This window comes from Clostridium tyrobutyricum, from assembly GCF_019144085.1.
GTDB lineage: Bacteria > Bacillota > Clostridia > Clostridiales > Clostridiaceae > Clostridium_B > Clostridium_B tyrobutyricum_A.
In genome coordinates this window covers 115,343-173,013 of sequence record NZ_JAHHUY010000001.1, presented here as the reverse complement: position 1 = coordinate 173,013, position 57,671 = coordinate 115,343, and the positions used below count along the sequence as shown (strand labels likewise).

Here is a 57,671-nt window from a genome sequence, read left to right as displayed (position 1 = left end):
CGCACCACGTTTTTCCGGAGGGTTTATTATAAGGGCCGTATTCATCAAAATTGGTATCAACATGCTTGTACCAAGTGCTTGTATAATTCTAGATATGAGCAGTAGGGGGAATGACGCAGAGAAAAATGCACATACAGTTCCAATCAGGAACAATGTGATGGCTGCCATAAATAATTTTTTGGTTGTATAAGTATTCATGAGGAATGCTGTAACAGGCATTAAAATTGCAATTACAAGTACATAGCCGGTAGTAAGCCATTGTACTGTTGTAGCACCTACATTCATTTCCATCATCAATTTTGGAAACGCTATGTTTAATATGGTTTCATTAAAAAGTGCTATAAAACTTCCAAGAAGAAGTGTAAACATTATAATTTTTGTATTGTATTTTTTGGTTTGTATATAATTTCCTTGCTGCATGATATATATTGTACTCCTTTCAATATTTAGACCAGTCTGTATATAAGAATTAAAAATCAATAGCAGGGATATTAATTTAGGACAACAAAATATCCATACTATTGCTGATTGTGGAAAGTGGGGCAGTATCGTTTCTTGTAACACAAATGGTGATAGCTCCTTCAATCATTATTTCGATAGTCATACCTAATTCTTCAGCTCTTTGTTCTGGAAAACCACTTTCAATTAATTTGTCAGTGTATACATTGCTTAAAGCTGTAAATGCGTCTTTACAAGCTTTCCTTAAACGTTCATTTGAGGAATAGGTTTCTAAAGCTATCAGGCTTATAGAAATATCCTGAAGCTTATTTTCTTGTTTCAAGTCGTTTATTATATTGTTTATCAAATATTTTATGGCTTTAACGGGATCAGTATGTTTACTTAGAGTATTTTTTACCTTTTTTACTATGGACGTGCTAGCCAGCTGAATTGCCTCTAAAGCCAATTGTTCTTTCCCTTCGGGAAAGTAATAATAGAGTGAACCTTTGGGTGATTTGCTTTCTTTTAAGATTTCATTTAACCCGGTGCCATTGAAGCCGTTGGCTTGAAAAAATTTAGTGGCAGCATTAAGTATTTTTTCCCTTGAGTTATTTTTGGAATTCATAGTTTGTATCCTTTCAATAAAATAATATTATAATAACTGGTCTATATAATAGAATATTATAAATTAGATTTTATGTCAATACAAATATGGTATGATGAATTTTAAAGCACCATATGTTTTTGAAATCCTTTGGTTTGTTTATATTATTGACTGAAGTCCATCCTCCACTTATGAAGCATATCCAGTGCTTTTTCATTTTCGCCGAATTGCAGATAAACCTGTGCAAAATTTATATATTCTATGTGAAGTCCCAATACGTTGCCGCATTCGGGAGAGAACAGTTTTTTGTTGCTTATACAGAGATTTAAGTATCTTTCTATTATATTAATATCTTTTTCACAGTGCAAATAGGAATTTGCCAGTACCATACAAATATTACTGTTTTCAAAAATGTTTTTCCATAGTTCTCCTTGTAGGATTTTTCTAGCCTTTTTTATATTATTTTTCTTTATATATACAATTGAAAGCATGAGATTTATATTTAATTTATTATTGTGAATTTTGTTTAAAGCGTCTATAGCTTTATCATATTGGCCAATTGAAGAATACAGGCTGCTCAGTTGATACAGTGATTTTTCAACCAAGTTAATCTTACTGCAGTTGTTTACTGTATCTTCAAATAATTTTATAGAATAGTCTATCATTTCCCTGACTCTACCATTATCATCTATTTTCCAACAATATAGATAGAACAACCTTCCTATTTCAGACTTCAAATAATAACTTGATCTGTATTGCTCTATATATTCCCTGCTTTTTTCTATTGCGCTTGAAATGTCTTTACCTGTAAATAGTGATTCACATTCTTTGGATATTTCTATAACTTTATCATCTGACAGCTCAGTATTATAGGATAAAAGTTCATCTATTGAAATATTAAAAAATGATGCAAGTACAGGAAGAAGGGTTATATCCGGATATGAACTTCCACTTTCCCATTTTGATACAGCTGCAGTGGATACTCCGATAAAATTGCCTAACTCATCCTGGGTAAGGCCTTTTTTCTTTCTTAGTTTAAATATTACTTCACCTATTTTTAATTTATCCATTTGCTATACACCACTTTATACAAAATTTATAGAAATCTATAGATTTTATTATATAGTATTATTAGCAATGTACCAATGGAGCTGAAGTTAATTATTATACATAAAAATTAACCGATAGTTAATTTCTATATAAATAAATATTGACAAACAGTATAAAATACTATATTATATTGTCATATAAAACATGTGATATATTAAAAGGGAGTAATTACAAATATAATGTCAACATTACGATTAGTTTTCTAATCTGGCATTGTATACCAATTGATTGGTTATAAGACTTTTAATATAATTTCAGATTCTGTCTGGAATTATATTGAAGGTCTTTATTTATTTTTATAAGGTGGTGGTTGTATTGAAAAAGTTTTATGGAAAATCCATTCCGGAAGTACTGGATATTTTAAAAGTTTCTTCAAAGGGCTTAAATGATTCTGAAGTGGAAAAGAGGCAGCAGCAATATGGATACAACGAATTATGTGAAGGACATAAAAAGAGTATATTCCAAATTTTCATGGAGCAGTTCAAGGATCTACTCATAGTTATACTGATAGTAGCTGCTACAGTGTCCATATTTACAGGTAATTTTGAAAGTGCCATGGTTATATTTGCAGTTATAATCCTCAATTCAATTTTAGGTACGGTTCAGCAGGTGAAAGCTGAAAAATCCTTGAAGAGTTTAAAGGCACTTTCTACACCTACTGCAAAAGTACTGCGAAATGGAATTCAGGTGGAAATATCATCAAGGGAAGTTGTTGTAGGTGATATTCTATATCTTGAAGCTGGTGACTATATAAGCGCCGATGGCAGAATTATAGAAAATTACAGCATTCAGGTAAATGAAAGTTCTCTTACAGGTGAGTCGGAAAATGTATCAAAAACCCAGGACATAATAGAAGGTGACAATGCAGCTATAGGGGACAGAAAGAACATGCTCTTCTCAGGAAGTCTTGTAACATACGGCAGGGCAGTTATAGTTGTAACCGGTACAGGCATGAAAACAGAACTTGGAAAGGTAGCTTCACTTTTAAAAAATACTGAAGAGAAGAAAACACCTCTTCAAGTGAATCTGGATAACTTCAGCAAAAAACTCTCAATTTTAATATTGATAATATGTGTTCTGATTTTCATTCTGGATGTATTTAGAGGATATCCGGTTATGGATTCCATAATGTTCTCAATAGCACTTGCGGTAGCGGCTATTCCAGAGGCCCTAAGTTCCATTGTTACAATAGTACTGGCACTTGGTACTCAAAAGATGGCCAGGGAAAATGCAATTGTGAAAAAGCTTAAAGCCGTTGAGGGACTTGGAAGTGTATCTGTAATATGTTCAGATAAAACCGGGACTCTTACGCAGAACAAGATGACTGTAAAAAAACTCTATACAGACAATAAAGTATTGAATTCCACAGAGTTGAATCTAGAAAATGAAGTAGAAAAACAAGCTGTGCTTATGGGAATATTGTGTAATGATGCATCTACTACGTATGGAGAAAAGATAGGGGATCCAACTGAGATTGCCCTGGTGGATCTTGGCGAAATTTACAATATGGATGAACTGTCACTTAGAAAAGAATATTCTAGAATAGGTGAAATTCCTTTTGATTCAGAAAGAAAAATCATGAGTACTGTCCACAGAGTAAAGGACAGGACGTTGATGGTAACAAAAGGGGCACCTGATGTACTCATAGACAGAATTTCAAAGATACAGACTTCCAGTGGAATCATGGATATAACAGAAGAGGGCAAGAGTAGAATAGAAAGGGCAAATGAAGATTTTTCAAAAACTGGATTGAGGGTACTGGCTGTAACATATAAGGAAATAGATATTGACAAAACCGAGTTGGATTTAAATCAGGAAAATGATCTGGTATTTGTGGCACTGACAGCTATGATGGACCCTCCGAGAGAAGAATCTGCCAGGGCTATTTCAAGCTGTATAAAAGCGGGAATAAGGACAGTGATGATAACTGGTGACCATAAAATTACAGCTTCTGCAATTGCAAGGGAAATAGGAATTTTAAAAGACAAAGATGAAGCTGTTGAAGGATATGAACTTGATAATTTAAGCGATGAGGAGCTTAAGGAAAAAGTGGACAAAGTATCTGTCTACGCAAGAGTATCTCCGGAACACAAGATAAGAATAGTAAAAGCATGGCAGGAAAAGGACAATATAGTTGCCATGACCGGAGACGGTGTAAATGATGCTCCTGCCCTAAAACAGGCAGATATAGGAATAGCAATGGGAATAACGGGTACGGAAGTTTCCAAGGATGCAGCTTCAATGGTGCTTATGGATGATAATTTTGCAACTATAGTAAAATCTATTTGCAGCGGAAGAAATATATACAACAACATAAAGAACTCCATTAAATTTCTACTATCTGGGAATACGGCAGGAATAATGGCGGTACTTTATACTTCACTGGCTGCATTGCCTATACCATTTACTCCAGCTCATCTCTTGTTTATAAACCTTGTTACAGATAGTCTTCCAGCAATTGCACTTGGATTGGAATCTTACAAGGACAATGTAATGAAGGAAAAGCCTAGAAATATAAATACACCTATTTTGACAAAGGCTTTTGGAAAGGGAATACTGATTGAAGGTCTTATAATCGCTGCATTTACCATACTCGCTTTTTACACTGGATTGAAAACGGGAGATCACATGCTGGCAAGTACCATGGCATTTTCAACACTGTGCCTGTCCAGATTGTTTCATGGATTTAACTGCAGATCCAGAGAGTCCATATTTAAAATTGGATTGTTCTCAAATAAATATGTATGGTTTGCTTTTGGATTGGGAGTCGCACTTTTAAGTATGGTATTGTTCCTACCTCCACTGAAGGCTGTATTTGAAATCAGTAATCTGAATTTGAAGCAGGTTGGAACTATAGTGTTGTTCTCTTTTATGACATTTGTATTGATACAGATTTCAAAACTTATGGGTGGGGTCAGACCCCATGGCAAAAACTTATAGGGGGTCAGGCCCCGTGGTAAAAAAGTAAATTAAAAAAGCAGAGTGAAGAAATTTCATCTGCTTTTTCAATACAAAAAATCAGATATTTTTGGGATAATGAACAGTAATAAATTTTACCACTTTATTAGTTCTATTGTCCCAGTTGTGTTTTTGGGTGGATAGATAATGGGCGGAATCACCGGGATACATCTTTAATATTTTATCATCAATTATCAATGTTAGTATTCCCTCTAAAACATAGACGAACTCCTCTCCATTATGGGCATAGACCTCTGGATATTGATGGTCTTCTTTTGGTAAAAGTTCAACTAGTTCAGGGGAAATCATTTTATCCTCAGGATAACGACTTAGACTTTTATATATGGTTTTATTTAATTGGTGGATGGAGGACTGTTCATAACTTCTTATGACCAGTTCTTTTTCTTCATCGTCAAAAAAATAATTGATCTTCACATTAAGTACACGGGAAATATTGTACAGATGTTCTACTGCAATTGTTGTTATACCGCGTTCAAATTGCGAAAGAAATCCAGTAGACAATCCGGTTTTCTCAGACATGTCTTTCAGTGTTAAACCTCTTTTATTGCGCAATTCTTTAACTTTTTCTCCTATATTCATGGAATATAACCATTCCTTTCACAATTTCAAGTAAGAAATAACTAATTTACATAATCTTTTAAATACAAAAAGTATAGTGGATTCTCAAAAACTTTTCAAGTAATAAAGCCTTTTTCTATTAATACATAAATTCATTAATATGAAAAATAATATTGAAATTTTCATTATTATGAATTATAATCAAAAGTAAAAATAAGAGGGGGCGGTTTCAATCAACATGCCTTATATATTCAACATTCAAAAATTTTCTGTTCATGACGGGCCGGGTGTACGCACTACAATTTTTTTTAAGGGCTGCCCGTTAAAGTGCATGTGGTGTCATAATCCAGAAAGCCAAAGGTATCAGCCTGAATTGATGAAAAACAAGGATGGAAAAGAAGAAGTGATAGGCAGGCAATATACTGTAAAGGAGCTTGTAAAGATAGTTCAGGCAGATCAGATATTTTATGATCAATCCGGCGGCGGCGTAACTTTATCCGGAGGAGAAGTTATGACCCAGGATATGGATTATATTGAAGAGTTGGTAAAAGAACTTAATAGATTAGGGGTATCCGTAGTCATTGATACCTGTGGTGTAGTTCCATCTCATAATTATGAACGAATATTACCTTATACTGATCTTTTTCTATATGACTTAAAGTTAATCAATTCTGAAATGCATGAAAAATATACGGGAACATCCAATAATCTTGTGTTGGAAAATCTTAAGTTGATAAGCAGTCATGGAGGAAAAATCAATTTGCGTCTTATTCTAATTAATGATGTCAATGTTGATGATGAAGCAATTTGTGGAATTGCATCCTGGCTCAGAGAACAGAATATTTCCATTGAAAGTATTAATCTTCTGCCATACCACGATTTTGGCAGGGACAAGTATAGTAGCTTGAACAGGGAATGTACTCAAAACTTTGAAAAACCAGATGATGAACGTATAGAGGAAATCAAGGGATACTTCGAAAAAGTCGGGTATACTGTAAAAATTGGCGGTTAGTGTTTGCTCATTGTAATTATTTTTAAGGGGGTAATAAAATGGCAGAATCAGTATTAAAAGAAGTAAAAAGAGGTTCAACAGAACGTATAAGGAGATTAAGAGAAATTAGTACTAAAAAAAGTAAGCCCAGTATTTCCATGGAGAGGGCAGTTTTATTAACAGAAGCTTACAAAAAGTATGAAGGAAAATTTTCAACTCCAGTTCTTCGTGGATTAGCTTTTAAGTACATTATGGAAAATCGTACACTTTACATTGAAAAAGGCGCTATCATATTAGGAGAAAAAGGACACAAGCCGTGGGCTGCACCAACTTTCCCGGAATTATGCTGTCATACTATGGAAGATTTTAATAATATGAACAACAGGGAAAAGGTCTTTTTTAAAGTTTCTGAAGAGGACATGAGAATTCAGAAAGAAGTAATTATTCCTTACTGGAAGGATCGTGCGCTGATGACACGGATGAACAGATTATTGCCGGATGAATGGCACAAGCTGTTTGATGCAGGGCTGTATACTGAATTTTTGATGCAGCGTGGTCCAGGGCATACTGTAGCTGACGGCAAGATATACCGTAAAGGGTATGCTGATTTTATTGATGATATTCAATATGAAATTGACCATTTGGATTACAACAATGATGTACTTGCACTTAATAAAAAGGAAGAATTGGAAGGTATGAAGCTGGTTTGCGAAGGCATGATTATCTTTGGACAGCGTTATGCAGCCAAGGCACGTGCACTGGCATCCATTGAAGAGAATTCACAATGGAAACAGGAATTATTGGATCTGGCTGAAGTCTGCGATGCAGTACCAGAACATGCACCAGAAACCTTCCGTCAGGCAGTACAGATGTACTGGTTTACCCATATAGGAGTTACTAGTGAAATGAATAACTGGGATGCTTATTCTCCAGGTAAATTTGATCAGCATCTTGAACCTTTCTATGAGAAAGATATCGAAGAAGGCCGTCTGACTCGTGAAGGAGTTCGTGAAATTTTAGAAAATCTATGGATACAGTTTAACAATCAACCTGCACCCCCAAAGGTTGGGATAACTTTAAAGGAAAGTGCAACATATACCGATTTCTGCAACATCAATACAGGGGCACTGCGTGCTGATGGAACAACAGGTGTAAATGAAGTCAGCTACTTGATTCTGGAAGTAATGGATGATATGAAATTGCTGCAGCCTAGTTCAAATGTGCAGATATCCCGCAAAACTCCAGAAAAATTTCTACGTGAGGCAGTGAAAATCTCACGGAAAGGGTGGGGACAGCCAGCTTTCTACAATTCCGAAGCTATTATTCAGGAATTGTTGTTTCTTGGTAAATCCATTGATGATGCCAGAGAAAGCGGAATTGCCAGCGGATGTGTAGAAACCGGCACAGCTGGGAAGGAGGCTTATGTGCTGACTGGATATTTGAATATACCGAAAATATTTGAATTGGTGTTGAATCGTGGATTCGACAGCTATACAAAAAAACAGGTTGGATTGGATCTTGGAGATCCACGTGAATTCAAGTCCTATGATGAAGTTTATGAAGCGTTTTACAGGCAGCTGGAATATATAGTAAACGTAAAAATCGCAGGAAACAATTTGATTGAACGCATGTATATGGAGTATATGCCAGTTCCATTGTTATCCGTCATAACCGATGATTGCATTAAATCCGGTATTGACTATAATGCTGGTGGAGCTCGCTATAATACAAGCTATGTTCAATGTGTAGGCATAGCAACTATTACTGACTCACTTGTCTCCATAAAGAAAAATGTATTTGAAGATAGGAAATTTTCTATGGATGAGTTATTAAAAGCTTGTAAATCTGACTTTGAAGGTTATGATGAAATATTTGAAACAGTCTATAACAATACTACAAAGTATGGAAACGACGATGATTATGCAGATGATATATTAAGAGATGTTTCCAATTCTCTGCAGGATGCTATTGCAGGAAGAACCACACCAAAGGGATCCAGGACTGTAGTTGAATTCCTTCCAACAACTTGTCATGTATATTTTGGTCAGGTAATGGAAGCTAGTCCCAATGGCCGCCATGCCGGTATTCCACTTCCAGATGGTATTTCTCCTGAAAAAGGTGCAGACAGAAATGGCCCTACAGCCGTAATTAAGTCTGCTTCCAAAATTGATCAGCTGAAGACTGGAGGAGCATTGTTGAATCAAAAGTTTACACCGGCAGTTGTTCAGGGCGAAGACGGAGTATCCAACCTGGCTGTTTTGATCCGTTCATATTTTGCTATGGATGGTCATCATATACAATTTAATGTTGTCGACCGAAAAACCTTGCTTGATGCTCAAAAGCATCCCGAGGAATATGATAATTTGATAGTAAGGGTTGCTGGATACAGTGATTACTTCAACAATCTGGATAGAGCCCTGCAGGATGAAATCATCAACCGTACGGAACAGGGTTTTGCTTAAAGGGTCAGACCCCATGGAAAATTTATACATGGGGTCTGACCCCATATTACCTTAAACCAATGATTTTTTTGCTGCATAGTTATGATGAAGCAGCTTATGGGCAAGACCTTGACCTGGGTTTCCAAAGTAACTGCCATACATGTTTAATATTGCAGGGTTTTCATGGGACTTTCTTCTTGGAAGGTTTTTATCCTGATTATACAGAACAGAAGCCCTCAGGACTTTGTAGTCTACAAGCTCCCTGTCCATAGCATTTATATGTGGCTGGCCTCCTCCATTTATACATCCCCCGGGACATGCCATGACTTCTATAAAGTGGTACTGTTTCTCTTTCATTTTATCAGATTTCATGAATTTGAATAAATTTGCAGCACCATTTATTACCGCAACATTATATGATTTTCCTGAAAGTTCAACTGTGGCTTCTTTTATTCCATTGAATCCTCTTACTTCAGTATAGTCTATATTTTTAAGTTCCTTATTTTCTGAAAAATCCTTTGCAGTTCTCAAAGCAGCTTCCATAACACCGCCGGTTGTACCGAATATTGCTCCCGCACCACTGTATTCACCCATGGCAGGATCAGCTTTTCCATCTTCCAGAGAGGTGAATTTGATTTTTGCATCCTTTATCATTTTAGCAAGTTCCCGGGTAGTTATTACGGCATCTATGCAGCGCATTCCGTTGACTTCCATTTCGGGAAGATCGGCCTCATATTTTTTATCATTGCAGGGCATTACGGTAACAGTGTATACGTCTTTCGCTTCTATCCCCGATATAGCAGGATAATAGGTTTTAGTGGCAGTACCGAATATCTGCTGTGGTGATTTTGCAGATGAAAGATTTTTAAGTAATTCAGGATAATAATTTTGAGCTTGTCTTACCCAGGCTGGACAGCAGGATGTAAACATTGGAAAAGGACCGCCATTTTTTATTCTCTCCAAAAGTTCAGTAGCTTCTTCCATTATAGTCATGTCTGCTCCGAAGTTTATATCAAATATTTTATCGAAATTCAGCATTCTTAAGGCAGTATAGAGTTTACCTGTTACATCTTTTCCAAATCCCATTTTGAATAGCTCACCAATGGCAGTTCTAATGGAAGGTGCCATAGCTACAATTACGTGTTTTTTAGGGTCTGCAAGTGCTTTTTTTACTCTGTCTATATGAGGTTTTTCAGTTAAAGCTGCAACGGGACAAGCAATTACGCATTGACCGCACAGCAGACAATTTGACTTGTCAAAACACAGGTCGTTTTCAATTCCAACTGCTCTTTTGCCATCTTTTTTTATAAACTTCATTACAGAGGTACCGGAATGAGTTTTGCATGCTGCAACACATCTGCCGCATAATACGCATTTGGTTCTGTCAAGCATTATTGCAGTGCTTCTTGTGTCTATATATTCAGATTTGTCTTTTGGTAAAAATGGTTTTGAAGCTCTTGCTTTGGTTTGGATAACAAGCTTCAAAAATTCACAATTTTCTCTTCTTGGGCATGGCCCACATTTGAATTCATGAGAATCAAGAAGTTTTGACATTCTCTTTTTAATTCTTTCTTTTACAGTATCTGATTTGGTGTTAATTATCATGCCTTCTTTGACTTTGGCAGTACATGCCGTTATTGTTCTGCCATTTGCCTCTACAAGACATATACCGCACTTGCCAAAATTATAACAATCTTTCAGATAACAAAGTGTAGGTATATATACATCGTTATCCCTTGCTACCTGAAGTATAGTGGCGTTTTCTTCAGCTTCTATTTGCTTACCATCTAAAACAACTGTAATCATTTAAATACTCCTTTTAAATAATCAAATTAAGTTCAAATTTTAATATAAATATAAAATAATGATTGCTGTAAAGTATATATATATAATAGTACAAAATAGCAATATTATCAATAGTACAATATTATAATATGAATTATATAACCATTTGTGTTATATAACACAAATTAATTATAGATATAACAGACTAATTTTCATCTATAATTCAATATGGATAATGACTTTTTTCTAATAAAAACTTCTTGAAATATAATTTTTAGATAAGAGATGTTATATATATAACAAAGAATTACCCATTTGTTTAAATATTAAACAAGCTACGTTATAATATAAATTCATATATTGAATTGTTTGATATGAATAAATAATTCAATATTACTGTTTAAATATGATTATTTTAAAGAGGAGATTATATTTTATGATATTACTTTCGAGAGAAATTTACCGGTGATATAGGACAGGTGATTTTAGGAAATTTCAAGGCTTTAGTTTCCTTTCAGGAACGTTTTATTTAACACTCCTTGGTGAATCTAGGTTAGTATATTTCTATCCAATTTTTGATTTCATTAAATCTATTATAAACCTGAGCATATTGAACATAAAGGAATTTGATGTATTTTGTAGAATATATTATAAATAAAGTATGAATTTTATATAAATATTTTAAGAATATTACAATGATTGGAGTGATAATATGAATTACTGCACAAAATGTGGCAGCAAATTGGAAGAAGGTGAAACCACATGCCATAATTGTGGATATAATTTTGCCTCAAAACAATATGAAAATTTGAAGGATGAAGAGGTAGAGGATGAAGAACTGGATGAGGAACCTGGTTTACCTAAGTTGTCAAAGAGAAAAAAGATTGGCATATTGTCGGCTGTAATAGCAATAATTGTAGTTGTGTGTTTTATTTTCATGGGCAGATCGCTTGCAGGCCCGTCTAAAATAGCAGACCGGTTTCAAGCTGATATTGCCTCCGGGAACAAATCCGATCTGAGCAAGATACTTTACTCTAATGACAATAGATTGAAAATAGACGAAAGTGGAAGTTCAACTTTGATATCATATTTTAAAGACAACCCATCCTATTTGAACAAAGTAGTAGACAATATGAACACTCAGATTTCCAATACCAATTTGATAAAAAAGGCAAGTGCTGCTTCAAAAAATAATTTCAGTCTGGTAATTGCCGGAAGGACAATGCTCTTTTTCCCAAAATACAAGGTAAATGTTAGACCTACTTTTATACAGATAAATACAGGTATAAAAAATGTTGAACTGTCCCTTGATGGAAACAAAATTGGAAAAAGTGATACAGATAATTTCACAAAGGAATTTGGACCTTTCATGCCTGGGAAATATAAATTATATGCAAATTATAAAGGCAATTATACATCATTGAATAAAGCTTATGATATAGATCTTGTAGATTCGGAAAATGACAGGGTAAACGTAGATGTATTTAAAGACCTGAAATATATTCAGATAAATGGGCAATATCCAAATGCTGAAATTTTTGTGAACAACAAGAATTCAAAAGTGAGAATAAGCGATGCAGGAAATTTTGGCCCTGTAAATCCAGGTACGAAAATATATGCAATAGCTGATGAGGGTGGCAAGAAATTAAAAAGTGATGAGTATATGGTGACCTCGGGAGATAGTGATGTAGAGCTTAATTTTAGTGACGCGGAGGAAAATTTAAGTAATGTACAATCACAGATAGGTAACCTCATGAGCATGTATACCACTTCTTTTTGCCAGGCTATAAATTCAGGAGATTTTTCAAATACAGCACCGTATCTTTATCCTGGAAGTAATTTGTATAATGCACAGGTAAAATATGTTTCAGATACTTACAATAAGGGAGTAAATGAAGAGATAGTGTCGTGCAGCGTAATTTCCTATAATTTATCAGACGACAATAAATCAGGAACTGTAACTACAGCGGAAGTTTATAGGATAATCTCAAAAGACGGGGATAGTTCCATAAAGAGTTTCAAATATACTTATGGTTTCAAATACAACGATGATATGGGAATGTATCAACTTACAAGTATATCATAAGAAATTTTATTCTGGAGGTAATAAATATGGCTTACTGTTCTAAATGTGGACAAAAACTTGAAGAAGGGGATGCTTATTGCCCAAACTGTGGAACAAGGATGGAGAATATTGACACAAATGCTGAGCATAAAAACAGACCAAATATAAATATGGATTTGCAAGTTCTAGCAAAAATTTTTATAAATATGTTTGTAAAGCCAGTTACAACTGCAAAGAATTTTATAAATAGTGGTAGAAAAAATACGACCATTATTTTGACGGTGTTTACTGTAGTGGTAAATGGGCTGCTTGGAATGTGGAAAGTAAATCAGATTGTATCAAATATAAATGATGTAGCAATAAAATTTATAAATAAAATAGTTGCCATGTCAAAAATTATTGACCCTGGTTTAGGTGATTCATTAAGTAATAGTGACATGAATGAGATAACTGCAGGACTGGGACAGATAAAAGCAATTATAAAAATACCTTATGGACAAGTGTTTGTTCAAAATTGTGTACTTATTTTAATTTCAATAGTAGTTATTTTTATAATACTTTGTGTGTCAAATGCAATATTATCCAAAAATAAACCTGAAGTTTTTAAATTTTATAAAACAGCACTTATAGTTGCAATGCCTGTTGTCTACTTTAAATTTTTATCAATTATTTTTTCATATGCATCAGTTTATTTGGGAATTATACTTGCATTGCTTGGACTTATAATCTCACTCGTATGCTTTACTATGAGTGTAAATGAATCATTGAAAATTTCTCAAAACCATGTTGTATTTGTAGTTTCATTTACAGTTTTAATTGTAATTATTGTACAGATAGCATGTCTTCAAAAATTCATACCATCTTTTATAGCAAGTATAGTAGAATCCATTATGTATAACATAAAAGCTTTGAATTTATAAATTTAATTAAGAGATAAGTGGAGAAATAGAAAATAGCTATTTCTCCCTTTGGTATTTTATAAGGTTAGATATATCTTCTTCAAGTTTTTGTACATTATTGATCAATGAATCAAGTTTTGTACCTACACTTATAAGAAGATATACGCTAACTGCTATAGGGAACCCCAAGGCACTGATTAAATTAACCAGTTGGTCATACATTCATATCACCTTCCCTTTGGCATTATACTTAGTATATATGCAATTATAAAAAAATAAGCAGCCAACCAGCTGCTATAAAATTAAAAATAATTGATCAATATTTTTTGGTATATTTTTAAACTCAGGAAACTTTTTCTTTTAATACAGCAGCATTATTATGCTTAATCACATTATATGAATATATTACTAGCAATAAAACTATAAATATAGCAGAAAATCTGTACATAAATCCATAGCTTTGTTTTTCAGCAATGAAACTTAAAAATATGGAACCTAGTGTATAGGCCAGATCCATGGATGAAAGGAAGGTTCCATTGGCAGCACCTTTTCTGTTGGAAGGAGAACGATTTACCGCCCAAGCTTGCAATGAAGGTTGTACAGCACCATATCCAAGACCATAGAACAAAGAAGATACCAATATTACACCAATAGAGTGTCCATATGATAATATGACAAGACCTATGATTAGAGAAACAGCTCCTGGCATAATCAATACAACATGTCCTTTTTTATCAAATATTTTTCCTATAACAGGTCTGGTTACAAGAACCATTGCTACAAATCCCATAAAATATATCCAGATGTTAGTTAGCTTTAGTTCTTTTCCATAGAGCATTATGTAACTCATGATTCCACATAAAGTAACCGTAAGAAGAAAACACAGTAGGGAAGGAAGAGCTGCTTTCTTTTCAAAGGCATCTTTTAAATTGATTTTTTTAATTGAGTTGGATGTAGTTTGCAGCCTCTCTACTTTTACCATTCTTAAAGATAAAATTCCCAAAGCAACTAAAAATATTGAAATAAAAACGATATTTTTAAAACCATATGCATTCATAATAATAATTGAAATTACAGGAGACAATGCCATGGAAATTATCATCGAAAGAGAGTAGTATCCCATACCTTCGCCTCTTTTATTTTCTGGTATGATATTGGAAAATAGAGCAGCTGCTCCAATAGAGGCAAGCCCCCAACCTATTCCCTGAAGTATACGCATAAATATAATTGCATCTATAGAAAGCCAGTTATAAGATAATGTAGTTAATGCCAATATTACTGCACCAATTGCAAGCAGGGGTTTGATACTGAACTTGTCCATAATACTTCCTGCAAAAAGCCTGACCAATAGAGAGGTTATTGAAAAAGTACTTACTACAAGACTACTTTCCAAATTACTTCCACCAGACAATTTTGCATAGGCCGGAAGTGTGGGAGTAAGCATATAAAAGGCTAGATATATAAATAAATTTGATAATAACATAAATATGTAATCTTTTGTCCATAAATTTTTTGAAGTTTCCACCATATTTCCTCCTTTATTTATTTTTACTATATGCATTATCAATGTTTTCATTTAGCTGCAATAGAACTTTTGTATACATGTTTAAATTTTCAGAAGGTATTCCTTGAAGAATAACTTCAAAAACATTTTCTAAAAATGGCTCTATTTTTTCTTTAAGGGCTGTACCTTTTTCTGTTATATGTAAAACAAAACACCGTCTGTCCTTTTCATTGGGATGCCTTTCTATCAAAGACTTTTTTTCTAAAATATCCAATATTCTGGTTAAAGTGGGTTGATCTTTATTGACGATTTCAGCCAATGATTTTTGACTTATTTTATTTTTCCCGGATAATTTGAGAAGCACTATCCACTGTTCAGTTGTAATATTAAACCTTTCAAGATTTGTATTTAAATATCGTACTAGTTTTTTATTGGTAACATTAGTTAAAATTCCAACGGACTGATCATAAGATTCATACATGAAAACACCTCCAATACTTGTCATAATAATAATTAGTATAACAAGTATTTATTATAGCTAAAAGTGATAGAAATATCAATAGGAATATGTTATATTTGGTGTTAATATAAAATTTTATGATATACATATCTTACAGATTTAACAATATGTAAGATAATTTACACATGTAAAGTAAAATTTAGGGAAGAATTTCAATTATACAATATGAAATGATATTTTTGGCTGGAAGTTATCTTGAAAAGATAATTGATAGAAATAATATTACAGTTGAAAATTTAAGAAGTACAGCTCATGAAATACCCTATGACAACACTTATAAGGAAAATATGATAAATATGAGTGAAGATATGAAAAGTACCGGAGAATAAAAAAGGGCTGTAGATGAGATAGAAAATTATATAAAGGCAAAATCATATACAACATTATAATAAAAAACGAGCATGGATTTATGTGAAAATCAAATCTATGCTCATTTGGAGTTTTCATGCTTTCAACATATTGATTATTCAATCTCAGCTATTACTCTACAAGGTAATCCCGTCATATCTGAAAAATTAATTGGGTATGTATTTGCTGTAAATTTCAGTATATCCTTCCCATTTAAAAGTCTGCCTAGATTAAAGAGATTTTCCACAATAAATACGCCTCTGTCAGCACAATATTGATCCTTAGGTGTATGCTCCAAACCACGTCTTACCCCTGCACAATCAATGCCAATAATTGAAACTTTCCTATCAGGTAACTGGTCGATTAACTTATTTGACAATTGTGGATGCAATGTAAAATAGGCCTTTGTGCCATAGTTTTCCTTTTCTATAAAACCTGTATAAAAAGCAACAAACATATTGGGTTCAACTAGACTAATATCGATATCAGATACATCAATATCTCTGTCAGAGGGTATATCGTGTACGTCAAATACTATTCCTTTTCTTTTTGTAAACTCCAATGGAAACTCTTTGTTCATAACATCGAAATGAGTACCCAGATGACCAAAAGAAGCCATTTTTTCATTATTTAAAGCACCTTTATTATATGCTTCAGTAACTTTTAAGCTTAAATCTATTAACATATTATATTACACCCCTGTTTCAGATTGATTATAATTACAAAAAGTATAGCATCATAAGAAATATTTTGCAAAAGTTTAATATTGAATTCTAGTTATCTTATGAATAATTACAGCAAATTAAAAGGATAATAAATAATATAGTAGTAATACTTATGAACACGTCTGATTCTTATAGATAAGGAGATTAAAATTTGGTTGATAATACAAAGAAAAATAAGGTAAGGATATTTACGGATATACAAAAAAATATAGATTACATAAAAAAATGTTTTTCTAACTGCTGTGATTTAATTATAAGAGAAATTTCATTATTTAATTATAGAGATAAAATGGCCATTGTAGTCTATATAGATGATTTGGTGGAAAAAAAACTTATAGAAGACAACCTTATATCCAAGTTGACTGATAATATTAATTCGGAAAAAGCAAATAAAAATTATGCTGATTTGCTCAAATATAATCTGGGAATAAGCGACTTGAAAGTTCATGAAAATTTTGAGGATTCAATAGAGGCTGTCTTATCAGGAAATCCAATTATCTTTTTACCTGATCTGGCCAATTCATTTGAAGTAGATTTAAACAATCCGCCTAACAGAAGTATAAGTGAACCTCCTACGGAAGTGTCAATCAGAGGCCCTAGAGAGGGGTTTACCGAATCAATTATGACCAATATAGCACTTATAAGAAAAAAGATAAAGAATTGTAATTTGAAGGTTGAAAAATTTAAAATAGGAGAAAAAACGAGTACAGATGTTTCGATGTTGTATCTTTCAGGCGATGCAAATGAAACTATAGTAAATACATTGAGAAAAAAATTAAGAGGACTAAAAATAGACTCATTGTTGGAATCCAACTACATAGCAGAGTATATATATGACCAACCCAAAACTATATATCCTGTAATATTCAAGACAGAAAAGCCGGATGTAGCATGTGCAAAAATATTGGAAGGAAGAATTGTAATTATTGTAGATGGATCTCCAGTTGTTCTCTCCATCCCAGGGTTATTCGTGGAATTTTTACAGTCAAGTGAGGACTATTATATAAAGTATTCTTCAGCTACATTAAACAGATTTATAAGATATTTAGCTCTAATGATAACTGTTGAACTTCCTGCATTATATGTTGCTTTGACAACATTTCATCAAGAGCTTATACCCAGCAGGCTCTTATTGAGTATAATTGAAGCCAGGGCAAATGTCCCGTTCCCTGAATTTTGGGAGGTATTTTTCATGTTGATTGCTTTTGAGCTTATGAGGGAGGCTGGAATTAGAGTATCTAAAACTCTAGGCCCTACTATAAGTGTGGTTGGTGCATTGGTACTTGGGGATTCAGCTGTAAGGGCAGGAATAGTAGGAACTCCTACGGTGGTAATAGTATCCTTGACTGCTATTACAAAATTTGTAGTTCCGGCATTTGAATTAGAGCATCCTATTATATATATGAGATTCTTTCTTTTGGCATTAGGTGGATGTTTGGGGTTGTTTGGGTTTATTTGTGGGATTTTAATAGTTACCATGCGCCTTGTTTCCATTAAATCTTTTGGAGTTCCATATATGTTCCCAATTTGTCCTTTTAATATAAATTCCATGGAAGATGTTGCTATCAGGGCTCCTATGAAAAAGTTAAAAAATACTCGGAGGATACTCGATCTTAAACGCAATTTAAATAGGAAAAATCATTAAATATGATTTTAGGAGGTTCTATGAATAAATTTAAAAGATTGAATTTATTTATTTTGATAATAATATTTAGTTTTTGTCCATTTATAATTACTGGATGCCAGGATAAAAATGAAATTGACTCTCTCGGTTTTGTATCAGCATTAGGTGTTGATTTAGATGACAACAATAATTTCATGGTAAGTTTGCAAGTTATTAGAAGAGGTATATCATTGGAACAAAATCAAAATACACGTGCTTTGGTTTATGTTTCCAGTGGTAAAACCATCAATGAAGCAATAAGTAATATTTCAAGACAGTTAAGTAAGAAAATCAAATTTTCAAATGAAAAGTGTATAGTTATAGGAGAAAAACTTGCAGAACATGGTATACAGTCCGTCATAGATTTTTCTTTAAGGGTAAATGATGTAAGGCCTGTAGTTCCAATACTTATAACTAAAGGTACAGCCGTTGATATAATAAAGACACGTACCAAAGAAAATTCAATCTCTGGATATGATATCGGAGATATGGTTAGGGTACAAAGAGACCTTGGAGTAATAGGGAAATGTACAAATCTTGATTTTGAAAAAAATAAAAATGAAGGTGTAAATGTGTGCGGTGTAATAAGCAAACAAGATTTAAGGGATAATAAATCTGAATACGACTTTACTGTATCTGGAAGTGCAGTTTTAAATAAATATAAGCTTGTGGGATATATGAATGAAGAGGAAACAAGAGGAATGAACTGGATAAATGGAAAAATAAAACGTGGAAGCGTATTGATTAAAGATGATAGTGAAGGAAAAATAAACTTAAATATTTTAAGCTCAAAAAGTAGATTGACAGCATCAATTGAACCTAAGGGAATACATATCAATGTGAATATAAAAGAAAAATCAAATATTAACGAGATAAATCAAGATATACTACATGATTTGGATTTTAATGCTAACCCTAATATAATGTATTTTTTGGCTAAAAAGCAGGATGAAGCTATATATAATGAGGCAATGTCAGCTATAAATGCATCTAAAAATAGACTTTCAGCAGATATTTTTGGATTTGGAGATTTACTGTACAAAAAACATCCTAAGGAATGGAAGCAAATAAAAGAAAATTGGAATGAAAATTTTAGGAATTTACAAATTAATGTAGATGTATCATCCAGTATAAAACATACAGGCATATTATCAAAATCTATAAGTTATTAAGGAGAAGGTATTTTATGAAAAAAAGAATGTCCATATATCAATTTTTTATAATTATAATTCTTTTTCAATATGGAAGTGCCTTATTATACTTTTTATCTCCATATGCAAAACAGGATATATGGATAAGTTATTTACTTTATTCATTAATAGGAGTACTTCTTCAAATTATGTATATAACCTTATACGAAAAATATCCTAATGATACACTTGTCACTTATTTGCCTAAGATATACGGAAAATATATAGGAAATATTTTAGCAATAATTTATATAGCATATTTTGTTTATATAGCTAGTGTTATATTTAAAGCATTTATGGATTTGACATCTGTGACAGCGCTTAGATATACACCAAAAATAATTTATGCCTCTCTGGCTGCAGTTATGATAATTTATGCTACTCGCTGTGGTATAGAAACTATAGTTAGCATGTCTCAAATGTATATAATAATCGTAATATCAATAAAAGTAGTTAGTTTTTTATTGATATTATTAACTCCTAATGCTTTTGATTTGTCAAATCTTGAACCTGTATTAAGCAATGGAATAATAAAAACTTTAAAAAGTTCATGGAATATTATTACGGTTCCATATGGAGAAACTATAGTCTTTACTATGTTGTATCCTTTGGTTGCCGAGAGTAAAAAGATAAAGAAATTTGCTATAATAGCTGTAATTTTGGAAGGAATAATTTTAGCTTTTAATAATATTTTATTTATATGTACTCTTGGAGTTGATTTTGCAATTAACTGCAATTTCCCTCTTCTTGAAACATATAGAATCATCAATTTAGGTGATTTTCTAACCAGATTGGATATAATATTTGTGATTTCATTTTTAGTTGATGGATTTTTTAAAATATCTATTTTTATGTATGCTGCAGTTTTTGGGACATTTCAATTATTTAAATTAAAAAGTACAAATACTGTATCTATATTTTTAGGTGTCATAATGCTTGCAGTATCATTTTTAGTATCACGTAATATTCCCCAACAATTAAGTATAGTTTATAATTTTATAATGAAATACATACATTTTCCCATTCAAATAATAATTCCTGTTATTACCTTAATATTTTGCTATACAAGGAAAACTTATATTAAAGAAAGAATCAAAAAATAAAATGCCGGCAAAGTAAAATGCCGGTAAAGTAAAATGCCGGCATAAAATAATCTACATTATTCAACTGTAACTGATTTTGCAAGGTTTCTAGGTTTGTCTACATCGCAGCCCTTGTCAACTGCTATATAGTATGCAAGCAACTGTAAATAGATTACTACAAGCACTGGTGAAAGTACATCACTTATTTCTGGTATATAAACAGTGGAATCTACAACTTTTTCAAGACCTGTTTTACCTTTGGCTGTAAATCCAAGTACTTTGGCGCCTCTCGTAGTTACCTCTTTTATATTGCTTACCATTTTATCATACAATTTATTTTGAGCTGCAAGTGCGATTACTACAGTACCTTCTTCTATAAGTGCCATTGTACCGTGTTTCAATTCTCCACCTGCATAAGCTTCAGAGTGAATATAGGATATTTCCTTTACCTTTAATGCACCTTCCATGGCAACTGCATAATCAAGTCCTCTTCCAAGGAAGAACATGTCCTTGTGCATATAGGTGTTTGAAGCAAATTTTTGGATTGTATCCTTGTTTTTCAATACTTCCTGTGCTTTTTCAGGAATAGTAAGCATATCTTCCTTTATCTTGTCTATTTCTTCATTGCTTAAAGTCTTTTTATTTTCTGCAAAGAAAAGTGCTAGCATATACATTGTAATCAGCTGAGTTGTATAGGCCTTTGTGGAAGCTACTGCAATTTCAGGGCCTGCCCATGTGTAGAGTACATCATCAGCTTCTCTTGATACTGAACTTCCAACTACATTTGTAATTGCTATAACTCTTGCACCCATGGATTTTGCTTCTCTTAAAGCTGCAAGGGTATCAGCAGTTTCACCTGACTGGCTTAATACAATCATCAATGTGTTTTTGTCTATCATAGGATCCCTGTATCTGAATTCAGATGCAATATCAACTTCTACAGGTATTCTTGAAAGTTTTTCTATTACATATTTACCTACAACGCCGGCATGATAGGCAGTTCCGCAAGCTATAATATATATTCTGTCTATATTCTTTATTTGTTCTGGTGTAATTGTAATATTGTCAAGATTTATAGGCTTTCCAGGTACTACTCTTGAGCTTAATGTATCTTTTATTGCTTTAGGCTGTTCATTTATTTCCTTTATCATAAAGTGTGCATATCCACCTTTTTCAGCAGCATCTGCATTCCATGTTACATGAACTAGTTCTTTGTTTACCCGTTGTTTTTCCTGGTTGAATATTTTAACACCATCTTCAGTAATTACTACGAATTCCTTGTCATTTAAATAGTATATGTCTCTTGTATGGCTTAGCATTGCAGGAACATCTGATGCTACAAAATATTCTCCTTTTCCAACTCCAACTACAAGGGGACTGTCTTTTCTAACTGCAATAAGTTTGTCTGGTTCCTTGGATGAAACTACACCAAGAGCATAACTTCCTTCAAGCTTTGTAGTAGCTTTCATAACGGCATCAAGAAGGTTTCCATTGTAGAAATGATCTATGATCTGTGGAATAACTTCCGTATCTGTGTCGGATAAGAATTTATATCCTAAAGACATGAGCCATTCCCTTAATTCTATATAATTTTCTATTATTCCATTGTGAACTACACTTATTGTTCCATCTGCATTGCAATGAGGATGTGCATTTACATCAGAAGGTTCTCCGTGAGTTGCCCATCTTGTATGGCCTATACCTATATATCCTTTTACAGGATTTACAGCTAACTTGTCCTTTAAGTTTACAAGTCTTCCTTTGGCTTTTACAACATTTATATTATTATCTTTATCTAATACAGCAACACCTGCTGAATCATATCCTCTGTATTCCAGCTTGCTTAATCCATCTATCAATATTGGTGTTGCGTCCTTTTTTCCAACAAATCCTACTATTCCACACATAATTAATTCTTCCTCTCTGATAATAAAATTTCCATGACTTAAAAAATAATATAAGAAATAAACCCTATAGTATTTATTTTTTAACAGGATAAAAAATTGATAATTAAGAATACAAGGTATTGTATTCTTACTCAATGAATATTGAGGTTTTGACACCAAACTGATATTGTTACAAAAATCACTTTTTGCATTTATCAGTTGTTAACGGTAGTGTGGTACCGTGGGGCATCCGCCGAAGATTCGATACTCCCCATCCTCGTCAACTCAAGTGAGACTCCAAATTAAAGATTAATCTTTTAAAAGGAAACTCAGACCTGTGTCTGAGTAAGTTGCACTAATCAAATCAAAGATTTGGAGTGTCACTTAAGTCCTGGCGCTTTTTGTTGCTAATTGATTACTCATCACCTTTCTTTATAATTAATGATTTTAAATATTCTATCAATACATTATATAGTTTAAGTTTTATTTTTGTCAATATCATTATATTATTATTATTTCAATATTTACATTTTATATTTTAAAAGAATTTGAAAGCGTTTATGAAATGGTTTAAAGCTTTTTTCTTGAAAGATTTTGAAAGATTTTCTGAAGGATTTTGAATATTTACAGAAATTTGTGCAATATCTATAGTCTGACTTAAATTTTCATGCTTATATTCCTGATATCAAATTTATACATAATATTGCATGTAATTTTAAAAATGTCATTGAAAACGTATCACAAAATTGAACTTGTTGAAATTGAAAATTGGCTGAGCATACTATATTATAATAAGTGTCAGGAATAATTCATCAGAAATAAATGATTTTAAAATATTTAAGTATTAGGAGGTATTATATGGAAACGTTTAGCAATACTAATAATAGTAATAATAAATCTTCCATTAAGAAAAAAGTGCAAAGTTTTGGTGCTTTTTTAAGTGGTATGGTAATGCCGAATATTGCAGCATTTATTGCATGGGGTTTGATAACAGCATTGTTTATAAAAACAGGTTGGATACCTAATGAAAAAATGGCAAAAATGGTAGATCCAATGGTCAAGTACATGCTTCCATTATTAATAGGATATCAGGGAGGTAAATTGGTATACGATACCAGAGGTGGTGTAGTAGGAGCCATAGCTACAATGGGTGTGGTAATTGGAGCTCCAATTCCAATGTTTATAGGTGCCATGATAATGGGTCCCCTTGGAGGATACCTTATAAAGAAAATTGATAAACTTATACAGGATAAGATTCCTACTGGTTTTGAAATGCTGATAAATAATTTTTCAGCAGGTATTTTAGCAGCAATTCTTGCAGGACTGGCATTTACATTCATTGGACCGGTAGTTGCAACAATATCTACAGGAATTGGTGATGTAGCACTTCATATTACCAATAAGGGACTTCTTCCATTAATTGCAGTAATATTGGAACCTGCAAAAGTATTGTTTTTGAATAATGCTATAAACCAGGGAATATTTTCTCCTCTTGGAATTGAACAGGTTCAAAAACTTGGTAAATCAATATTTTTCTTGCTTGAACCGAACCCAGGTCCAGGATTTGGAATACTTCTTGCATATTGGCTTTATGGGAAGGGAACTTCGAAGGAATCAGCACCTGGAGCTATTATAATCCAGTTCTTTGGTGGAATACATGAAATATATTTTCCGTACATTCTTATGAAACCGATTTTGATAATTGCAGCTATATGTGGTGGGCTCTGTGGAGACCTGGTTTTCGTACTTTTCCATGCTGGATTGGTAGCAGTTCCTTCACCAGGAAGTATATTTTCACTTATGGCAATGTCACCAAAAGGTGGACAACCTGCAGTTTTGCTTGGCGTTGCAGCAGCAGCAGCAGCTTCATTTTTAGTAGCATCTATCATCTTAAAGAGCAGCTCCAAAGAAACCGTTTCAGATGATTTTGATAAAGCCCAATCAAAAGTAAATGATATAAAACAGGAAAGTAAATGCAGTTTAAAAAGTAATTCAAATAGTACAGTAAAAGCAAAATCAGATATAAATTCTATAGTATTTGCATGTGACGCAGGAATGGGATCTTCGGCAATGGGAGAATCTCTTCTCAAGAAACAGCTAAAGGATGCTGGAATTGAAGGGATAAAAGTTGAACACTATTCAGTTGATAGTATTCCGAAGGAAACAGATATAGTATTTGTTCAGGAAAACTTGAGTGAAAGAGCTAGAAATTCAGCACCTGATGCAGAAATAATAACAGTAAAGAACTTCCTTGATCGTGCCAGATACCAGGAATTTATACAGAGATTGAAGAATGATTCTGATGATAATTCAAATAATATAGTTAATGAAGAATCAGACATTAATTTTGTAGTATTTGCATGTGATGCAGGAATGGGATCTTCGGCAATGGGAGAATCTCTTCTAAAAAAACAACTCAAGGATGTTGGAATTGAAGGTATAAAAGTTGAACACTATTCAGTTGACAGTATTCCAAAGGATACAGATGTAGTATTTGTTCAGGAAAACTTGAGTGAAAGAGCTAGGAATTCAGCACCTGATGCAGAAATAATAACAGTGAAGAACTTTCTGGACCGTGCCAGATACCAGGAATTTATAAACAGATTAAAAAAATAAGTAATAATCTGGAGGAGGAAATATGGATAATTTGACTCCAAGGCAGCAATTTATATTGGATGGATTGTTAAATGGTAATTCTTTTAATGTTGATATTCTCCATGAACAACTGGGGGTAAGTACAAGAACAATTATGAGGGAGATTTCTTTCCTTAATGAAATTTTAAAGAAGAAGAGTCTTACTATATTTGTAAATGAAAATATGGATATATATATTTCAGGCAAAAAAGACAGTATTCAAGATGTGAAATCTTCCTTGAACTCAATTCCTGTTCAATGGATATTTAATAAAGAGCAGAGGCGAATTGCTATAGCATGTGAACTTTTGGTTTCAAAAGAATCATTGAAGATATCCTATTTCAGCTATAAATTCAATGTAGTTATGGGGAGTATAAGTCTTGATCTTGATACTATTGAAAAATTGGTAATTAGAAAAAACTTGTGCTTGATCAGAAAAAGAAATCATGGAGTAAGTATTGAAGGATCAGAATGGGATAAGAGAAATGCACTTGTAGAGTTACTGTTCAATTTTAAACCTTTTGAGTATCTATTGGGATTTTTCTATGATAAAGGTACAGATGAAACAGTTAAGTCACTTTTTAACATGATTTTTGAAAGTGGCACTATTGAACTTGTAAAGAGTGTATTGAAAAATTTGAATTTAAAACATCTTAAATTAAATGATGTAAAGTATTTCAACCTGTTCATACTAATACTTGTATCAATCAAGAAAACTAAAAACAATGACAATATACATCTGCCAGAGAATGTCAAGGAGAAATTAAGGTCAATGAAGGCATATGAAGAATTAAAGTCCCTTATTGAACCTTTAGGTGAAAATAATATAAATCTTCCAGAAGATGAAATAGCTTATTTATGTATTTATATTAATGATTATAAATACTATTATGATGATTCAAGTGAATCTGATATCAATTTCCAGGACATATCTTCTGAAATAATGGCCGATGTGTCCCAGAGAATAGATGTGGATATTACGGATGATGTACAATTGCTGCAGGATTTAACCAATCATTTGAGGCAGACATTTCACCTGTTGAATATAGGCCTTAATGTATTGAATCCAATGGCATCCGAAATAGAAAAGCATTATCCGAAACTGTTCAAGATACTGTTTGATGAATGCAGATTAATATTTTCAAGATACAATATCAAAATATCTTCCAATGAAGTTGGATATATAACAATGCACATAGGTGGTGCACTTCAGAGAAAAGAGGAAATTTCAAGTAAGTTAAAGATACTGATTGTATGTCCTGGGGGAATAAGCAGTGCAAGAATACTGGAGAGCAAAGTGAAATCTCTTTTTCCGGACATAGGCACCATTTATATAAGTGCATTGCATGATATAAATATAGAAAAAGACAGCAGGGAATATGACTTGATTTTGTCCACTGTATCTATTGGAACGGGAAGTGAAGAAATCCACAATATAATTGAGGTTTCACCTTTTATGATGAAGAAGGATGTTGAAAAAGTTAATGGCTATATTTCCAAAATCAAGTATATGGATGAGACAGAAAAGAAGAGCATGAGTGCCCTTGACTCCGATGAAGCAGCAAATAGAAAATGTGAACTTGCAAATACAATCTTAAAGAATTTTCATATTAGGGAAGTAAATATTGAGAATTTTGAAGAGTTAATAGACTTTGTAGTGGAGGATGTGTCAGAGGCCGATATTGCAGCAGGTAAAGAGGTTATAAAAGATCTTATTCTAAAAAGAGAAGCCAAGGGAAATTTAGTTGTCCCCAATACCGGTATAGCACTGCTTCACACTAGAAGTGACAAGATGAAACTACCTTTTGTGGGGGTTTATAGAACAAATAAAGTTTTTAAAATGTCAACTAGAGGATTTTCAATGGAAGATGTAGATACATTTTTAGTCCTGCTTGCCAGGGATAAAGAGAACAGCTATATATTACGTCTTTTAGGAAAGATCAGTGTGTCTTTAATAGAGGAAAAGGAATTTGTTGAAATATTAAAATCAGGAAGTTTAAGCGATATAAGAAATCATTTGATAAACATTGTAAATAAAGAAGAGGAATGAAAGGGGAAAATAAAATTATGAACAAGGAAATATTGTCAGAAAAAAATATTGTATTAAATGTACCTTCAGAATCAAAAGATGAGGCAATAGAAAGAGTAGGAAAGCTTTTGGTGAAAAATGGTTATGTAAAGGAGAACTATATAGAGGGCATGAAGGCAAGGGAAGAAGAAGTTACCACCTATATGGGAAACGGTGTTGCCATTCCCCATGGCATGAATGAATATAAAAAACAGATACTCAAAACTGGAATAGTTATAGCACAGTATCCTGGTGGAGTTGATTTTGGAGAAGAAAATACAGCATATATAGTAATAGGAATAGCAGGTAAGGGAGACGATCATATGGAAATACTGTCCAGTATAGCCCTGACTGTACAATATGAAGAAAATGTTGAAAAGCTTAGAAATGCAAAGACAGAACAGGAAATTATAGAAATCATAGAAAAGGGGGACAATTAATTATGAAAGCAGTTCATTTTGGTGCAGGAAATATAGGAAGAGGATTTATAGGGTATCTGCTCCGTAAATCCGGATACGAAGTTACATTTGTAGATATAGCAGATTCATTGGTTGACAATATAAACAAATATGGTGAATATACGGTTATAACTTTGAGTACAACACAGAATAAAGAAAAAATTGAGGATGTAAAGGCAGTTAGCCTGAAGGATATACCTTCACTTGAAAAAGTTGTGCTGGATGCGGATCTCATAACTACATCTCTTGGGGCAAACAACCTGAAGAGTACGGGAAATACGCTGAAGGGCATTTTGAAGAAAAGGGCCAAAACCAATCCAAAGCCACTTGATATAATAGCTTGTGAGAATGCCCTCATGGCTACGGATATGCTTAAGGATGCGATATTTGAAGGAGAAAATTCAGAATTTAGGGAATATTTAGAGAAAAGTGTAGGATTTCCTAATAGTGCAGTGGATAGAATTGTCCCAAATGTGGATATGAAAAAGGAGCTTCCAATAGATGTAGCAGTGGAGGATTTTTATGAATGGGATATTGAAAAAAACAAGGTCAAGGTAAATGACGGAATAAAAGGTGCAGAGTATGTTGAAAAGTTGTCACCTTTTCTTGAAAGGAAATTATTTTTGTTAAATGGTGCCCATGCAACTATTGCTTATCTTGGATATCTTAAAAAATATGAATTTATACATGAAGCTATAAAAGATGATTTTATACAAAAAGTTGCCATTGGATTCCATTCAGAGGCCGTAAAGGCACTTAGCATAAAGCATAAAATGGATATTGATTCTCTAACAAGGTATTCTAAAAAAATAATAAACAGATTTAAAAATGCCTATTTGAAGGATCAGGTATTCCGTGTAGGAAGGGATCCTGTAAGGAAATTATCAGGACATGACAGATTGATAACTCCATTGAATCTATGCTATGAACTCAAATTGGAATATGGAAACATCATTTGTGGTATAGCAGCAGGATTCCTGTTTGACTATGATGGAGATGAAAAGGCAAAACAGATACAGCAGGGTATAAAGGCAAATGGTATTAAAAAGACAATTTGTGATATAACAGGACTTGCAGTAGAAAATCCTTTAAATGCAAAGATAGCAGAGAAATATGAAGAACTAAAGAATAATCTATAATGCTTGTAAAAAGCAGCCCTATAAGCTGCTTTTTTCTTTGGCTTTAATTATAAGCCTGTGTGTTGCAATTCTTATAGGAGTACAGGTAACAAGTGTGATAGTGGAATCCTTTGTAGGATTAAGTACTTCTATTTGATTTGGCAAAACAACTTTGATGCTGTATATAGTGTATTTATAATTTTTATTGATAGTTTCTACATATATTTCATCACCATTTTTTAATTCACCTAATCTATTGAAATACTGTCCATATGTATAGCTTCTATGACCGGCAAGTGCAAAATTCCCCTTTTGTCCAGGCATGGCAGTATTTTTAAAGTGTCCTACTGCATATTTCAAGGTCCTCATATCCGTACCTTCTCCTATTGTAACTTTTAAATCTATTTTTGGAATTACAAGAATCCCTATTGTGCCATCTGTACTAGGTGTATTTGTAATTTTTGCATGATAATTTGCTGGAGAAGGCTTCCTATACTTTTTAATTTCCTGTTCATAGTTCTTTACCATGTTGTTCTGTCTGAGGACTGTCAGGTATTTAGCTCCAAATGTATATAAAAGCAGTGCAATACCAGAAACTATGAGGACTGTGCTTATAATCTTAATGTTTTTCATTTGAATTCCCCTTTGGAGTTTATTTATACTTATTTTATTAATTAACATAAAATTAGTCAATTTCTATTAGATATATGCTGATTTTCTGATTTTTGCATACATTTGTTGTAATTGAAATATAGAACAAATTATCCAAGGGTGCATATATCAGCAATAGTAAAGAAAAAATAGAATTTAAAGCTGCCTTGAAAAATGTTTATTGTGAAATATTTGTGATAGTCTTGTGATTAAATTGTGAGAAAATAATTAAAGTATAGAATTAAGTTATATAATTAGTTGTGATACTAATATGTTTAAGGAGTAATAAATTCAATGAAAAATATACTTAGATCTATTATAGTTTCGGGTATGATATTAATTTCACTTTTCATATCATATTCGTATGTCTTTTCATACAAGAAAACTCCTGCTGCTGAAGCAGGAATTATAGATTTATCAAGATGGAATTTTTCAAAAGAAGGAATGGTCAACCTTAATGGACAGTGGCAATTATATGATCATCAATTGCTTACCCATGAGGATTTCACAGGAAAAAGCAAAGTCAAACCTAAATTGACGGGATATAGATATCTTACGGCTACAAGGCAGAATCACAACAACAAATCTATTGAAGCCAAGGGAGTCAGAACCTATAGATTAGTTGTAAAAATGAAACCTTCAGATAAGGTATTTGGACTCAAGTTGGGTAATATCATGGCCAGCAACAGAGTATATGTAAATGGAGCCGAGGTTGGTTCAAGCGGAAATCCTGCTGAAAGGAATGAAGGCTATAGCCCTAGAATTACTCCATATAGTACATATTTTAATATCAACGGCAGTAAGGCTGAAATTATTTTGCAGGTGGCAAATTTTGAATACCCTTTCAAGAGAACCATGTATCAGATATGTTTGGGGCTTCAAAAGAATATTAATTTTATGGTTGTTGCAAATTCATCCATTGAACTTTCCGGGATTATAATTATGTTTTTGCTCGCAGTTTATTCATTGAATATATATGCTTTGCAGAGAAAAAGTAGAATCTATTTGTATCTGGGAGTAAATTTTCTGGCATCTGTTTTCCTGATAATTTCTAATGGTGAGAGATTGATTACACAGATTTTTCCAAATATGAGCTTCGAATTGGTATGTAAAATGGAGGGCATAGCAGTTGTACTATTTGTATTATCCTTACTTAGAATAGTAGATGAAGTCAATGAGAAGATTATTACAAATTCCATAATGTTTTCAGTTGATGCTGTAAGTACTGTTTATATAGTCATAGTTTTAACTACCAGATATAGTGTATATGCACACTTGCTTTTGGCAAGAGACATATTTATTACAGCTGTTCTGATAGTGACTATTATAAAACTGAGTTTGCTGTTGTCAGACAATAGCCGTAAATCCTTTGAAAGAAAAGAAACAACAATTTTTTTGGAAGCTGTTATATGTAGTGTCATCTGTCTGGGAAACAATTTTTTGTATTCATTCGATATTATAGATACAAAACTAATAGGATCTTCTGCCGGCTGTGGTTTTGTAATACTGCTTTCAAGTATTATGTCCAACAGATTTTTAATGGCATATAGAAATATGGAAAGGATGTCAAAAAAACTTATAAAAATGGATAAGGTAAAAGATGAATTTATTGCAAGGACATCTTATGAATTAAAGGCTCCACTGTATGGAATGGTTGATATGACTGATATAATAATCAAAAATAATATGAATTGTTTGAAAGATGAAAATATAAAAAGAGTAATAACATTAAAGAATATGGCCTTGAAATTGTCGGGAATTATAAATGATATATTGGATGTAGCACTGCTGAAAAATGGACAGCTGAAAGTGAATATAGGTATGATAGATATCAAAGTATTTGCTGACATAGTGGTGGAGAGCTATAAACATATAATACAGGGCAGAAACATAGATATAGTAAATAACATAAAAGAATCTACCTTTGTAAAAGCTGATGAAAGCAGAATAAATCAGATTTTTTTCAGTCTTATAATCAATTCAGTCAGGAATATGAACAAGGGAATTATAAGCATAGACAGCAGAAAAGATGAACATATGATTTTTATATCAATAGAAGATACGGGACTGGGAATACCTGAAGACAAAAGGGAAAATATTTTTGAACCATATAAGACTTCGAATTCTGAAAGAATTGGACTGGGACTTTATATAACCCGCCAGCTGGTTGAATTGATGCATGGCGAGATACATCTGGAGTGGTCGGAGATCGGAAAGGGGAGCTGTTTTGTATTTTCACTGCCGCTTTGTGAAGAAAATGATATGAAGTACAACAAAATAAAAGTAAAAGATGCAGGTTATATCAATAAATTTTCTCCTATAGATTACGCTGAAACAGTACAGAATGAAAAACATTACGGTACGATTTTAATAGTAGATGATGAAATATTAAATATTAAAATAGCTCTAAATATATTTTCCAGCGAAGGATACAATGCACTGACAGCCATGTCAGCAGAGGAAGCACTCAAAAAAATAGAGGAAAATAAAATAGACCTTGTACTTCTGGATGCAATAATGCCGGGAATTTCAGGTATAGATCTGTGTAGAAAAATAAGGCAGAAACATTCCCTTATTGAGCTTCCGATACTAATGTCAACAATAAAGGATATAAATTATGAACTTTTCCTGGGGTTTGAGGCAGGAGCAAATGATTTTATAACAAAGCCATTTGAGGCAAAAGAGATGATTGCAAGAGTTAGAAGTTTGATCTTGCTCAAGAGATATATGGAAGATGCACTAAAAAATGAAATGGCATTTCTACAGGCACAGATAAAGCCTCACTTTTTATATAATACCATAAGTACCATAATTTCATTTTGTTATACAGATGGTGAGAAAGCAGCCAAGCTTCTTACCAACTTCAGTAAATATTTGAGGCTTACTTTTGATATAGATAACAGATTGATGGTTGTATCACTCAGACGTGAACTGGAAATGGTGGATGCCTATGTGGAAATAGTAAAGGCACGATTTGGAAATAAAATCCATGTTGAATATGATATAAAGCAAACACTTATGGATGCAAGAATTCCATCATTGTGTATTCAGCCACTGGTGGAAAATGCAATAAAGCATGGGTTGTGTAAGAAAAATGATGGAGGTACCGTATATGTAATTATAAAAAAGATAAATAATATTATGTATATTCTAGTGAAGGATACAGGTGCTGGTATGACAAGTGAGCAAGTTGAACACTTGAAAAATATTGAAAATGAAAACAGTATAGGTATAGGATATAAAAATGTTGTAAGAAGAATTAAAGCACTAAAAAATGCAAGTATAGATATAAACAGTATTGAGGGAAAGGGCACAACTGTTAAAATATCCATTAAATGTATATAAAATATGTTGGGGGGAATTATTTAATGAGGGCTGTGATTGTAGAAGATGAAAAACCAATCCTGGAATTGATGAAAATAGTTATTGGCGGAAACAGGTATGTGGATATAATAGGATCGTTTACCAGCCCTAAAGAAGCCATGGATAAAATACCTGAACTTTCACCTGATGTCATTTTTATGGATATAGAAATGCCGTGCGTAAATGGAATGGAACTTGCAAAGCAGGTAAAGACTTTTAATGACAATATACAGATAGTTTTTGTAACTGCCTATGAAAAGTATGCTCTAGAAGCCTTTCAGGTAGATGCGGTAAATTATATTTTAAAGCCTATTACAGAAGAAGATCTAAATGTTACGGTAAACAGGTTGTTGAAAAATATAAATATTGAGAAAGAAATTTCGGAGCAGGATAGAAGAAATGAAATATTTTCATTTGGCTGTTTCAAGGTCTATGGAAATTCAGGAAGTGAAATTATAAAGTGGTCTACTTCTAAAGTTCAGGAACTGTTTGCATATTTTGTGTGTAAAAGAGGTGAGGAAACGGATAAATGGACACTATGTGATATACTGTGGCCTAATGCATTGCCAAAGAGAGCGGAACATAATTTACACAGTACAATATACAGAATGAAAAATGTTTTTAAAAATGCAGGAATAGATAATGTAGTATACTATCAAAATGGAAAATATAGAATGGATTTAAGTCAGTTCAAATGTGATCAGTGGGAATTTGAATCATTTATTGAAAATAATCCTTTGGTAAACGATGAGAATATAACTTACTATGAAAAAATTGCCGGACTCTACAAAGGAACACTATTTGAAAATCAGGATTACATATGGGATGTTGAATTAAATCAAAAATTTAGTAGATATTATCTGTATATTATGAAAAATATAGCTAAATATTTTATAGATAAGAAGAACTATAACAGGGCAGAAGAGTATTTGAAGAAAACTATTGATAAAAATCCCTTTGATGAAGAGGCAAATGAATTGCTGATGAAAGTGTATTCATACATGGGAGACAAGGTTGAACTGGTGAAATGTTATAAGGAGCTGGCCAGATTGTTTAAAAAAGAACTCCATATATCACTTAAAAATTCTACAAAACGACTGTATAAAAACTTACTGGCTGGATTATAGCAGAGAATTTAATTTCTCTGCTTTTTGTTTGAAAAAACTTGTGAGAAATTTGCGAGGAAAAGGTTTTAATATTATATTGATAAAGTTAAATTATTATTAATAACTTTTAGTTATTAATAATAATTTAAGTAAGTATATTTATAAAAGGAGGGATAAAATGAAAAAGAAGAAGAAAAAGCTTTCATCTATTGTGGTTACGGTTATATTTTTACTTCAGATTTTCTCAAGCTTTACGCCTTTAAGTAGTGTAAAGGCTGATGGTACTGATATTACAAATACGTTTCCATTCATAACTGGAGTAAGCCTTACAGATGGAAAAGGCAATCCTCTGGGCGATGATGTACCTAAGGATTCGGATGTGCGTATTCAGTATGATTTTTCTATACCAAATACTGAAAAGGTAACTTCAGGTGATACTTATACAATGCAGATTCCAAGTCAAATAGCTATTGTACAGCCATTGACCATCCCCATTAAGGATGATTCAGGTAATAATACTATAGCAAATGTTGCTATAGACAAAAGTGGGAAAGTTGTTATAACATTTACTGATTATGCCAGTACACACTCCAATGTAAAGGGATATTTTTATGTCAGTGCAAATTTTGACAAGAGTAATATAGGTAATACAAATCCGGTTCCTATAGTCTTCCAGCTTGGAGGCAACTCGGATCCAGTAACTATTAATGTCAATTTCGACCAGCCTGCACCACTGCCAACATCAGTTGTAAAAAGTGGTTCGTATGATGCTTCCACTAATACAATTACATGGAGCTTAAAAGTCAACAAGGAAAATGTTGCAGTAAATAATGGACAACTTGTAGATGATATTCCAATAGGACAGCAGTATGTAGATAGATCTGCAGCCATAGACAATGGTGCAGATGCAAGCCAATTCAGCTATGCTGAAGCAGATCCCGGGGATACTGCAAAAACAGGGACACTGACCTATAAATTCCCGGATACCATCAACAAAACTTATAATGTGACGTTCAAGACCAAAGTTACTGACCCCAATGCTTTTTCAGCACAAGGTAAGAGTACGGAGGAGTACAATACTGCTGTATTGAAACATGATGATACTGAAACTATTTCCAACAAGGCATCTGTTACAGTAAAGTCAGATTATATTAACAAAAATGGAAAGTATATAGACATCAGCAGTGGCAGCGGACCTGCAGCAGGGCAAATTAACTGGACCATAAAAGTCAACAACAATGCACTATCACTTTCCAATGCTGAAATTACCGATCCGATTCCACAGGGGCTGACACTTACACCTGGAAGTTTCAAAGTGGATGGAAAAGCTGATAATTCATTTGCTTATGATGGAAGTACCAATATACTTAAGTACACTTTCAATGGAACTATAAATGAACCACACATCATTACTTTTTCTACAGATGTAACAGATTCAAATGCTTATAATTCCAATACCGGAAAAACATATACAAATACAGTCAGCATGACCGGAGAAGGTGTACCTGGTACTGTTTCAGACAGCAGCAATGGTGTGGGAGTACCTACCAGTGTAATACTGAAACAGGGTTCAGGATATAATGAAAGTACTGGAGAAATTACATGGAAAGTTACTGTAAACAGCAACAGAATAAATATAGATAATGCTGTAATTACAGATGATATTCCAACAGGTCAGAAGTATGTAGACGGATCCTGGTCCATAACACCTACAGATGGTCATGCATCTTCCAGTGGATTCAGCTATACAGCAGCGGCTTCAGATGATAAGTCCAAAACCGGAACACTTAAATATCAATTTACAGGTACCATAAACAGTACCTATACTATAACTTTCAAGACAAAGGTAACGGATAATACCGTGTTTGCTGCAAATGTCAGCAAAAATTATTACAATACTGTTACTATCAGTGGCAGTAATTTACCAAAACCTTCTTCTTCTACAGGTAAACAAGCTGTAACTAGTGAAGTAATCAATAAAAGCAGTACAGATTATGACTACGTAACCAGAGAAATAACATGGACGGTTGTAGTCAATAAGAATGCAATGCCTATAAAAGATGCTGTAGTTACAGATGTAATCGATGATGGACAGGACTTTGTACCGGGCTCGGTTACTATCAATGAAAGTCCGGCAGATAGCGGAAATTACACTTATGATTCATCAAGTAAGACATTTAAGTATACTCTAGGTGATATTTCAAGTCAGCAGACAATTACTTTTAAGACAAAGATCACAGACTTGAGTATTTTTCAGACCAACGGTGACAAAACAGTAAGTAATACTTCATCATTGTCAGGAGACATCATACCACCTGGTATAAGCAGTACAGGAACCAGGAAAATTACCAACAAGGTAATTGACAAAAGCGGAGCTTATACCGCAGGTCAGGACTATATAGACTGGACTGTAAATGTAAACTCCAATGCCATTCCCCTTGACAGTGGCTCAATAAAAGATACACTCCAGGATGGACTTCAGTTGGATACAAGTTCTGTAGCTTTGAAAAAAATGACTTTGAATACGAATGGAAGTCTTACACCGGGAGATTCAGTAGCACTTACTGGATCAAATATAAAGTACGATACAGACAGAAATTTCACATTTACATTCCCAGGCAGCATAGATGGAGCTTATCAGCTTACTTTCAGAACATATATAACAGATCCTTCAAAAAGTCCATTTACAAATACGGCAGCTTTTAGTGGTTCCAAGGCTGACAATCAAGGATCCACTTCAACTCAGATAGATGTATACAATGGTTCTGGTGGTGGTGGAAGTGGTGAAACTGGAAGTATTAAAGTTGTAAAAGTTGATAGCAGCAGTTCACAGCCATTGAAGGGAGCAGTATTCCAGCTTATTGACCAGTATGGAAATCCAATAAGCAAATCTTCACCTACAGGCAGTGACGGTTCAACTGTATTTTCAAAGCTCAGATATGATATTGATTATTCTATAAAGGAAATAACAGCACCAACTGGTTATGATTTAAGCAGTGAAGTATACAAGTTTAAAATTTCTGGCAGCAGCGATGATAAAAATATAGCTTATAATTTTAAAGATACTAAAATTGTTGGAAATATACAGTTCAATAAAACAGGACAGGATGGAAAGGGACTTCAGGGAGCTGTATTTACACTGTATAATCAAGACGGCAAGAACCCAGTTAAAGATTCAGATGGCAAGGATATAACTGCTGAGAGCAACAGTGGCGGACTTGTGGAATTTAAAAATATACCTTATGGAAAATATGTCATCAAAGAAACTCAGGCACCTTCGGGTTACAATATTTCTACTCAAACTATAGATGCAGATTTAACAGCTATAAAAGATAATGGACAGACTATACATGCTCTTCCTTATATTGTGTCCAATACCAGGATAATGGCAAATATAGAATTTAACAAGACGGATGAAAATAGCATGGGGCTTCAAGGAGCAAAGTTCTCACTTTATGAAAGCACAGATAGTGATTTTTCAAATCCAATAGCAACTACATCAAGTGATTCCAATGGACTTGTACAGTTTAAAGATGTACTTGTAGGAACTTACAAGATAAAAGAAACTCAGGCACCTGTAGGATATAACGTTAATTCACAGGTACTGACTGCTACTATATCACAGGGAGACAATGAAAACACAATTACTCCAACAGTTGATAATTCTCCTGTAAATACTATTATAGACAGCAAAATAAAAGCTACAATAAGATTTACCAAGACAGGTGAAGGCGGAGATGCAAATGCCCTCGAGGGAGCAGAATTCTCACTTTACAGTTCGATAGATCCTACAAAAGCTATAGCAAGTGCAACAAGTGATGACAATGGAATTGTACAGTTCGACAATGTAGACTATGGATCCTACTATATAAAGGAAACCAAAGCACCTGAAGGATATATGCCTCTACTGATGCCACTTACTGTAAATGTAGGTAAGGATGACAATGGTAATACCATAGATCTTGGCTCAGTTTCTGATGTAAAGATAAAAGGCAACATTCAATTCTATAAGGTTGGAGAAGATGGCGGCACACTTGCAGGAGCACAATTTGCACTATATTCAGGTACGGATACTACTGCAGCTCCAGTAGCTACTGCAACAAGTGACAGCAGGGGACTTGTGGAATTCACCAATGTACCATATGGAACTTACAGTATAAAGGAAATAGCTTCTCCTTCAGCTGAATATAATATAAATTCACGGATTTTTACAGCAACTGTAAATGAAAATGGAAGTACTGTAAAATTAGCTGATATCAATGATACCAAAGTAAGAGGTGGAATCGAAATTACAAAGATAGATTCTTCAACATCAGCACCGGTACCTGGAGCAACCATCACAGTGTACAACAAGGATGGAAGCAAAGTAGGCAGTGGAGTAGAGGGAAAGACAGGAAAGGATGGAAAAGTTCAATTTAACAATCTGACTTATGGAGACTACTACTTTGTAGAAACTAATGCACCGGAAGGATATCTGTTAAATACAGACAAACATCCATTCAGTATCAAGGACAACGGAGTAATCCTGAAAGACACTCTTCCAGATATCAGAATTACAGGCGGAATAGAGATAACAAAGACAGATGCTTCGACATCAGCACCAGTGCCTGGAGCAACCATCACAGTGTACAACAAGGATGGAAGCAAAGTAGGCAGTGGAGTAGAGGGAAAGACAGGAAAGGATGGAAAAGTTCAATTTAACAATCTGACTTATGGAGACTACTACTTTGTAGAAACAAGTGCCCCAGCAGGATATCTGTTGAATAGTGACAAACACCAATTTAGCATCAAGGACAATGGAGTAGTTGTGAAGGACAGCTTCACAGATATAAGGATTACAGCAGATATAGAAATTACAAAGATAGATACGAATGGTAAAGTACTACCAGGAGCAGAATTTACACTTTATAAAGATGGAAAGGCTGTAGATATAACTGTAAGTGACAGTAATGGAAGGGCAAAGTTCCAAAATGTAGATTATGGAACTTATACAATCAAAGAGACAAAGGCTCCAAAAGGATATAAGTTAAATGACAGTATATTGAATGTTGATATAAACTCTGCAACAATACGGAAATTTACAGTTAAGGATGAAATTTCACCAGGTAATGGCGGCAATAGTCCTGGAGGAGATTCTAATAATCCAGGTGGTGGCTCTGATGTAACTCCTGATACCGGAAAAAACAATCCAGTTGAAGGTAATCCAAGTTCAGGTCCAAAAGATTCCTATAAAAGTACAGGTACTGGAAGCATACTTCCTAAAACCGGTACAATGATTGATACTACAGTTTTGACCATTATAGGCTTACTGGCAATTTTGATGGGAATTGTACTTGCAATAAGAAATAGAAAATTGAATAAATAAATTTGTAAACCTCATACTCACATAGGATATATCCTGTGAGGGTATGAGGCTTATTTATTAAGTCATACAAGTTATAATTTCCTGATTGCTCTAGACAACCTTTTAATACCTTCTTCAATGGATTTTTCGTCGGAATTTGTATAGTTGAGCCTCAATGTGTTGCTGCCTTTTACATTGACATAAAATGGATCTCCTGGAACAAAGGCAACATTTTCTTTGGCTGCAAGATCAAACAGTTCCAAAGATGAAATACCTTCAGGAAGGGTTACCCACAGAAACATTCCACCTTCAGGTTTTGTGCTCTTTATGCCTTCAGGAAAGTATCTTTCAATCATTGACACCATACAGTCTCTCTGCCCCTTGTACAATTTTCTGATCTTTTTTATATGGTCTTCAATGTCATTGTCCATTAAGAATTGATGGACTACTCTCTGTGAATAATAATTTGTGTGGAGATCAGCTGCCTGTTTCGCAGTTATTAGTTTTTCCATGATTTCACCTTTGGCACATATCCAGCCAAGCCTCATTGCAGGAGCTACTATCTTAGAAAATGAACCAAGCATAACGGATTTATCTCCCAGATAAGTTTTTATAGGCTGTAGGTCCTCTCCTATAAATCTCAGTTCACCATAGGGATCATCTTCAATGAGAATTGTATCATATTTTTTCAAAATGTCTGCAGCAGCTTTCCTGTTCTTTTCTGAATATGTAGTTCCAGAAGGATTTTGAAAGTTGGGAACTGTGTAGAATAATTTTGGACTATTCATAGCAAGGGATTTTTCCAGTAAATCAATATCAACCCCATCATTATTTACGGGAACTGAATTAAAAACCGGCTCGAAAATTGAGAATGCCTGTATTGCACCTAAATATCCGGGACGTTCAATAAGAACATTGTCATCCTTGTTCAAAAATATTTTTCCAAGCAAGTCCAATCCCTGCTGTGAGCCATTTGTTATTAATATTTCATCGGCATCAACCTTTAAACCGAATCTTTTAAGATATCTTTGTGCAATGTATTCCCTTAGAGGGCGGTAACCTTCAGTTGTACTGTATTGGAGTACATCACTGCCATTTTCATTTAAAACTTTTATAGACGCTTCTTCAACTTCCTTGATTGGAAAGGATAGAGGATTTGGAAGACCGCCTGCAAAGGATATTATATTTGGATTTTCTGTAACTTTTAAAATTTCTCTTATAAAGGATTTTTGGACTTTATTCATTCTTTCAGCAAATTTTATACTCATTTATATTTCACCACTTTCTAAAAATTTTTGGTGATATTTCCAATGCGCATTTGGAAATATCAAAAACCCTTCATCCTATATATAATAGGACGAAGGGTAAATTTCCGTGGTACCACCTAATTTTGTACAAATGTACACTCTCAACATAGTACGGGCAACATATGCCGATACTAGTTCCCTCTTAACGGTGGGATTCCGTTAAAGCCTACTTGCCTGAAGCTTTCAGTTTAAAGCTCTGTGACTACCTTCATTACATCAATCATGAGAAATTTCCACCTGCATTCTCTCTCTTTGTTTCATGTATGTAATTACTCTTTCACATCAATGCCTTTAATATAATACATATATATTATCAGAATAATGACAGATTGTCCATAATTTATTTTGCAGCTTATTATAACGAATTTAACCTATTAATAAATAAAATATAATGATATAATCTCTATGTATTAAAGGATTACAAAATACAGTGCAGGTATCGATTTCCTTGAAATTAATATCTGTATTTTTATTCATGATAATGAGGAAGTGATTAAAAGTGGGTTCAAGAAAGAAAAACATACTAATGGCATTGACTGTTGCAATGTTCCTGGCAGCCGTTGAGGGTACAGTGGTTACTACGGCCATTCCAACCATATCAAGGGATTTGCAGGGATTTCAAATCATCAGCCTGGTATTTTCAGTATATTTATTGGCCTCTGCAATTTCTACACCTATATATGGCAAATTGTCGGATTTATATGGAAGAAAAAATATGCTTTCCATAGGAATAATAATGTTTTTAATTGGAAGTTGTCTGTGCGGACTATCACAGAACATGTACATGCTTATAGGGTTTCGTGTAATTCAGGGATTGGGTGCAGGTTCGATATTTACACTTACATATACAATAATAGGTGATGTATTTACTATTGAAGAGAGACCGAAAGTTCAGGGCATTATAGGCACTGTATGGGGAGTAGCAAGTCTTACAGGTCCATTTTTAGGAGGAATTTTAATAGATACTCTGTCCTGGCACTGGATCTTTTTTATAAATATGCCTTTTGGAATACTGTCAGTCATACTTATACAAAAAAATATAAAAGAAAATTTTGAAAAGAAAAGATGCAAAATTGATTTTGCAGGAATTGTTACTTTATCATTGGCCATGATTATATTTTTAAATATTTTTGTGTCAGGCCAAAATAAAAATTCCACTTATATATTCAATATAATATCAGTTTTAGCTGCTGTTGTATTGTTAATTGCATTCTATAAAATAGAAGAAAAAGCGGAAGAACCAATTATCCCATTCAGTATATTTACAAGATCAATTACAATAACAAATTTAGTAAGTTTTCTAGCATCAACTGTATTGATAGGTGCAGATGTATATTTCCCCATATATATACAAAATGTACTTGGATTCAGTGCAAAAATATCAGGTTTGGCTCTTGCTCCAATGTCAGTTGCCTGGCTTATAGCTTCAGTAGTTTTGGGAAAACTTATAGTAGTTCGTGGAGCAAAATTCGTAGTTTTGGTTTCAAATTTCATCCTTATAGTAGGTACAATGCTGCTTCCTACCCTGGGCATAAATTCTCCGATTTTACTGGTATTAATATATGTTTTTATAATGGGTTTTGGATTTGGAGGAGCTTTTACTACTTTGACCATAGTTATACAGGAATCTGTAGGATACAATCAAAGGGGTGCTGTAACTGCATCCAACGCTCTAGTTAGAACATTGGGACAAACAATAGGAGTAAGTGTATTTGGAGGTATATTCAATTTATTTATAGTTAAATATTTTGTGGGGATAGGAATTAAAGGAGTAGATCCGGGTAATTTATACAAGGCATCCGGATATAATTCCAATGCAACTGTTGAACAGATAAAGCTTTCCCTGAATAGTTCTCTTCATGTACTATTTATAATATTGATAGCAATATCCGTACTTTCATTGATTATATCCATAGCAATGCCAAAGGAAGAGAAAAGTGAAATATGAGTAACGGTGACTGCTGAAAATCATCTTCCTATTTAAAATAGGAAGATGGTTTTCAGCAATCCTTTTCTAAAGATTTATTCTATACAATATATAAAAACTATCCTTGTGCATATATACAGTTGTCATCTTGTGCTATTATTAAATTCACATCGTTTTTGTTAATGAATTCTATATATTCCTCTGGTGGCACTTTATCAGTTATTAGATAATCTATATCTCCTATTGAGCAGTATGTCATTAAAGAAGAAGTTCCAAATTTTGAATAGTCTATTAACACATATACCAGGGTACTTTTGCTAATCACAAGTTTTTTTATTTCAGCTTCTTGTGGAGAACCATTTGTTACACCATTTGTTAAAGATATTCCTGTAGAAGCCATAAAAGCTTTGTTTATATTATATTTTTTTAGAAGGTTCAGTGTATCTATACCTACAAATGAATTTGTATTTCTTACCAGACTGCCACCAGTAGAAATTATATTTATATTGTCATATTTTATACATTTATTGATGAAATTGAGATTGTTGGTTATTATGGTTATATTTTTTTTATCCTTTAGAAAATATGCAAGGTTTACTGTAGTTGTTCCCGAATCTACAAATATTATATCACCATCATTAATCAGTTCAGCTGCTTTTTCAGCTATTAAAGATTTTGGATGGCTGTTTTTTATTTGCCTTTTATCAAAAGGAATAAGGGGATTGGAATTTACAGATACACCTCCGTATACCTTTTTTATTGTACCTTTTTCAACTAACTCACTTACATCCCTTCTTATTGTGTTTTTTGAAACATTAAATATATTAGCCAATTGGTCTAGTGTTACTGTCTTATTATCTAATATATATTCTTCTATTTTTTGTATCCTTTTCAGTTTCATGGCTTTCTCCTTTCATTAAAAGTACAATTAAAATGTTTTTATTAATAAATTTACTATGCCCTTATATATAATTATATATAAAAACTCAAAAAAGTAAACAATTCAATTCAAATGTTAACAATAACTTGATCAATAAATAACTAAAATATGTTTATCCAAATTTATTTTAACAAAGTTTTAATAAACATATTGACATAATGAAACTATAAGTGGTAATATTTAATCAACAAATAATCATAAATTCACAAACAAATAATCAAAAAAATATAAGAAGGTGAAGTTTTGAGTAATTTATTTTTAATGCCAAGATATGTTTTTACAGGCCAGGGGGCCCTGGATAAAGCTAGTGAAGATATAAAACTATTGGGCAAGAAGGCACTTATAGTTACAGATGATGTGATGATTAAACTGGATAGCATAAGCAATATTACTAATTTATTGGATAAGCTGGAAGTTAATTATTCTATTTATCATGACGTCAATGGAGAACCTACAGATGTTATGGTCAACAATGGAATCAAGCAGTACAAAGATAACAATTGTGACTTTTTAATAGCACTGGGTGGTGGAAGTCCTATTGATACAATGAAAGCCATAGGTGCAATGATAACGAATTCAGGTGAGATAAACGATTATCTTGGAAAGATAATTGAAAAAGAAACTCCTCCATTGGTGGCAATCCCAACCACAGCTGGAACTGGCTCAGAAGCAACTCAATTTACCATAATAACAGATACTGAAAAAAATATAAAAATGCTGTTAAAAGGACCATATCTAATACCAACTATTTCAGTAATAGATCCTATTTTTACAATTACTTCTCCTAAAAATGTTACTTCTTCTACAGGATTGGATGCACTCACCCATGCTATAGAATCCTATACGTCAAAACTTGTTCAACCTATGTCAGAAATATTTTCTCTATCTGCAGTAAAAAAGATATTTGATAATTTGTTGGAAGCTTATAATAATGGAAAAAATGTCAATGCGAGGACAGAAATGTCTATAGCTGCACTTCAAGCAGGAATAGCATTTAACAATTCCTCCGTTACTATAGTACACGGTATGAGCAGACCTATAGGTGCATTGTTTCATGTACCACATGGATTATCAAATGCAATGCTCTTAACAGATTGCCTTGATTTTATTTTGTCTGGTGCACCTGATAAATTCTGTACTTTGGCCAGGACAATTGGAGTATATGAAAAAAATATGAGTGATATACAGGCAGGAGAGAAATTTATAGAGGCTGTTAGAAATCTTTGTACAAAATTAAATGTACAGACATTACAGAAATTTGGAGTTGAAAAGAGTATATTCATGGAAAATTTGGACAAGATGGCTGAAGATGCACTTCAAAGTGGAAGTCCTCAAAACACAAGAAGAAAAGTTAAAAAGGAAGACATAATAGAGATATATAAAGGATTATGGAAGTAGGTGAAGCTATGTCACTGACAAGATTAAAAGAATTACTGGATGAAGCTGAAGGCAGAAAGTATGCAATAGGTGCTTTTAGTATCGCAAATATGGAAATGATAATAGGAGCTGTCAAGGCTGCAGAAGAATTGAAATCACCTATAATATTGCAGATTGCAGAAAGCAGGCTGAAGCATTCACCGCTGCATTTAATAGGACCTGTAATGATGGAGGCAGCTAAAAAAGCCAAAGTTCCCGTAGCAGTGCATTTGGATCATGGTTTGACTATGGATTGTATACATGAGGCACTTGATTTAGGATTTACCTCTGTTATGATAGATGGTTCCAAATATACTCTGGACAAAAATATTGATTTAACTAAAAGTGTCATCAAAAAAGCCCAAGAATACGGTGCTTCAGTAGAAGCTGAAATTGGTAGAGTGGGAGGCAGCGAAGATGGTTCAGAGGATATATCTGCCATGTATACAGATACGGGTGAGGCATATGAATTCTATAGTGAAACAAAGGTTGATGCGCTTGCAATCGGCATAGGAAATGCTCATGGTGTTTATAAAGGTCTGCCTAATCTAAATTTCGATGTATTGAAAAATATTTATAAAAAGGTGGATGTCCCTCTGGTTTTACATGGAGGTTCCGGTATAAGTGATGATGATTTTAGAAAATGTGTTTCATATGGGGTGAGAAAGATAAATATAGCTACTGCTACATTTATTTCGGTTGCTCAGAAGGTAGAAGAATTATGCAGGAAACATGAGCACACAGACTATTTCAAGCTGCATGAAGCTGAAATTGAAGGTGCATATTTAAATGTTAAAAAGCATATAAAAATTTTTGGAAGTAATAATAAAGCCTAGGGAGGAGAAAAAATGCAGTATATTCAATTTGACAATGGCAGAAAATTTGATGTTATACCTTTGGGAAGGGCAACTATAGATTTAAACCCGGTGGAAATAAACAGGACTTTGGCACAAAGTGCAACTTTCAAGAAATACCTTGGAGGATCTCCTGCAAATGTAGCTGTAGGGCTTGCTAGACTTGGAAAAAAAGTTGGATTTATAGGTAAGATATCAGATGATAGATTTGGAGATTTTATTATTGATTACTTCAAAAAGGAAGGCATAGATGTTTCTCAAATTTATAGGGCAGAGAATGGAGAATCTCTTGGACTTACTTTTACTGAAATACTCAGCCCTACAGAAAGCAGTATATTGATGTATAGAAACAGTATTGCAGATTTAAGCTTGAATGTAGATGAAATTGACGAAGATTATATAAGAAATACAAAAGCAATCTCCATATCAGGAACAGCTCTTGCTCAGAGTCCTTCAAGAGAAGCTGCCCTTAAAGCAATGGAATATGCAAAAAAACACAATACGATTGTAATCTTTGATATAGATTATAGAAAGTACAATTGGAAAAACAAAGATGAAATAGCAATTTATTATTCAATGATGGGTAAAAACAGTGATCTGGTAATAGGCTCAAGAGAGGAATTCAACCTTATGGAAGGTCTTGTTGCAGAAAACAGCAGTGATATTGAAACGGCAAACAGATGGATTGGATATGGAAACAAGATAGTTGTTATAAAGCATGGCAAAGATGGATCTACAGCCTATACGGAAGATGGAAGAAAATACAGTATCAAACCATTCCCTGTTAAACTGATGAAATCTTTTGGAGGTGGGGATGCTTATGGTTCAGCTTTCATATATGGACTTCTTGAAGGATGGGATATAATAGATGCTCTTGAATTCGGAAGTGCTTCAGCTGCAATGCTTGTTGCAAGCCATAGTTGTTCAGATGCAATGCCTAAAGTGGAAGAAATAAAAAAATTTATAAAAGAAGAAAAGGCCAAATACGGTGAAATGGTGGCAAGATATTAAAGCAGAATATTATAGTTGGGAGGAATTAGCATATGAGTTTAAGTGAATTTGGTAATTTGGGTTCTTTAAAATTTGGTGAAAATAAAATATGTGGAATAAATGGCCCGCATAAAGAAATGCTTATGGATATATCAGTAAACAGGATTAGAAAAAATTCAGAAGAATCTTATGAAGAAAATAACAAGGAAATGGCTGTTCTTCTTTTAGACGGCAAAATTGAAGTAGACTGGCATGGCAATAATCAGATAATGGAGAGACATTCAGTGTTTGATGAAGAACCATGGTGTATTCATGTTCCACATGGTACAAAAGTAACAGTAAAAGCTCAAGAAGAAAGTGAAATAATCTTTCAGGCTGCTGAAAATGAAAACGACTTTGATCCGAAATTATATTTTCCGAAAGATTGTCAAGGTGATATATTTGGCAAAGGAGTATGGAATGATACTGCAAGAAGAATTGTAAGAACCGTATTTGACTATCATAATGCCCCTTATTCAAATATGGTAATGGGAGAAGTTATTACATTCCCAGGAAAATGGTCAAGCTATCCTCCACATTATCATCCGCAGCCTGAAGTTTATTATTATAAATTCAACAAACCTCAGGGGTTGGGATTATGCCTTACTGGAGATGATGCCCATAAGATATCGGACAACAGCTATGTTGCCATTCATGGGGGAGATGTCCATCCCCAGACTTCGGCACCTGGATATGCAATGTATTACTGCTGGATGATAAGGCATCTTAAAAATAATCCATGGACTGACAGAATTGATGTTGAAGAACATAAATGGTTATGGGAAAAAGACGTAAAAATATGGCCTGACAAATAAGGAAGGAGGTTAAATTATGAAAAAAATAAGACTTACAGTTGCACAGGCACTGGTGAAATTTCTTGACAATCAATATGTTGAATTTGATGGTGTTGAAACTAAATTTGTCAAAGGTATCTTTACAATTTTTGGACATGGAAATGTAGTAGGACTTGGTCAGGCGTTGGAAGAAGATCATGGAGATTTGATAGTACATCAGGGAAGAAATGAACAGGGAATGTCTCATGCTGCCATAGGATTTGCAAAACAAAAATTGAGAAAACAAATATATGCGTGTACTTCATCAGTTGGGCCTGGTGCTGCCAATATGGTGACAGCAGCTGCTACAGCAAGTGCAAACAGAATACCTGTACTATTCCTTCCAGGAGATGTATATGCTACAAGGCAGCCTGATCCAGTACTGCAGCAGATGGAACAGTTTAACAATCTTACAATAAGCACAAATGATGCTTTTAAAGCTGTAAGCAAATATTGGGACAGGATTTCAAGACCTGAACAGCTCATGACAGCCTGCATAAATGCAATGAGGGTTTTGACAGACCCTGTAAATACAGGAGCGGTTACCATAGCATTACCTCAGGATGTTGAAGGTGAGGCATATGATTATCCAGAACAATTTTTCCAGAAAAGAGTACACAGAATAGAAAGAACACCCGCAACGAAAGAAATGATAAAGGATGCAGTTGAACTCATTTTAAAGAAAAAGAAGCCTATGCTTGTATGCGGTGGTGGAGTAAAATATTCTGAAGCTGCAGAGGCTTTTAAAAACTTTGCAGAAAAATTCAACATACCATTTGGAGAGACTCAGGCCGGAAAGAGTGCAATAGTGTGGGATCATAAATTGAACCTTGGGGGAATAGGGGAAACAGGAAGTTTGGCTTCTAATATGATTGCCAAAAAGGCAGATCTTATAATTGGTGTTGGTACAAGATATACAGATTTTACAACATCGTCAAAATGGTTGTTTCAAAATCCTGAAGTTGATTTTCTCAATATAAATATAGCTGGATTTGATGCTTATAAATTGGATGGAGTTAGAGTTGTAGCTGATGCTAAAGCAGCATTGGAAGATTTGACAAATGAACTTTCAAAAACAGGGTATAAGTCCTCATACAAAACTGAAATAAAAGAGGCCAGGGACAAACTGGATGCAGAAGTGAGGAGAGTATACAGTACGGAGTATAAAGAAAAAGGTTTTGTGCCTGAAATACAGGATCATCTTGATCCGTCGGTATTTGAAGAATTCAAGGAAATAACCGGTTCATGCCTGACACAATCAAGAGTTGTAGGTATCTTTAATGAAATGCTTGCTAATGATGATATTGTAGTTGGTGCATCAGGAAGTTTGCCTGGAGATTTGCAGAGAATATGGAGGCCAAAGGGTGTCAATACCTATCATGTAGAATATGGATTTTCATGCATGGGATATGAAGTAAATGCATCACTGGGTGTAAAGATTGCAGAGCCTGACAGGGAAGTGTATGCATTTGTCGGAGATGGTTCTTATATGATGCTTCATTCTGAACTTCCAACCTCTATTCAGGAAGGAAAAAAGATAAATGTAGTACTGTTTGACAATATGGCTTTTGGATGTATAAACAACCTTGAGATGGAACATGGAATGAACAGTTTTGGAACAGAATTCAGATTCAGAAATCCAAAAACCGGGAAGTTGGACGGAGGCCTTGTTCCTATGAATTTTGCCATGAATGCAGCTTCCTATGGATGCAAGACCTATACTGTAAAGACGATAGAAGAGTTAAAAGAAGCAATAATAGATTCAAAGAAACAAAAGGTATCTACTCTTATAGACATAAAAGTACTGCCAAAGACAATGATTCATAAATATGGTTCCTGGTGGAGAGTGGGATTGGCCCAGGTATCCAAGAGCAAGAGAATTCATGATGTATATGAAAATGTAATAAAGAAAAATCTTGGTGAGGCACGTCAGTACTAATTATGGAGGATGTCTTCTAATTTATAAAAGAGTTTATTATTAAGAAAGAAGGTTAAATAAATCATGGATTCGCCGTCTTGTATTGATTGGTATAGGAATAGGTATTATACAGCAGATAGCGGGAATTAATGTAATGATGTATTATGGAACTACTGTTTTGGAAAAGGCTGGATTTGGTGTTAAGGCAGCATTGATTGCCAATATAGGAAATGGATCCATAGCTGTTATAGTTACAATAATTTATATGAAGGTTTTTTCAAATAGAATTAGACGTAGAACTATGCTGCTTACTGGATATACAGGAAGTACGTTATCTATGCTGACAATAGCTATTCTTACACATTTATTACAAGGACAGGCCATTCTTCCTTATCTGGTAATAATATTGACTATGGTTTTCTTGGCTTTTTTCCAGGGAACTGTTGGGCCGGTAATTTGGCTTGTGTTATCTGAAATATTTCCACTTAGATTAAGAGGACTCGGCATGGGAATATCTACATTTTTCTTATGGATAGCCAATTTCTGTGTTGGAGTTGTATTTCCTACTTTGCTATCAAAATTTGGATTATCAGGTGCATTTATAATATTTGTCATACTTGGAGCTATAGCGTGGGCATATACGTATAAATTTGTACCAGAAACCCTTAACAAATCACTGGAAGAAATAGAAGAATCTTTTAGAAATTATAAAAAGAAAACTTCAGATAGTTCAAATATAAACAAAATATATAATAAATAATTATTTTATAATAGACTATACCTGAACCTGTGCATTAAATGAAATTGTATTTCTCTAATAAGTTCAGGTATATTTTAATGAAAATCAATTACACAATGTTAGCAGGACAGCTGCATATTATATCAATTGCAATATCATACAAGAATTAATTACTTTAATATGATATATTTAAAAGAAGATGGAGAAAGGAAGTTAGGATTGTTTACCTGGACAGGGAATTGAATATGGGAGTTTATAATATAGTAGTATAATTTCATTATAAATAATCGAAAGAGGTTAAAGAAGAGTGCAAGTATACTAATTTGAATAATGGCGTGGCTGCTTATAGGAGATGAGTGATAAATGAAATTATTAATACATGATCTGAAAGCTGATGATTTAAAAAAGATATTTTCCAATATATTAGATGATATGATAATTATCTCAGACGATGGGACAATACATAATTGCATAGGGTGTTTCGGGTGCTGGATAAAGACACCTGCAGCCTGTGTAATACATGATAAATATAAAGATATGGGGGAATATTTATCAAAATGCAGTGATGTTATTATTATTAGTGAATGCTATTATGGAGGATTTAGCCCATTTGTCAAGAATGTATTGGACAGAAGTATTTCTTATCTGCATCCTTATTTTATAATAAAAAATGGGGAAATGCATCATAGGAGACGATATAATAATAATATAAACATGCAAGTATATTTTTATGGTAAGAATATAACAGAAAGAGAACGACAAACTGCTAAAAAGCTTGTAAAGGCCAATTCAATTAATTTACATTGCATTGTAGATAGGGTTAAATTTATTCGTAACATTTTTGAAATGAAGGGACAGATATTATGAAGATAGCTTTTATTAACGGAAGTCCTAAAACAAAAGACAGTGCTTCTGGTTGTATATTAAATGACTTGAAGCCTTTCTTGGACAACAGTATAATTTCCAAATATAAATTCAATAAAAAGAAATTAACTTTAAAACAGATGGAAGAACTGGCGAAATGTGATATATTGGTATTTGCTTTTCCTCTGTATGTAGATGGAATTCCATCTCATCTATTAAACTGTCTTATTCAATTGGAAAAGTTTTTTACAAAAATAGAACAAAAAGAGATTATTGTCTATTGTCTTGTGAATTGTGGATTCTATGAAGGTCATCAGAATAAATTGGTAATTGAAATGATAGAGAATTGGTGTGAAAAAGCAGGTATTAAGTGGGGAGAGGGAGTTGGAATTGGAGCAGGGGGAATGATAACATCCTTAAAAAATGTTCCAATTGGACATGGACCTAAAAAAAATTTAGGAAAAGCATTAAAAGAATTTTCAGGTAATATATTAAAAGGTACTTCAGGAGAAAATATATTTATTACAGCAAATTTTCCAAGAATTTTGTATAAACTTGCTGCAGAAATGGGATGGAGGCATTTAATCAAAGCAAATGGGTTGAAGCGCAAGGATTTGTTTTTAAAAAAATAAACCGTCCAAATTTTTGTTTATACTATTATTCAAGGGAATACCTCTTTAATAGTTTACTGAAGTTTTTTATACCATCATGCATTGAGATTAGTATGATAATACCAAATATAATTCCTGCAATACACGAGAGAAGCACTTTGGATAAATCATATTTTAAAAGTGATTTAGAAATATACATTATGTAAATACATACGGGCAAGAATAATGCAGAAGTTACTACACCGGGAACATAGTGTTTGAATTGTATGCATAAATAAAAATGTGCAAAGATTAAATGAAATGTAAAAGCGAACAAAAATCCATACCAAATAAAATAGCTGTTAAAAGTACATGATAATATAGAAGCAACTGAAAGAATCACAAATATAATTTCCACTCCAATTGAAAATGCTGCAGTACTCCAATAGCCTGTATCATTTAAACCAAAGGGTTTCTTTTTCATCATAAAAGTGTCTTCCTTCAACTCCTTTTTAAATCTTTTACTCCATGCTTCAGCCATTATAATTTCTTCAAAGTCATGAATCATAAATAATATAGGCAGTAACCATATGATTGTTTTTATATTATACATAGAATCTCTCCTTTCAATATGACACACTTGTGTCACTTCATAATATAGAGTATAATAATTACAAATTGTTATGTCAATAGAAACGGCTTAAACGCTACATTTAAAGGCTATTTGTGACATCTTGTCGGGAGGGTAGTTATGAAAAATAAAAAGAAAAATCCAATAGCAGAAAAATCTAAGAAATGGTTGATGGATGCACTTTTGGAAATAATGCATGAGAAACAATATAATAAAATAACTATTAAGGAGATATCCGATAAGGCAATGCTTTCCAGAAGGACATTCTATCGTAATTTTAATTCAAAAGATGAAGTTTTATCATTGAAGATGCAATATATATGTGAAGAATATATTTTATACTTTAGCAATGAACATGATCTATCCTATAAAAACATTGTTCACATATACTTTGAATTCTGGAAGGATCATATAGATTTTTTATCAGCGTTGGATAAAAGCAATTTGTTGTACCTTATTCTTCAGAAATTTAATGAGCACTTGCCATTTATATATAGGCATTTTAAGGGCCATCTCGATTTGTTCGAGAATAGAGATCACCTGGAGTATGCTCTATATTTTAGCTCGGGAGGGCTTTGGAATGTACTTTTAAAATGGATAAAGGAGGGTGCAGAAAAAACTCCAATGGAAATGGAATATATTATTATAGATGCAATTAGAAATGCAAATCTAAACATAATAATATAGGATGCAATGGATAAAATTTTATCTCATTTGAATTTATGGCTACATTAAAAGCCATGGCATTTTTTTAGAAAAAAATCGACTATTGTATCAAAACATATTTATGAATTTTGATAAAGATTCCGGCATATAGTTGAATTTTCTATAAACAAATACTACTTGTATATTTGTAAGTGAAGTATGAGTATTAATGCTTGATATCTTTAATATTGATATCAGATATCTATTTTTTATATTATATCATATAGCACGCAAAGGTATATAATGTTATATGGAGTCAATTATAAAAAATGGAGGGATCATAAATGACTGATTTTAAAAATTATATATATGTAGCAAGCTGTGTTTTTACTAGAGAAAATCCAGCTTTAAGTGTAAAAATTCAAAATTATTTAAAAAAACGATTTCGCATGCAGATAATAAGATGTTGTGTTCCAAAGTACAAGCTTAATGAATTTACAGTTCAAATGCCAGAGTGGCTGCAACAGCGCTGGAGAGACACTCCCGATTTTAAAAGTTTTACTCCAGATAATAAAATGGTATATGTATGCCACAATTGTTCTGCTATTTTTCAGGAAACAATGCCTGAAATAAAAAGGGTTTCACTATGGGAGCTTATTTTAAGTGACCCAGAGTATCCTTTTCCCGACTACTTGCATGAGAAGATGACAGTACAGGATTGTTGGCGTTCTTATGATAATTTTTCAGAACAAAAAGCTGTACGTTCATTATTAAAGAAAATGAACATAGATATTGTAGAACAAGAAGAAAATTATGAAAAGACCAAGTTTTGTGGCATATCTTTGTATAAACCTGCCCCAGGGAGAAATTTGAAATTAGCCCCTAGGAGATTTGTAGAGAATGCAGATGGAAAGTTTATTTCACATACAAAAGAACAGCAGATACAATTGATGCGGGAACACTGTAAAAAAATCACTACGGATAAAGTTGTTGCATACTGCCACTATTGTGTTAAAGGACTTGAACTTGGAGAAAAACATGTAAAGCATCTGGCAAGTCTATTGTTTGATGTTTAAAATTTACGTTTAGAAATTTTATTTTAAGTTAGGCTGGTTCCTCTTTATTAGTAATATACCAAGTATCATTGGCTGCCTGTATAGTAAATTTAACAGGAACATCCCAAGAACCGCTTATCGTTTTATTCTGTGAGTCTTTTATAGTGATTGAATAAATCATATTTTCATAAGTTGTACCATTTTTAGTTTCTTGAGATTTTTGTTTTAAATCAAGATTGATTTTAACAGGCTTTTTATATTGCTTATCATTTAATGAATATACCTTATATACATTTATATTATTAAAAACAGCTTCTGACATATGTTTGGATATTTCATTTGAATATCCACTTTGAGTTAAAAAAGCTTCTTTTACAATGGTATATATCTCATTTCTATCTATATTGCTATTTTGAGTGTTTTTATTACATGAAGTAAAAACAAATGTAAAAATGAATATTGTTACAAATAGAATATACTTTTTATTTTTAATCAATATATCAAATCCTTTCAATACTCCATCAATTTTTTATACCTGCAATTCATATATAATTTGTGTTATGATTTATTTTTTAAGTTATACAACTTAATATAATATACTCTATATAAAAAGAATATCATAACTTGTATTTTTATTCTAAATTATGATTATAATTAAAAAGTAGATTATGAAAATATAATATTAATTTAAGATACTGTTTGAGTTCAAGAAAAGTATAGTTTTGTGGAATCATTAAATCTATAAATTTTAAATGTAATTAACAAATAAGATTACAATATATAGACTATTATAAATATAATAGTCTATTAATATATTTATTTATATAATTGTATTGATATTACATAGATAATCATCTATATTATATATAGATGATTATCTATGTATAAGGGGCGATTTTATGAAATTAGATTACGAGTTATATGCAAAAATATTTAAATCATTATCTGATCAAAGTAGGCTAAAAATTATTGATATATTATCCTGTGGAGAGAAATGTGCCTGTGATTTACTAGAAGACTTTGATTTTACACAGCCTACCCTATCTCATCACATGAAAGTATTAATGGATTGTAAAATTGTTAAATGCAGAAAAGATGGATTATGGAGCTATTATTCATTGGATAAAAATAACACGAATAAAATAGCACTATTTTTAATGAATATCATAACGGATACAGAAGATTGTATTTGTAAAAATAGTAATCAGTGTGAAATATAAAATAAATTAATATAATTGAATTAAAAATATGGGGGAAGTATATATGAAAAATAAATTATCAGTACTTGATCGTTATTTAACATTATGGATATTCACTGCCATGTTTGCAGGGATTTTATTAGGATGGGGAGTACCAGAAATATCCCAAGTCTTGGCTAATCTATCTGCAGGCACTACATCTATACCTATAGCTGTTGGGCTTATTTTAATGATGTATCCACCACTTGCTAAAGTAAACTACAAAGAACTTGGAAAAGTATTTAAATCTCCAAGGGTATTATCCCTATCACTTATTCAAAACTGGGTTATAGGGCCTATATTAATGTTTGTACTTGCAGTATTATTTTTACATGCATACCCAGCATACATGACAGGTCTTATTCTTATTGGTCTTGCTAGGTGCATTGCTATGGTTATTATATGGAATAGTCTTGCAGATGGTGATACGGAATATGCAGCTGCACTTGTAGCGTTCAACTCTATATTCCAGGTTATATTCTATTCTATATATGCCTATATATTTATAACTGTACTTCCAACCTGGTTTGGACTTACAGGTTATAGTGTAGATATTTCAATGGGAAAAATAGCTTCATCTGTTGTAGTTTACCTTGGCATTCCGTTTGCACTTGGAATACTAACCAGATTGCTATTGGAACCCAAAATGGGTACAGAATGGTATACAAAAAAATTTATTCCTAAAATAAGTCCACTGGCTTTGATAGCATTATTGTTTACTATTGTTGTAATGTTTACTTTCAAAGGAAAGTATATTATAGAATTGCCTTTAGACGTAGTTAGAATTGCCATACCACTTGTAATCTATTTTGCAGTTATGTTTTCAGTTTCATTTTTTATAAGCTATAGATCAAAGATAGATTATAAGAAAACAGCTACACTTTCATTTACTGCTGCAAGTAATAATTTTGAGCTTGCTATAGCTGTTGCTGTTGCTGTATTTGGTATAGAGTCAAAAGAAGCTTTTACAGCAGTGATAGGTCCTTTGATTGAAGTACCTGTAATGATAGGACTCGTAAATGTATCATTGCATTGGGAAAAGAGGTATTTTGCATTAAAGAAATAGAAACTTCCAATGGAATCTATATCAATCATGAAATATCAGTATAAAAGTAATATTAGAATTTAATACAGGAGGAACAAAATGAAACCAAAAGTGGCTTTTATATGTGTCCATAATTCGTGCAGATCACAGATGGCTGAAGCAATAGGAAGACTATATGGAAAAGATGTCTTTGATTCGTATTCAGCTGGTACTGAAACTAAATTTGAAATAAATAAAGATGCAGTTAGAACGATTAAGAAAGTATACAGTATTGACATAAATGCAGTTCAACATGTTAAGCTTATTAATGATTTACCTGAAATTGATATAGTAGTAAAAATGGGATGTAATGCTGCATGTCCATTCTTGCCATCCAAATATGAAGAAGATTGGGGACTTGAAGATCCTACAGGAAAAAGCGACGAGGAATTTATTAAAACAGCTAAAATAATTGAGGAAAAAGTAAAAAATCTAATAAAAAAAATAATAAATAAAGAAATTAAATAAGTTTATTGACAATTACATTCTACACTTGTAGAATGTAATTACAGGAGGTGTTATTATTGTCAATTATAAAAATCCCTGAATCAGAACTGGAAATTATGAAGGCTATATGGTCAAGCCAAATTCCAGTATCTTCTAAGGAAATAGTTAAAATTATGGAAGATAGAAAAGGGTGGAAAATTACAACTGTTCTAACATTACTTTCACGCCTGACAAAGAAAAAATTTATAGATGCAAAGAGGGAAAAAAGGATTACCTATTACACGCCAATTGTAACAGAAGGTGAATACTTAGGATTTGAAACAAAAGATTTTTTCCAAAAGGTTCATGGAAATTCATTAAAAAGTTTTATTACAACACTTCATGATAATGATGATATTAGCGATGATGATCTAGATGAACTGGACAAGTGGATTAAAAACAGGTGATATCTATGTTGGAAATTTTTATAAAAGAGTTATTACATGCATCTTTAGTAGGAAGTTTGGGTATTATTGTCATTGTATTTTTGCAAAAAACTTTATTTAAAAGATATACTCATGCATTTTGTTACTATATATGGTTGACTGTAGTAATAAGAATGATTGTACCTTTTAAAATTCCAAT

At 33.0% G+C, this 57,671-nt stretch carries 47 protein-coding genes and 1 other annotated feature (2 of these 48 running past the window's edge); of the genes, 32 read left to right on the top strand and 15 right to left on the bottom strand.

Annotated elements, in window-relative coordinates; genetic code table 11:
• From KM800_RS00810 to KM800_RS00800, 3 genes are all read right to left on the bottom strand, one after another.
• Positions 1 to 420, bottom strand: partial view of an MDR family MFS transporter gene (locus KM800_RS00810; protein ID WP_017752251.1) — the beginning only. 990 nt of this gene lie to the left of the window's left edge; 420 of the gene's 1,410 nt are visible here — the first part of the coding sequence; it begins with the start codon at positions 418 to 420; its stop codon lies off the left edge, out of view.
• Between the two features lie 76 nt (positions 421 to 496).
• Entirely contained in the window at positions 497 to 1,063 is a 567-nt protein-coding gene (locus KM800_RS00805) for a TetR/AcrR family transcriptional regulator (RefSeq protein WP_017895840.1), read from the bottom strand.
• Positions 1,064 to 1,206: 143 nt separating this feature from the next.
• Positions 1,207 to 2,112: a helix-turn-helix domain-containing protein gene (locus tag KM800_RS00800; protein ID WP_195604357.1), complete on the bottom strand. Its 906-nt coding sequence runs from the start codon at positions 2,110 to 2,112 to the stop codon at positions 1,207 to 1,209.
• Between the two features lie 355 nt (positions 2,113 to 2,467).
• Here KM800_RS00800 and KM800_RS00795 point away from each other — a divergent pair, with 355 nt between their 5' ends.
• A complete protein-coding gene (locus tag KM800_RS00795; protein ID WP_217811356.1) occupies positions 2,468 to 5,092 on the top strand; it encodes a cation-translocating P-type ATPase in 2,625 nt (874 codons plus the stop codon).
• 78 nt (positions 5,093 to 5,170) lie between these two features.
• On the opposite strand, the gene KM800_RS00790 is transcribed toward KM800_RS00795, so the two are convergent.
• On the bottom strand, positions 5,171 to 5,710 hold the full coding sequence (locus KM800_RS00790; RefSeq protein WP_017752957.1) for a helix-turn-helix domain-containing protein: 540 nt from the start codon (positions 5,708 to 5,710) through the stop codon (positions 5,171 to 5,173).
• Between the two features lie 217 nt (positions 5,711 to 5,927).
• Here KM800_RS00790 and KM800_RS00785 point away from each other — a divergent pair, with 217 nt between their 5' ends.
• Together KM800_RS00785 and hypD are read left to right on the top strand one after the other, a co-directional pair.
• Complete coding sequence (locus tag KM800_RS00785; RefSeq protein WP_017895843.1) at positions 5,928 to 6,701, top strand: glycyl-radical enzyme activating protein; 774 nt, start codon at positions 5,928 to 5,930, stop codon at positions 6,699 to 6,701.
• Positions 6,702 to 6,739: 38 nt separating this feature from the next.
• Positions 6,740 to 9,142: a trans-4-hydroxy-L-proline dehydratase gene (hypD, locus tag KM800_RS00780; RefSeq protein WP_217811355.1), complete on the top strand. Its 2,403-nt coding sequence runs from the start codon at positions 6,740 to 6,742 to the stop codon at positions 9,140 to 9,142.
• Between the two features lie 51 nt (positions 9,143 to 9,193).
• Here the strand turns inward: hypD and KM800_RS00775 are convergent, their stop codons facing one another.
• On the bottom strand, positions 9,194 to 10,927 hold the full coding sequence (locus KM800_RS00775; protein ID WP_017895845.1) for a ferredoxin hydrogenase: 1,734 nt from the start codon (positions 10,925 to 10,927) through the stop codon (positions 9,194 to 9,196).
• Between the two features lie 691 nt (positions 10,928 to 11,618).
• Here KM800_RS00775 and KM800_RS00770 point away from each other — a divergent pair.
• Entirely contained in the window at positions 11,619 to 12,992 is a 1,374-nt protein-coding gene (locus KM800_RS00770) for a zinc ribbon domain-containing protein (protein ID WP_217811354.1), read from the top strand.
• 26 nt (positions 12,993 to 13,018) lie between these two features.
• A complete protein-coding gene (locus KM800_RS00765) occupies positions 13,019 to 13,891 on the top strand; it encodes a zinc ribbon domain-containing protein (protein WP_039652863.1) in 873 nt (290 codons plus the stop codon).
• A 36-nt stretch (positions 13,892 to 13,927) separates the two neighbouring features.
• Here the strand turns inward: KM800_RS00765 and KM800_RS00760 are convergent, their stop codons facing one another.
• From KM800_RS00760 to KM800_RS00750, 3 genes are all read right to left on the bottom strand, one after another.
• Positions 13,928 to 14,092, bottom strand: a complete 165-nt coding sequence (locus KM800_RS00760) for a YvrJ family protein (protein WP_017752951.1) — start codon at positions 14,090 to 14,092, stop codon at positions 13,928 to 13,930.
• Between the two features lie 121 nt (positions 14,093 to 14,213).
• Positions 14,214 to 15,431, bottom strand: a complete 1,218-nt coding sequence (locus tag KM800_RS00755) for an MFS transporter (RefSeq protein WP_017752950.1) — start codon at positions 15,429 to 15,431, stop codon at positions 14,214 to 14,216.
• Positions 15,409 to 15,855, bottom strand: a complete 447-nt coding sequence (locus KM800_RS00750; RefSeq protein ID WP_017752949.1) for a MarR family winged helix-turn-helix transcriptional regulator — start codon at positions 15,853 to 15,855, stop codon at positions 15,409 to 15,411. Before KM800_RS00750 ends, KM800_RS00755 begins: the two co-directional genes overlap by 23 nt.
• A 218-nt stretch (positions 15,856 to 16,073) precedes the next feature.
• Between KM800_RS00750 and KM800_RS00745 the strand changes: the two genes are divergently transcribed.
• On the top strand, positions 16,074 to 16,223 hold the full coding sequence (locus tag KM800_RS00745; protein ID WP_195604174.1) for a hypothetical protein: 150 nt from the start codon (positions 16,074 to 16,076) through the stop codon (positions 16,221 to 16,223).
• A 134-nt stretch (positions 16,224 to 16,357) separates the two neighbouring features.
• Here KM800_RS00745 and KM800_RS00740 read toward each other — a convergent pair whose 3' ends face one another.
• Positions 16,358 to 16,927 carry a cyclase family protein gene (locus KM800_RS00740; RefSeq protein ID WP_017752947.1) on the bottom strand — a complete coding sequence of 190 codons (570 nt, stop codon included), beginning with the start codon at positions 16,925 to 16,927 and terminating at the stop codon, positions 16,358 to 16,360.
• A 191-nt stretch (positions 16,928 to 17,118) separates the two neighbouring features.
• On the opposite strand from KM800_RS00740, the gene KM800_RS00735 reads away from it, so the two are divergent.
• Genes KM800_RS00735 through KM800_RS00725 form a run of 3 tightly spaced genes read left to right on the top strand, consistent with a single transcriptional unit; the run spans position 17,119 to position 20,923 of the window.
• Positions 17,119 to 18,612 (top strand): spore germination protein, encoded by a 1,494-nt coding sequence (locus tag KM800_RS00735; protein WP_217811353.1) that lies wholly within the window; start codon positions 17,119 to 17,121, stop codon positions 18,610 to 18,612.
• 20 nt (positions 18,613 to 18,632) lie between these two features.
• Positions 18,633 to 19,802, top strand: a complete 1,170-nt coding sequence (locus KM800_RS00730; protein ID WP_217811352.1) for a Ger(x)C family spore germination protein — start codon at positions 18,633 to 18,635, stop codon at positions 19,800 to 19,802.
• A 14-nt stretch (positions 19,803 to 19,816) separates the two neighbouring features.
• Complete coding sequence (locus KM800_RS00725) at positions 19,817 to 20,923, top strand: GerAB/ArcD/ProY family transporter (RefSeq protein ID WP_217811351.1); 1,107 nt, start codon at positions 19,817 to 19,819, stop codon at positions 20,921 to 20,923.
• Between the two features lie 56 nt (positions 20,924 to 20,979).
• Here KM800_RS00725 and glmS read toward each other — a convergent pair whose 3' ends face one another.
• Positions 20,980 to 22,809 carry a glutamine--fructose-6-phosphate transaminase (isomerizing) gene (gene glmS, locus KM800_RS00720; protein ID WP_217811350.1) on the bottom strand — a complete coding sequence of 610 codons (1,830 nt, stop codon included), beginning with the start codon at positions 22,807 to 22,809 and terminating at the stop codon, positions 20,980 to 20,982.
• 837 nt (positions 22,810 to 23,646) lie between these two features.
• Here glmS and KM800_RS00715 point away from each other — a divergent pair.
• The 4 genes from KM800_RS00715 to KM800_RS00700 are packed head-to-tail and all read left to right on the top strand — an operon-like array spanning position 23,647 to position 29,087.
• The gene (locus tag KM800_RS00715; protein WP_217811349.1) at positions 23,647 to 25,404 is read left to right on the top strand and encodes a PTS mannitol-specific transporter subunit IIBC; all 1,758 of its coding nucleotides are present in this window, start codon (positions 23,647 to 23,649) and stop codon (positions 25,402 to 25,404) included.
• Between the two features lie 22 nt (positions 25,405 to 25,426).
• Positions 25,427 to 27,472, top strand: a complete 2,046-nt coding sequence (locus tag KM800_RS00710) for a BglG family transcription antiterminator (RefSeq protein WP_217811348.1) — start codon at positions 25,427 to 25,429, stop codon at positions 27,470 to 27,472.
• Between the two features lie 17 nt (positions 27,473 to 27,489).
• Positions 27,490 to 27,930 (top strand): PTS sugar transporter subunit IIA, encoded by a 441-nt coding sequence (locus KM800_RS00705; protein ID WP_023625458.1) that lies wholly within the window; start codon positions 27,490 to 27,492, stop codon positions 27,928 to 27,930.
• A 2-nt stretch (positions 27,931 to 27,932) separates the two neighbouring features.
• Positions 27,933 to 29,087 (top strand): mannitol-1-phosphate 5-dehydrogenase, encoded by a 1,155-nt coding sequence (locus KM800_RS00700; protein WP_017752939.1) that lies wholly within the window; start codon positions 27,933 to 27,935, stop codon positions 29,085 to 29,087.
• Positions 29,088 to 29,105: 18 nt separating this feature from the next.
• On the opposite strand, the gene KM800_RS00695 is transcribed toward KM800_RS00700, so the two are convergent.
• Positions 29,106 to 29,699, bottom strand: a complete 594-nt coding sequence (locus KM800_RS00695) for a class D sortase (RefSeq protein ID WP_217811347.1) — start codon at positions 29,697 to 29,699, stop codon at positions 29,106 to 29,108.
• A gap of 312 nt (positions 29,700 to 30,011) precedes the next feature.
• Between KM800_RS00695 and KM800_RS00690 the strand changes: the two genes are divergently transcribed.
• The 3 genes from KM800_RS00690 to KM800_RS00680 all read left to right on the top strand — a co-directional run bounded on the left by KM800_RS00690 (position 30,012) and on the right by KM800_RS00680 (position 39,551).
• Entirely contained in the window at positions 30,012 to 33,062 is a 3,051-nt protein-coding gene (locus KM800_RS00690) for an ATP-binding protein (protein WP_217811346.1), read from the top strand.
• Positions 33,063 to 33,085: 23 nt separating this feature from the next.
• Positions 33,086 to 34,207 (top strand): response regulator, encoded by a 1,122-nt coding sequence (locus tag KM800_RS00685; protein WP_217811345.1) that lies wholly within the window; start codon positions 33,086 to 33,088, stop codon positions 34,205 to 34,207.
• A gap of 157 nt (positions 34,208 to 34,364) precedes the next feature.
• Positions 34,365 to 39,551 (top strand): SpaA isopeptide-forming pilin-related protein, encoded by a 5,187-nt coding sequence (locus KM800_RS00680; protein WP_217811344.1) that lies wholly within the window; start codon positions 34,365 to 34,367, stop codon positions 39,549 to 39,551.
• Between the two features lie 71 nt (positions 39,552 to 39,622).
• On the opposite strand, the gene KM800_RS00675 is transcribed toward KM800_RS00680, so the two are convergent.
• Complete coding sequence (locus KM800_RS00675) at positions 39,623 to 40,798, bottom strand: PLP-dependent aminotransferase family protein (RefSeq protein WP_147565334.1); 1,176 nt, start codon at positions 40,796 to 40,798, stop codon at positions 39,623 to 39,625.
• An 82-nt stretch (positions 40,799 to 40,880) separates the two neighbouring features.
• Positions 40,881 to 41,132 (bottom strand) — a binding site (T-box leader).
• Between the two features lie 204 nt (positions 41,133 to 41,336).
• On the opposite strand from KM800_RS00675, the gene KM800_RS00670 reads away from it, so the two are divergent.
• Positions 41,337 to 42,785, top strand: a complete 1,449-nt coding sequence (locus KM800_RS00670) for an MDR family MFS transporter (RefSeq protein WP_017752937.1) — start codon at positions 41,337 to 41,339, stop codon at positions 42,783 to 42,785.
• 97 nt (positions 42,786 to 42,882) lie between these two features.
• On the opposite strand, the gene KM800_RS00665 is transcribed toward KM800_RS00670, so the two are convergent.
• The gene (locus KM800_RS00665; RefSeq protein WP_217811343.1) at positions 42,883 to 43,665 is read right to left on the bottom strand and encodes a DeoR/GlpR family DNA-binding transcription regulator; all 783 of its coding nucleotides are present in this window, start codon (positions 43,663 to 43,665) and stop codon (positions 42,883 to 42,885) included.
• A gap of 282 nt (positions 43,666 to 43,947) precedes the next feature.
• On the opposite strand from KM800_RS00665, the gene KM800_RS00660 reads away from it, so the two are divergent.
• The 8 genes from KM800_RS00660 (at position 43,948) to KM800_RS00625 (ending at position 51,989) form a co-directional block, all read left to right on the top strand.
• Positions 43,948 to 45,102, top strand: a complete 1,155-nt coding sequence (locus tag KM800_RS00660; RefSeq protein ID WP_217811342.1) for an iron-containing alcohol dehydrogenase — start codon at positions 43,948 to 43,950, stop codon at positions 45,100 to 45,102.
• Positions 45,103 to 45,110: 8 nt separating this feature from the next.
• Entirely contained in the window at positions 45,111 to 45,956 is an 846-nt protein-coding gene (locus KM800_RS00655) for a class II fructose-bisphosphate aldolase (protein ID WP_026093976.1), read from the top strand.
• Positions 45,957 to 45,968: 12 nt separating this feature from the next.
• Positions 45,969 to 46,985 (top strand): 5-dehydro-2-deoxygluconokinase, encoded by a 1,017-nt coding sequence (gene iolC / locus KM800_RS00650; RefSeq protein ID WP_039652899.1) that lies wholly within the window; start codon positions 45,969 to 45,971, stop codon positions 46,983 to 46,985.
• Positions 46,986 to 47,017: 32 nt separating this feature from the next.
• The gene (locus KM800_RS00645) at positions 47,018 to 47,818 is read left to right on the top strand and encodes a 5-deoxy-glucuronate isomerase (RefSeq protein ID WP_017752932.1); all 801 of its coding nucleotides are present in this window, start codon (positions 47,018 to 47,020) and stop codon (positions 47,816 to 47,818) included.
• Positions 47,819 to 47,834: 16 nt separating this feature from the next.
• Entirely contained in the window at positions 47,835 to 49,775 is a 1,941-nt protein-coding gene (iolD, locus tag KM800_RS00640) for a 3D-(3,5/4)-trihydroxycyclohexane-1,2-dione acylhydrolase (decyclizing) (protein WP_217811341.1), read from the top strand.
• A 67-nt stretch (positions 49,776 to 49,842) separates the two neighbouring features.
• Positions 49,843 to 50,514 carry an MFS transporter gene (locus tag KM800_RS00635; RefSeq protein ID WP_080629771.1) on the top strand — a complete coding sequence of 224 codons (672 nt, stop codon included), beginning with the start codon at positions 49,843 to 49,845 and terminating at the stop codon, positions 50,512 to 50,514.
• Between the two features lie 342 nt (positions 50,515 to 50,856).
• Complete coding sequence (locus KM800_RS00630) at positions 50,857 to 51,360, top strand: flavodoxin family protein (RefSeq protein ID WP_217811340.1); 504 nt, start codon at positions 50,857 to 50,859, stop codon at positions 51,358 to 51,360.
• Entirely contained in the window at positions 51,357 to 51,989 is a 633-nt protein-coding gene (locus tag KM800_RS00625) for an NAD(P)H-dependent oxidoreductase (RefSeq protein ID WP_217811339.1), read from the top strand. The genes KM800_RS00630 and KM800_RS00625 overlap by 4 nt, the downstream gene beginning before the upstream one ends.
• A gap of 25 nt (positions 51,990 to 52,014) precedes the next feature.
• Here KM800_RS00625 and KM800_RS00620 read toward each other — a convergent pair whose 3' ends face one another.
• Positions 52,015 to 52,560 (bottom strand): HXXEE domain-containing protein, encoded by a 546-nt coding sequence (locus tag KM800_RS00620; RefSeq protein WP_217811338.1) that lies wholly within the window; start codon positions 52,558 to 52,560, stop codon positions 52,015 to 52,017.
• Positions 52,561 to 52,698: 138 nt separating this feature from the next.
• Here KM800_RS00620 and KM800_RS00615 point away from each other — a divergent pair, with 138 nt between their 5' ends.
• On the top strand, positions 52,699 to 53,265 hold the full coding sequence (locus tag KM800_RS00615) for a TetR/AcrR family transcriptional regulator (RefSeq protein WP_217811337.1): 567 nt from the start codon (positions 52,699 to 52,701) through the stop codon (positions 53,263 to 53,265).
• A 302-nt stretch (positions 53,266 to 53,567) separates the two neighbouring features.
• On the top strand, positions 53,568 to 54,299 hold the full coding sequence (locus tag KM800_RS00610; RefSeq protein ID WP_017752925.1) for a hypothetical protein: 732 nt from the start codon (positions 53,568 to 53,570) through the stop codon (positions 54,297 to 54,299).
• 28 nt (positions 54,300 to 54,327) lie between these two features.
• Here KM800_RS00610 and KM800_RS00605 read toward each other — a convergent pair whose 3' ends face one another.
• The gene (locus KM800_RS00605; RefSeq protein WP_217811336.1) at positions 54,328 to 54,792 is read right to left on the bottom strand and encodes a hypothetical protein; all 465 of its coding nucleotides are present in this window, start codon (positions 54,790 to 54,792) and stop codon (positions 54,328 to 54,330) included.
• A gap of 385 nt (positions 54,793 to 55,177) precedes the next feature.
• Between KM800_RS00605 and KM800_RS00600 the strand changes: the two genes are divergently transcribed.
• The 5 genes from KM800_RS00600 to KM800_RS00580 form a co-directional block, all read left to right on the top strand.
• Positions 55,178 to 55,498, top strand: a complete 321-nt coding sequence (locus KM800_RS00600) for an ArsR/SmtB family transcription factor (protein ID WP_217811335.1) — start codon at positions 55,178 to 55,180, stop codon at positions 55,496 to 55,498.
• Between the two features lie 43 nt (positions 55,499 to 55,541).
• On the top strand, positions 55,542 to 56,582 hold the full coding sequence (gene arsB / locus KM800_RS00595) for an ACR3 family arsenite efflux transporter (protein WP_217811334.1): 1,041 nt from the start codon (positions 55,542 to 55,544) through the stop codon (positions 56,580 to 56,582).
• Between the two features lie 78 nt (positions 56,583 to 56,660).
• Complete coding sequence (locus KM800_RS00590) at positions 56,661 to 57,068, top strand: arsenate reductase ArsC (protein WP_217811333.1); 408 nt, start codon at positions 56,661 to 56,663, stop codon at positions 57,066 to 57,068.
• Positions 57,069 to 57,124: 56 nt separating this feature from the next.
• Positions 57,125 to 57,493, top strand: coding sequence for a BlaI/MecI/CopY family transcriptional regulator (locus tag KM800_RS00585; protein WP_039652907.1), 369 nt, complete (start codon positions 57,125 to 57,127; stop codon positions 57,491 to 57,493).
• A gap of 5 nt (positions 57,494 to 57,498) precedes the next feature.
• A protein-coding gene (locus KM800_RS00580) for a M56 family metallopeptidase (protein WP_217811332.1) crosses the window boundary here: on the top strand, positions 57,499 to 57,671 show its start. The gene runs 1,135 nt beyond the window's last position; only the first 173 of its 1,308 coding nucleotides appear in the window; it begins with the start codon at positions 57,499 to 57,501; its stop codon lies off the right edge, out of view.

Bases quoted from the DNA above. Each gene is read 5' to 3' on its own strand.
- KM800_RS00775 (WP_017895845.1), bottom strand. From the start codon at position 10,927: ATGATTACAGTTGTTTTAGATGGTAAGCAAATAGAAGCTGAAGAAAAC.
- KM800_RS00800 (WP_195604357.1), bottom strand. From the start codon at position 2,112: ATGGATAAATTAAAAATAGGTGAAGTAATATTTAAACTAAGAAAGAAA.
- KM800_RS00740 (WP_017752947.1), bottom strand. From the start codon at position 16,927: ATGTTAATAGATTTAAGCTTAAAAGTTACTGAAGCATATAATAAAGGT.
- KM800_RS00760 (WP_017752951.1), bottom strand. From the start codon at position 14,092: ATGTATGACCAACTGGTTAATTTAATCAGTGCCTTGGGGTTCCCTATA.
- KM800_RS00790 (WP_017752957.1), bottom strand. From the start codon at position 5,710: ATGAATATAGGAGAAAAAGTTAAAGAATTGCGCAATAAAAGAGGTTTA.
- KM800_RS00715 (WP_217811349.1), top strand. From the start codon at position 23,647: ATGGAAACGTTTAGCAATACTAATAATAGTAATAATAAATCTTCCATT.
- KM800_RS00705 (WP_023625458.1), top strand. From the start codon at position 27,490: ATGAACAAGGAAATATTGTCAGAAAAAAATATTGTATTAAATGTACCT.
- KM800_RS00685 (WP_217811345.1), top strand. From the start codon at position 33,086: ATGAGGGCTGTGATTGTAGAAGATGAAAAACCAATCCTGGAATTGATG.
- KM800_RS00610 (WP_017752925.1), top strand. From the start codon at position 53,568: ATGACTGATTTTAAAAATTATATATATGTAGCAAGCTGTGTTTTTACT.
- KM800_RS00645 (WP_017752932.1), top strand. From the start codon at position 47,018: ATGAGTTTAAGTGAATTTGGTAATTTGGGTTCTTTAAAATTTGGTGAA.
- iolD (WP_217811341.1), top strand. From the start codon at position 47,835: ATGAAAAAAATAAGACTTACAGTTGCACAGGCACTGGTGAAATTTCTT.
- KM800_RS00625 (WP_217811339.1), top strand. From the start codon at position 51,357: ATGAAGATAGCTTTTATTAACGGAAGTCCTAAAACAAAAGACAGTGCT.
- hypD (WP_217811355.1), top strand. From the start codon at position 6,740: ATGGCAGAATCAGTATTAAAAGAAGTAAAAAGAGGTTCAACAGAACGT.
- iolC (WP_039652899.1), top strand. From the start codon at position 45,969: ATGCAGTATATTCAATTTGACAATGGCAGAAAATTTGATGTTATACCT.
- KM800_RS00590 (WP_217811333.1), top strand. From the start codon at position 56,661: ATGAAACCAAAAGTGGCTTTTATATGTGTCCATAATTCGTGCAGATCA.
- KM800_RS00805 (WP_017895840.1), bottom strand. From the start codon at position 1,063: ATGAATTCCAAAAATAACTCAAGGGAAAAAATACTTAATGCTGCCACT.
- KM800_RS00725 (WP_217811351.1), top strand. From the start codon at position 19,817: ATGAAAAAAAGAATGTCCATATATCAATTTTTTATAATTATAATTCTT.
- KM800_RS00750 (WP_017752949.1), bottom strand. From the start codon at position 15,855: ATGTATGAATCTTATGATCAGTCCGTTGGAATTTTAACTAATGTTACC.
- KM800_RS00655 (WP_026093976.1), top strand. From the start codon at position 45,111: ATGTCACTGACAAGATTAAAAGAATTACTGGATGAAGCTGAAGGCAGA.
- KM800_RS00695 (WP_217811347.1), bottom strand. From the start codon at position 29,699: ATGAAAAACATTAAGATTATAAGCACAGTCCTCATAGTTTCTGGTATT.
- KM800_RS00675 (WP_147565334.1), bottom strand. From the start codon at position 40,798: ATGAGTATAAAATTTGCTGAAAGAATGAATAAAGTCCAAAAATCCTTT.
- KM800_RS00700 (WP_017752939.1), top strand. From the start codon at position 27,933: ATGAAAGCAGTTCATTTTGGTGCAGGAAATATAGGAAGAGGATTTATA.
- KM800_RS00770 (WP_217811354.1), top strand. From the start codon at position 11,619: ATGAATTACTGCACAAAATGTGGCAGCAAATTGGAAGAAGGTGAAACC.
- KM800_RS00600 (WP_217811335.1), top strand. From the start codon at position 55,178: ATGAAATTAGATTACGAGTTATATGCAAAAATATTTAAATCATTATCT.
- KM800_RS00765 (WP_039652863.1), top strand. From the start codon at position 13,019: ATGGCTTACTGTTCTAAATGTGGACAAAAACTTGAAGAAGGGGATGCT.
- KM800_RS00665 (WP_217811343.1), bottom strand. From the start codon at position 43,665: ATGAAACTGAAAAGGATACAAAAAATAGAAGAATATATATTAGATAAT.
- KM800_RS00785 (WP_017895843.1), top strand. From the start codon at position 5,928: ATGCCTTATATATTCAACATTCAAAAATTTTCTGTTCATGACGGGCCG.
- KM800_RS00615 (WP_217811337.1), top strand. From the start codon at position 52,699: ATGAAAAATAAAAAGAAAAATCCAATAGCAGAAAAATCTAAGAAATGG.
- arsB (WP_217811334.1), top strand. From the start codon at position 55,542: ATGAAAAATAAATTATCAGTACTTGATCGTTATTTAACATTATGGATA.
- KM800_RS00680 (WP_217811344.1), top strand. From the start codon at position 34,365: ATGAAAAAGAAGAAGAAAAAGCTTTCATCTATTGTGGTTACGGTTATA.
- KM800_RS00755 (WP_017752950.1), bottom strand. From the start codon at position 15,431: ATGCATATAGTAAAAATAAATAAAGGAGGAAATATGGTGGAAACTTCA.
- KM800_RS00710 (WP_217811348.1), top strand. From the start codon at position 25,427: ATGGATAATTTGACTCCAAGGCAGCAATTTATATTGGATGGATTGTTA.
- KM800_RS00620 (WP_217811338.1), bottom strand. From the start codon at position 52,560: ATGTATAATATAAAAACAATCATATGGTTACTGCCTATATTATTTATG.
- KM800_RS00630 (WP_217811340.1), top strand. From the start codon at position 50,857: ATGAAATTATTAATACATGATCTGAAAGCTGATGATTTAAAAAAGATA.
- KM800_RS00730 (WP_217811352.1), top strand. From the start codon at position 18,633: ATGAATAAATTTAAAAGATTGAATTTATTTATTTTGATAATAATATTT.
- glmS (WP_217811350.1), bottom strand. From the start codon at position 22,809: ATGTGTGGAATAGTAGGATTTGTTGGAAAAAAGGACGCAACACCAATA.
- KM800_RS00690 (WP_217811346.1), top strand. From the start codon at position 30,012: ATGAAAAATATACTTAGATCTATTATAGTTTCGGGTATGATATTAATT.